Below are 57,671 nucleotides of genomic sequence, written 5' to 3' on the forward strand. Positions count from 1 at the left end.
CGTGTTCGGCGAGGAGTTGCAGGGCCACGTAGGGCAGGAAGAGCCGCTCCACCCCGTCGGCGTCGAGCCGCTCCAGCAGGGTGGTGAGGTCCTGGCGCCAGGCGGGTTCCACCAGGCGGAGCAGGCCGCCGGTGCAGAGTGTCGTGAAGATCTCCTGGAAGGAGACGTCGAAGGACAGCATGGAGAACTGCTGGGTGACGGCGGGTCCCGCGGGGCCCGCCTCACGCTGCTGCCAGGCGATGAGGTTGCACAAGGTCCTGTCGGGGACCTGGACGCCCTTGGGGACACCGGTGGAGCCGGAGGTGAACAGGGTGTACAGCGGCCGTATCGCCGGGCGGGGGGCCGTGTCGGGTCCGGCGGTCGGCAGGTCGGCGAGGACGAGCGGAAGCCGCCGCAGTCCCGCCGGGGCGACGGCGTCCAGGGCGGGTGCCGCGTCCGGAGCGTGCAGGACGCAGAGTGGCTGGGCCTGCCGCAGGACGTGCCGGAGCAGCGCGGGCGGGTAGGCCGGGTCGAGGGGGACGACCGTCAGGTTGAGGCGGGCGCAGGCGAGCAGGGAGACGACGTGCTCGGGGGACGGGTCCAGGTAGAGGGCGACGCTCGCGGGGGCGGCCGGATCGTCCGGTAGGGGATGGAGGCGACCGATCTCGGCGGCCAACGAAGAGGCGTAGGTGTCGAGTTCGGCGTAGGTCAGCGTCGTCGTGCCGTGCGCGAGGGCCGGCGCGTCCGGGGTGTGCCGGACCTGCCGGGCGAAGCCCTCCGCGACACTGGGGAACTCCTGCGGCAGGACGCTGCCCCGGGCGGTCGCGGCGGCGCCGGTGCGCCAGGGCGCGACGACGTCTGCCACCGTGCGGTGCTGCTCGTGGGTGAACGCGTCCAGAGTCGTGCGGAACAGCCGGGCCACGGCGTCCACACGTTCGGCGGGCAGGCGGGCGGAGTCGTACTCCCACAGGCATTCGAGGCCCTGTGCGTCCTCTACGACGGACAGGGTCAGCGCGCACTTGGCGGCGGGTGGCTCGGTCCACCGCGGGCGCAGCGTGCAGCCCGGCAGACGCAGTGTGCCGAACTCGGTGTTCTCCAGAACGAAGAGGTAGTCGAAGAGGGGGCCGCCCGCGCGGAAGGTGTGGTCCTCCAGGACGTCGGCGAGGGCGATCTCCTGGCCGTCGAGAACGGTGGCCGTACTGGTGGCGTGCTCGTGCAGCTGGGCCCGCAGGCCTCGCCGCGGGGCGGTGTACAGGGGCAGCAGGACCGTGTTGGCGAACATGCCGACGGTGTCGGCGAACTCGGGACGTGGACGGCCCGCGACCGGTGCGGCGACAAGGGGGCGGCTCTGCCCAGTGACGCCGTAGAGGGCGCAGGCGAAGGCGGAGAGCAGAAGTTGGAACCTGGTCACACCCTGCTGCGCCGCCCAGCGGTCGAGCCGGGCCGTACGCGCCGGGTCGACGGACGTCCGTGTCAGGCGGGCGGCGCCCGGGACGCCCGGGGCGGGATCGAGTGGGGGTGAGACTTCGGGAGTGGCACGGTAGTGCTCGGCCAGGCGTGCGCGCGTGCGCCGGTAGGCGGGGCTGGTGCGCCAGTCGTGCTGCCAGGCTGCGAAGTCGAGTGTGGTGACTGCGGGTTCGGTCACTGCGGGTTCGGTGACGGCGGGTTCGGTGACGGCGGGTTCGGTGACGGCGGGTTCGGCTCCAATGTCCGCGAGCGTGCCGTCGAGGGCCGCCGTGTACGCGGCGGTGAGGTCACGGAAGAGCAGGTTGAGCGACCAGCCGTCGACGGCGATGTGGTGCAGGTGGAGCAGGAGCGTTCCCCCCTCGGCGTCGGGGAGGAAACCGGCGCGCAGCATCCGCGGATGGCCAAGGTCGAATCCGGGTGCGAAGAACCGCTCGACGGACTCCTGTCGCCCCTCCCCCGCCCCTTCCCCGACGGGCTGCCAGGGATCGTAGGGCCCGGCGGTCTCCTGCACGAGGCCCTCGGGGCCGACGGTCAGACGGGTGCGCAGAGCGGGGTGCCGCGCCACGAGGAAGCGGAGAGCGTGCCGGAGCGCGGCGAGGTCGGGCGTGCCCTGGACGTGGAAGGTGAGCGGAACGTCGTAGGAGCGGTCCTGCGGGTCGCGTTGGCGCAGCAGCCACAGTCGCTGCTGTTCACTGGTCGCGGGGCCGCTGCGCAGGCCGGATGTCGTGCGGACCGGCGGATGGATGCCCGCGGCGGCGTCGGCGCGGTGCACCGCTTCGGCGATGGCGGCGAAGTCGGCGCGCAGGAGCAGGTCGTGGGGCAGGTCCGCGCCGTGGCGTTCCAGGAGGGCGAAGCGGAGCCGGAGGGCCGCGAGGGAGTCGCCGCCGCTGGATATCCAGCGGTCCGACGGCGTCAGACCGTCCACGCCGAGGATGCCCTCGGCCAGGTCCAGTACGGTCCGCTGCTCCGGGGTGCCGGGTGACTCCGTCGGGTGTTCCGCGCGCCAGGGTGTGCCGCGCTCGCGCAGCAGGCGTTCGACATCCACCTTTCCGTTGGCGTTCAGGGGCAACTCCCGGACGCGGTGGGTGTGATGGGGGCGCATGTACGCCGGTAGGGCAGCGTCGAGGTGGTGTTCGTAGGCCGCGTGCGAGAGTTCGCCGTCGGGGACGAGGAAGGCGTGCAGCTCATTGCGGCCGTTGTCGTCGCGCCGGGTGCACACGTACGCGTGGCGCACGGCGGGATGGGTCATGACGGCGCGCTCGACCTCGCCCGGTTCGATGCGGAAGCCGCGCACCTTGACCTGCCGGTCGGCCCGTCCGACGTACGTCACCAGGCCGTTCTCGTCGACGCGGACGAGGTCGCCGGTGCGGTACCAGCGAGTGTGGTCGCCACCGGTCGGCAGGGGGGCGAAGCTCCGGGCCGTCTCCTCGGGGAGGTTGCGGTAGCCGAGCGCCAACGCCTCCCCCGCCAGGACGAGTTCGGCGGTCTCGCCGGCCAGGGCGGGAGTGCCGTCCGCGGTCAGGGTGGCGTACCGGGTGCCGGCCAGGGGTGTGCCGATGGGGACGTCGTCGCCCTCGAGGTCGCGGGGCACGGCGAAGCACAGGGCGAAGGTGGTCGCCTCGGTGGGTCCGTACACGTTGTGCAGGACCGTGCGGGCGTCCGGGTTGGCCCGGTACCAGCCGTGGAGGATCCCGGCGTCGACGCGCTCGCCGCCGACGAGGACCTGTCGGGTGGTGGCGAAGCAGTCGGGGACCTGGTCGACGACCGCGTTGAACAGGGCGACGGTGATGAAGACCGTGTCCACGGCTCGGTCCCGGAGGGCCCCGGCGAGCCGCAGCGGGTCGTGGACCACCCCGTCGTCGAGGATCACGCAGGTGCCGCCGGTGAGCAGGGGGGTCCACACCTCGAAGCTGAGGGCGTCGAAGGCGGGGTTGGCCAGGCAGGCGTAGCGGTCGCCGGGCCCGATGCCGATGTAGCCGGGCCGTGCGAGCCGGAAGACGCCCTCGTCGGTGGCCTCGACACCCTTGGGTCGGCCGGTGGTTCCGGAGGTGTAGAAGAGGAAAGCGGTCGGCGCGCCGGTGCCCGTGCTTCGATCCTCCCCGGTGTCGGCCGCCGTTTCCTGGGGCACCGGCCCTGGCGCCACGAGAGCGTCGGCGGTGAGGCCGGCCAGGTGGTCGGGCACGGTGCGCGGGGTGCCGTCGTGGACGACGGCGACCGCGCCCGAGTCGTCGAGGATGTGGCGGCGCCGGTCCGGCGGGCTGAGCCGGTCCAGGGGGACGACCGTGCATCCGTTGCGGCGGATGCCCAGCATGACGCAGACGAGCTGCCGGGAGCGGGGCAGCGCGACCGCGACGGCTTGTCCGGCGCGGATGCCGGCGCCGCGCAGCCGGGCGGCGACTCGGTCGGCGGTGGCGTCGAGTTCGGCGTAGTCGAGCAGACGGTCGCCGTCCTCGACAGCGGGCGCGGAGGGTGTGCGGGCTGCCTGTGCGCGGACGGTGTCGGCGAGGAGGGAGAGTCCGGCGTGGGTCATCGTCGCTCCCCCGTCGCCGCGGGCCGGCGGGGGCCGGCCGGCTCGGAGGGCGGGCCCGCGTGGTGGGCGAGTTCGGCGCCCATGACGTCCGCGACGAGTCCCGCCTCGGCCTTCTCCAGCATCTCCCAGTGGTCGCAGGGCACGGGTTCGACCCGGAAGTGACCCTGGGCGCGCCTTTCCCAGAAGTCCCGGACGTCTGCGTGACGGGGTGTGTCGGTGCCGTCGCCGACGGCCTGGGCCAGGACGAGCCGGGTCGGCGAAGGGTGTGGCAGATGATCGCGGGCGGTGGCGCGGTTGTGGTTGTAGATGCGGTGGTACCGCTCGACCTGGGCGTCGTCGATTCCGGGGTACATGCCGTTGAACCGCACGAGTTTGTCGCGGAACTCGGCCATGTCGACGTTCTCGATGGCGGCGCGTTCGGCCGGGTCGTCGGTGGCCTGGGTGTCGAGGAGGACGACGCTGACGTCGGTGCGGCCGGCGCTGGCCAGCAGGCGGCCCATCTCGTGGGCGACGAGGCCTCCATAGGAGAGTCCTGTCAGGACGAGGGGTCCGTCATCGTACGGCCCGAGAAGGTCGAGGTAGGCCTCGGCCATGGCCTCCACGGTCGGCAGCAGGTCCTCGCCCGGGTTCACGCCCGGTGACTGGATGCCGTACAGGCCGGCCGTCTCGGGCAGCCGGGCGGCGAGGGTCAGGTAGCAGAAGGCCGTGCCGCCGGCGGGGTGGACGCAGACGACGCGCGGGGTGCCCGCGGCGCCGGGGGTTCCGGGCCGGAACTCGACCAGACTCCCGGGTGCCTCGGGGGCCCGTCCCTCGCGCAGAGTGCCGGCGAGTGCCTCGATGGTGGGCCGGAGCATGATGTCGGCGACCGGCACGCGGACGCCGAACTCCTCGGTGACGGCGTGGGCCATCTTGATGGCCGCCAGCGAGGTTCCGCCGCGTTCGAAGAAGTTGTCTCCGATCCCGATGTCGGGGTGCAGCAGAATGTCCCGCCATATGCGGTACAGGGCATGTTCGACGTGGTCACGCGGGCTGGCCGTGTTCACCTGGTCGCTCCGGTGGGCGCGGGCTGAGTCGAGCAGGGCGCGGCGGTCAACTTTGCCACTGTGGTTGAGCGGCAGGTCCGGCAGATCGAGGACGACTGCGGGAATCATGTAGTCCGGCAGGTGCCGGGCCAATGCGCGCCGCCAGAGCTGCGCGTCGGCCCTGGCCTCGGGCGGGCCGGCGACAGCGGCCACCAGGCGCGGACCGCCCGGCGCGTCTCGATCGGTGAGCACGACGGCTTCCCTGACCCCGTCCAGGGCGAGTAGCGCTGCCTCGATCTCGGCGGGTTCGATACGGAAGCCGCGCAGCTTCACCTGGTCGTCGGCGCGCCCCACGTAGTGCAGGTCGCCGTCGGGAAGCCGCCGGGCCAGGTCGCCGGTGCGGTAGAGGCGTTCGCCCGGGAGGTACGGGTCGGGAAGGAACCGTTCCTCGGTGAGGTCGGGCCGGTTGAGATAGCCGCGGGCCAGGCAGGCACCACCCAGGTACACCTCGCCCACGGTGCCCGGCGGGACGGGCTGCAGATGTGCGTCCAGCAGACGCAGCCGCGTGTTGGGCAAGGGTCGGCCCAGCGGGCTCTGCCGGTCCAGCGGGCGCGGGTCGTAGTGGGCGGTGCTGTACAACGTCGCCTCGGTGGGCCCGTACCCGAAGCACACCTTGAGGCCGGGCAGGTGAAGGGTGAGCCGGTGAAGTGCCGCTTCGGGAAGTGACTCGACTCCGGTGAGCAGCGTGCGCAGCCGCAGGCCGGCAAGCCGTGCGGCGGGATCCTCGTCGAGCCAGCGAATGTACGCAGGGGGCAGGAAGGCCTGGACGATCCGGTGCTCGCCCAGCCACGACACGAGAGACTCGGGATCGCCGCGGAGCTCTTCGGGAACAATGTGCACACTGCCGCCCGTGGTGAGCGGCAGCAGCAGTTCGTGCACGGAGGCGTCGAAGCCGATGCTGGACCAGGCGGATCCGACGTCTCCGGGCCCGCTGCCCATCCGGTCCTGCCAGGTGTCGAAGAGGTTGAGCACGCTGCGGTGCTCGACGGCGACGCCCTTGGGCCGGCCGGTGGAGCCGGACGTGAAGATGACGTAGGCCAGCGTGTCCTGGGCCCGCGACACGGCCGGCGGCCCATCAGACAACACGCCCTGCATCTCGATGTCGGCCAGGGCCGACCAGCCCCGGGTCAGCGCGTGTTCGGGACTGTCGGTCAGCACGAGGGGACAAAGGGCGTCCTCGACCATGCCGTCGAGACGGGTCTGCGGCTGGGCGGGGTCGAGCGGGAGGTAGGCGGCGCCCGCCTTCAGGATGCCCAGGATGCCGACGACGAGGTCGACCGTACGTCCGGCGTGCAGCCCGACCACGTCGCCGGAGCCGACGGAACGGGCCGCGAGCGCGTGGGCCAGACGGTTCGCCCTGCGGTCGAGGGTCGCGTAGTCGGTCGTTCCCCGGGTGCAGACAACAGCCGCCTCGTGCAGGCGGCTGCGGACCTGCGCCTCGAAGAGGTCGGTGAGGGAAGGGGCGGCGAGTGGGGAGCCGGGTGCCGCGGGCACGGTTTGGCCAGGGAGCGGAGATGCTGATGTCTCGCGAACGTCGGTGAGCGCGCGGGGGGACTCACCCTCGGCGAGGAGCAGGTCGCGACCCTCCGGGCTCATCAGGTCGAGCGTGCCGATGTCCTGTTCGGGGCGGCGGGCGAGGTCGATGAGCAGAAGACGGAGATGGTCCACGTAACGCCGGGCCGTGGTCTCGTCGAACAGCGCGGTGGCGAAGTCGAGATGCCCGGTGAGGGCTCCTGCGGACTCGGTGACGGATAGCGCGAGGTCGAACTTGGCAGGCGCGTGCGGGATGGACAGCGGCTCGGCGGTCACGCCGTTCAACCGCAGCAGGTCCGACCGGTCGGGCACCCAGGCCAGCATGGTCTGGAACAGCGGCGCGTGGGCCGCGCTCCGAGGCGGGTTGACGATCTCCACGACCCGCTCGAAGGGCAGCGCCTGATGATCGAGCGCGCCGCGCACGACGGCCCTCGTCCGGGTCAGGGCCTCGGCACCGGACGGTCCCCCGGACAGATCCACCCGCAGGGCCAAGGAGTTGACGAAGAAGCCGATGAGGGCCCGGGCAACGGGATCGCGGCGGTTCGCCACCGGACTGCCGACAACGATGTCGGTCTGTCCGGAGAGCCGCGCCATCAGAATCGACCAGCCGGTCAGGACGGCGACGAAGAGCGTCGCGCCATGACTCCGCGCGAGGGCGCTCAGAGCCGTCGTGTCCTCCGGTTCGAGACGGAACTCCACCCGTCCGCCCACGTGTTGCTGCCTCGCGGGGCGGGGACGGTCGGTGGGCAATTCCAGCAGGGGTGGCGCGTCCTCCAGGGTCCGGCGCCAGTAGTCCTCGTGGGCGCCGAACGTGCCGTCGGCCACGGAGGCCCGCTCGGCAGCGGCGTGGTCGGCGTACTGGACGGTGAGAGGCGGCAGCGGATCGTCACGGTCTGCGGCGAACGCCTCGTACAGGATGCCGAGCTCTTTCATCATGACGTTCATCGACCAGCCGTCGTACACGCTGTGGTGGAACGTCAAGAGCAGCACATGGCGGTCGGCCTCCAGAGTCACCAGACGGCCCCGGCCCAGGGGTCCGGCCTCCAGGTCGAAGGGAGCGCACGCCTCGACCTCACGCAGGCCGGCCAACGTGCTCGGCGCTCCGGGGGCACCGGTCAAGTCGGTACGGAGCAGAGCGAAGCCGGTGGTGGGCGGCTCGACGCACTGGCGGACCTCGCCCTCGACGGTCACGAGCCGGGTGCGCAGTGTCTCGTGGCGAGCAACCAGGACGTCGAATGCCCGGCCGAACGCGTCGACGTCCAGGGTCCCTTCGATCCGGAAGGCAAGCGCCTCGTTGTAGGCCTCGTTCGCGCCCGGCAATTGCGCCAGGAACCAGAGCCGTTGCTGCGCGAAGGACGCGTCCCGCATACGAGATCGGGGGTCCTCGGTTGTCCCGCGGGAACGAGCGGTATTCCGCAGCGCCCGAGCATGCTGGATTGTGTGGGGGGGTTTCTGCACTGCCGAGACCTGGCCTTCCCATGATGGGGGAACGGACGGTGTCGTTCGACCGGACGGACGGGATCACCGTTCGGGGAGCCGGAAAGCACGGACGACCGTGATGAGCCGGTGGGAATGGGAGATGGAAAGGGCACACTGAGCGGCGATGGCGCCGTCACACAGCTGCTGAAGGGGAGAAGTCGCACCGGCTTGGCGGAACAAGCGGGAAAGATGCGCGAACCTTGGCCGGGGAGCACACCGAAGGATCGCGGCAGTGCGGATACCCGGACCTACGGCGCGGGCGGCCCAGAGGCCTGATGGATGGTCAGGAAATACTGTCCCGCGCGATCGGCGCTGCGCACGTTGACTCCCTCGGCTTCACACTGAACAGACGAAATCACATTCCAGGAATCCCTCGGGAACCCCGGAATCGCACCGTGATCATCGATCAGCTGCTCGATCGATGTCAATGTCCATCAGGGCAGGCCGCCTTGACCGCACGGCCCCCTCCGGAGCTTCATTCGTGCGGTGACCAGGTGTTTCGGAGCGAGCTTGATCGCGCCTGACAAAATTCGGAACGCGGAATCCGAGTTGCGAGGGAAAACGCCCGCTTTCCGAGGGTTGCGAGAAGTGCGCGCGAGGGGAACTTCGCGCCATCGACGGACTCCCCTTCCGCGCCCATGAGGACGGCCGGGCGGTCGCCGCGGTTCCGCGCCCGGGAGTGCCACCCGGCCCGCCAGTCCGTGGTTCCGGCGGTCCGTGCCGCCGAAGGTGGTCGGCTTCGCGAGCCCGGAGGCGGCCGGCCAAGGGGCCGCCACCCCCACTTCGATCGTGTTGGCGCCGTGACCCAGCGGGCCGGGGCGAGGCCGACGACCGGTTCAGCCGGCCGAACAGGGGCAGACACGGCCGCGGACGGCCACCCGGCAGGTGTTCGCCCCCGATTCCCTTGACCAAGGGCATAGGGGCACCCCCCAGAAGTCGTGGCCCGACAAGTACAACCAAATTGCCTCCTCGGCTGTCATGCAGTCGTCAGTGATATCTGCCCGTTGTCCACGGAGGCTCGACCGTGCGCCGTTCTCTTACCATCGCAGTCGCTGTCGCGGCGCTCGTCACGGGTGCCGTGTGCGCCGCAGGACCGGCGGGAGCTGCCCCCGTGGCGCCTGCACCGGTCACGGACTTCAACGCCGACGGGTACGCCGACATCGCGGTCGCGGCGCCCGGTGGCACCGTTGGCGGTAAGGACGACGCCGGGTACGTCACCGTCCTGTACGGATCCATCGGCGGTGTCGACACCAAGCGCCCCCAGGTCATCAGCCGGGCCTCCGCGGGCATACCCGGTGACGCGGTGAACTACGACTCCTTCGGCCGCGTGAGCGCCGCCCGTGACTTCGACGGTGACGGGTACACCGATCTCGTCGTCGGATCGGAGAACGGGCCCACGATCATCCTGTGGGGCTCCCCCACGGGTCTGAAGGACTCCGTGGCACTCTCGCTCCCCCCGCACAACGGACCCCTGGCTGCCGGTGACATCAACGGTGACGGGCACGCGGACCTGGTGGTCGGCACCGGTCTGGTGGGCGTGGAGTTCGGCCCGATCTCCCGGACAGGAACATCGTCGGGCCGCACGATCGTCCCCTTCGAGGACACGGACGACTCGCGCTACGACTTCATCGTGGGCGACGTGACCGGTGACGGAGCCGACGACATCCTCACCACCCACGGCTTCGAGGACATGGGACACGGCACCCGCCTCTGGAAGGGCGGCAAGGACGGCTCCGTCACCCGTGTCCCGGGAGCCATCACCCCGTCCTCGGAGGGAGTGGTCGCCGACTTCGACCGCGACGGCTTCGGTGACTTCGCCACCTTCAAGTTCGGCACGAGCCAGGAGGACATCACCATCCGTCCCGGCACGGTCGAGATCCGCTTCGGCTCGCCCTCCGGCCTCTCCACACGGACGACGACCATCACGCAGAACACTCCGGGAGTGCCCGGCGTCAACGAGACCGGGGACGAGTTCGGCCTCGCACTGGCCGCGGGCGACGTCACCGGCGACGGCTACCCGGATCTCGCCGTCGGTGTGCCCGGGGAGGACATCGGCAGCACCGACTCGGCGGGAAGCGTCGTGCTCCTCAAGGGTGGACCCAAGGGTCCCACCGGCAGCGGAGCCCTCGCGTTCTCCCAGTCCACGACCGGCGTCCCCGGTGCCTCGGAGCAGGGCGACCGTTTCGGTGAGGAGGTGCAGCTCGCCGACGTCAACGACAACAACCGCGCGGACCTGATCGTCTCCGCCCCGTGGGAGGACGCCCCGAAGGTCGACTCCGGCGCCGCCTGGGTCCTGCGCGGCTCGAAGAACGGCCCGGTCACCGGCAACATCGCGACCTTCAACCCCGCCGGCCTCGGCACGCCGCAAGAAGACGCCCACTTCGGCTCCTCCTTCAGCCACTGAGACCCCTATGACTCCCGCAGCGGAGTGAAGTCGTGTCCGAGTGCGGTTGTGTGGCTGGCCCTGTCCCCTGCCCGGAGGATGTCGGTGGTGTCAACGACCTGTGCAGGCGAGACATGTCCGACGCCCGCAGCACTCTCACGGCGCCGGCGCGTCGGGCCGGGGCAAGGACAGTCGCTCCGGCCCGACGCACCTGAGGTCAGCCGCCGGTCCGCGGCAGCAAGGAGACGATCCTGCTGTCGACCCGAGCGATCAACGCGTCCTCGTAGAGCAGGATCTGCGGTGTGCTGCTGAAGCCGGGTCCCTGCTTGCCGGTGTCGACGTGGGTGCGCCAGACCTGCTTGCCCGTGCGCAGATCGAGGCCCGACAGGTCGCCGGACGGGCCGAGGAAGTACACGACGCCCTGACTCGCCGACACCACGGGTGAGGCGATCCCCGTCATCGTGTCCTTGCTGGGCATCTTGACTCCCACCGGGCTGCTCCACAGGGTCCTGCCCGTGGTCAGCGAGTAGGCCGAGGCCTTGCCGCTCCAGGACACGGAGATCAGCCGATCGCCCACGACGTCCGAGTTGGCCAACGATCCCTTGATCGGATGAGGGTGCGTGCTCTGCTTCCCCGAGCCGGTGACCGTGGTGAGCTGAACGTTCTTGCCGGCCGGGTCCTGCGCGCCGAGGAGGACCAGCCGGTTGCCCGAGGTCCCCATGAGCTGCTGCCTCCCGGGAACCGTCGTGACCTTCCGGGCGACTCCCGTGGCGGAGTCGAGACGGAAGACGTCGGTGTCATGCGGCTTCTCGGTGTCCGGGGTGCACAGGAGGTAGGGCGATCCGTCCAGTACGCCTCTCTGGCAGACGATTCCCTTGCCCCACGTGTGCCGCCACTTCTCCTTGCCGGTCAACGGATCGAGGGCCGACATCGTGCGCAGCGACGGGGTGTTGGCGAGGACCGCGCCGTCGATCAGCATGGCGGCCTGGTCCGTACGGTCGTCCTGCGGCATCCGGACCTTCCACAGCACCTTTCCGTCGGCGGTGTTGACCGCCATCAGATCGGTACCGCCCATGTAGTCCCCGCTCGGCAGGTTGTCCGCGGTGTGGTTGCGGTAGGCGTAGACCACGCCGTCGCGCATGGCGAAGGGGTGGTCGATCCCACCGCCCTCACGGTTGACCTTGACGGTCCAGAGCCGCGCTCCGGTGTTGGCGTCGAACTTGGCGGCGTCGTACTTGGACCCACTGCAGTACAGAGACGCCCCGTCGACCATGCAGCCTCGCTCGCCGGCGCCCGTCGCGGCGGTGTGCCAAGGCTTCCAGCCGTGCGGCGACACGGCGGGCCTCACCGGCCGGTCCGAGTCGCCCGTGCCACCGCCTCCGATACCGAACACCGCCCCCACGGCGATCGCGGTCACCGCCACCGCCGCGCCCGCACCCTGGGAGAAGCGGCGTCGGCTTCGCCGCCGCAGCCCCTTCTCGACCAGATCGCCGGGCGCCCGCACTTGGTCCACGGCGACCGCGTGCAACGTCTCGCGGACCTTCTGCTCCACCTGCTCCGTCGTCATCCCTGGATCCCCTTCGCAACGTAGCTGAGCGCGCCGGCCTGTTCCGCGTGTCCTTCGGGCGCGAGCTCGGGGACAAGGGCCCTGAGCTTGGCGAGTGAGCGGTGCGCCGTGCTGCGCACGGTGCCGACCGGGCAGCGCAGGAGTGCCGCGACCTCGGCTTCCGGCAGGTCTTCGAAATAGCGCAGGACGAGCACGGCCCGCTGTCGCTTCGACAGGCGGCCGAGCGCCTCCCACAGCACGATGCGCAGCGCGGAGTCCGACTCCGCGTCCATCTCCGCGCCGGAGTCGGGCGGTACCGGCACCGTCGTCTCGGCACGGTGCCGGCGAAGCCGCCAGCGGCTCACCTGCTGGCGGTACAGGACCTGTCTGACTTACGCCTCGGGCTGTTCGATGTGCGTCCAGCGCCCGTATGCCTTCATCAGCGCGATCTGCAGCAGATCCTCGGCGGCATGCCGGTCCCCGCCCGTGAGCAGCACCGCGAGCCGCAGCAGCGCGGTGGAGCGCATCGCTACGAACTCCCGGAACTCGTCGTGATTCGACGCCTTCATCGGCCCTCCCCTTCTTGGCATCCCTCACGACGCGATGAGCGGCCCTCGGCTATCCCTGATCAAGAAATCACATGCTTCCGCCGGGGCGACGGGGTGGGCCGGAGTGCTGTGACGGGCAGTGAGACCTTGCCGAGCCCCGGGGACCGCCGCCGCTGGTTCGCGGCGGCGGGCTGGGCGAGCTCGGGATCGATGCACGGGGGTGAGTACTGGTCTGATGCCGAAGGGGCGCCTGTGCACCGATTGGCGTTGTGAAGTGCGACTTCGCCGAACAAGGCCGAAAGACGCCCTTCTTCCCTGGTGTACCGGGCACTCACACTCGGAAAATGGCGGTTCTCAACAGTGTCGGTCTGCCTGAGTTCCTGTTGTGCTCCTCGCACGGGCCCGACGTTCATGAGAGGGGACGGATCATTCGCCTGTCCGCCGAACTCTGCGACAGGTGCTGGAACAAGGTCGCCAACGAGCTTGCCCTGAACGAGGGCGCCACGGCAGCACCGGAATCCAAGTTCGACCCGGATGACGTGGAATGGATCGAGCCTCGTAGGTGCCGGCACTGCGGGGCGCCGGTGCGTTGCCACCAGACCAACTACGACCGCTGGGTCGAGCTGGCCACGTTCGAGCTACCCGCCAAGAAGGTCCCTCCCGCGCACCGTTGGCGTTTGATGCGCCCAAGGGCGGCGAACACCCCGATCGCGGTGGCGACAGTGGCCGTCAGGATCGGAGCCATCGATCCCACGCCCGGCGAACCCGTCGTTCCCGCCCACGAGTTCGTTTGCCTGGGGAACGAAGCGTGACCGTCGGTTCGGCACGGGCGGAACTCAGCTCGCTCGGCGTACGACGGCTCCGTCCCGCGTCTCCAGCACGTCCTTGCGGGTCACCGCGAGGTACACGACCATGCCGAGGATGACGGACAGGAACAGCACGCTGGTCACCACGGTGCCGAGGCCGAGGCCTCCATCGCCGGTCGGCTGCGACAGGTAGTCCCCCATCGAGGCGCCGAGCGGCCGGGTGAGGACGTACGCGATCCAGAAGCTCCAGACAGCGTTCAGCCCCAGGGTGAAGTGGGCCAGTGCCACGGCGCCGATGGCCAGGGCGAACAGGAGCGCGGAGATCCAGTATCCGAGGTTCATGCGCTCGGCGACGAGGTCGCCCGCCGCCGTTCCCAGGGCGAAGGTGAACAGGACCGCGAGCCAGTAGTAGGCCTCACGGCCGGTGGTGTCGATGCTGTGGATCGACAGCGTTCCCTCGCGCCGGTACCAGACGACGAAGACGACCGCGAGGGCCAGCGCGAAGACCGTGGTGCTGGTCTCCAGCGGGACGCCCAGGTTGTCGGTGAGGTTGTCGCTGATCAGCGTTCCGACGACGCTGATGAGGGCCACGGCCAGCCAGTACACCCCGGCGCTGTAGGCCTTCGTACGGAACTGGACCACCAGAACGGCCGCCAGCAACGCGCTCATCAGGAGGGATACTCCTGTGAGGCCCAGGCCCGCCTTCTCGTTGAGGAGGTCGGCCGCGGTCTCGCCGACCGTCGTGCACAGCACCTTGATGATCCAGAAGTACGCGGTGACTTCGGGCACCTTGTTCCAGCGCAGCCGGGGTGCTCGCCGGGTGTCGCCGGCGCTCCGCTCGGCCTCTGGTGTCTCTGAGATTTCGTAGGTCATGAAGGCCACCGTGCCAGCGGTCACCTGAACGCATCCTGACTGCCGCGCGGGGGGGGCATCCTCGTCGCGCACCTGCCGGGCCCGGACCCCGTGAGGCGGCGGTCTCAGCGACGGAGCAGGCGCAGAGCCCGGCCCGCGCGGCCTCGCCACACAGCCTGTCCGCGCTGCCAGGCGCGGGCCCGGCGGGTGACGGCGAGACCGGTGAAGAGCTCGTCGTAGGTGAGCGACAGCGCGGCGGGATCGAAGCGGCGGGCCGAGGTCAGGGCCGCCGCACCCATGCGGGTTCGGGCCGCCGGGTCGGCTATCAGGTCCAGCAGTGCGGCGGCGAGGGCGCGTTCGTCGTTCATCGGGACGAGCAGGCCGTCGACGCCGTCCTGGATGATCTCAGCCGGGCCGAGGGGACAGTCGGTGGCGACCACCGGCACCCCGCAGCGCATCGCCTCGACCAGGGTCATGCCGAAGGACTCGGCGTCCGAGGCGCTGGCGACGATGGACGCCTGGGTGAACGCCGTCTCGATCGGTGACACGACACCCATCAGCGTCGCCCGGCCGCCCAGGTCCCGGTCGTCGATCAGCCGTTGCAGTCGTTCGCGGTCGGCGCCTGTGCCGTAGAGGCGCAGACTCCAGTCCGGATGCTTGACGGCGACCGTCGAGAACGCCTCGATGAGCAGGTCGAACCTCTTGGCACGCACCAGCCGGCCGGCCGCGGCGATGACCTTGGGCGTGCCGTCCGTGCGCGGGACGTCGGGTTCGGGAACTCCGTTGGGTATGGCGAGGATCCGCACCCCGGGCAGACGCATCTTCGACCGGTAGACGGCGGCGTCCGCCTCGGTCGTGGTGACCACGGCGTCCAGGGCGCGGTAGTGGCGCGCCAGCTGGGCTCGCAGCTTCTTGTTGTGGGTGTCGTGGGTGAGGTGTTCCTGGGCGATCCGCAGGGCGCGAGGTGAGCCGAAGCGGGACAGGTAGACGTTGATGCCGGGGCGGGTGCCGATGACGACGTCCGCGTCGCAGCCGCGCAGGTACTCCTCGGCCCGACGGTCGGTGAGGCGGCTGTACTGCTTGTACCGTCCCTCGGCGGCCGGGAAGACATCGGCGGGCTGCTGGTACAGCGGGTCCCTCGTGTCGGCCGCGTCCGGGCGGATGTCGACCAGGGGCACGACGGTGATCCGGGGGTCGATCGCGAACCGGGGGCGCGTGCGGTGCCGCAGCATGGAGACGACGGTCACCTCGTGCCGGTCCGCCAGAGCGCCGGCGAGGTTGAGGGTGGTGCGGATGGTTCCGCCGATCCCGTAGACGTTGTGGATCAGGAACGTGATCTTCATAGGGATTCTCTCTGCGTTTCACGGGATCTACGGTGACGGTGGCCGAGGCGCGTCCGCATCCGTGGGAGTCCGGCCCCGGCCGCCGACGCGGTCACTCGGGGCGGCGGCCCTGCTTCTGCCTGAAGACGGCCGCCGTCCTCCGACCCTGCCCGCGCGTGCCTGAACGCTTCCTGAACGCGTGGCCGCTCTCCGGAAACGCGCGTCGGGGTTCCGCGGCACACACCGGTCAGCGCGGAGGGGAGCCGACAGCGCGGCCGCGGCCTGCCGCCGCCCTCACCTGGCCGGTGGCTGGTCCCGGCCGCCGGATTCCCTAGTACCGCGGTACCGCTCGGCGCTGGCGGTTCGGGCCCGCGGTACCACCGAACTGCGCGAATCGGACCTTAGCGTGGTCGGTGAGGCGTCGGATGCGACGAACGCCAGGAGTCCGAGAGGAAGGGCGCGAATGATCGACGCACACCAGCTGACCAAGAGGTACGGCGAGAAGACAGCCGTCGACCATCTGGACTTCGTCGTCAAGCCCGGGACCGTGACCGGCTTCCTCGGTCCCAACGGCGCCGGCAAGTCGACGACCATGCGGATGATCGTCGGACTGGACGCCCCCACGGGCGGCTCGGTCAAGGTGAACGGCAGCCACTACGCCCAGCACCGGGCTCCGCTCCAGGAGGTCGGTGCCCTCCTGGAGGCGAAGTCGATCCATCCGGGCCGTTCGGCCCACAACCATCTGAGGGCGCTCGCGCTGACCCACGGAATCCCTCGCCGCCGCGTCGACGAGGTCATCGAACTCGCCGGCCTGGGCACGGTGGCGAAGAAGCGCGCCGGAGCGTTCTCATTGGGCATGGGCCAGCGGCTCGGTATCGCCGCCGCCCTGCTCGGCGACCCGCAGACGATCATGCTGGACGAGCCGGTCAACGGCCTCGACCCCGAGGGCGTGCTGTGGATCCGCAACCTGCTCACCACGCTCGCGGGCGAGGGCAGAACCGTGTTCGTGTCGTCCCACCTCATGAGTGAGATGGCCCTGGTCGCGGACCACCTCATCATCGTCGGACGCGGCCGGCTGCTGGCCGACACCTCGGTGAGCGAACTCATTCGCGACGCCGGAGGCGACACCGTCAAGGTCGTCACGCAGGACCCGTCGCGGCTGCGGGACGTGCTGGCGGGTCCGGGTGTGGACATCACCGGTCGCATCGGCTCCGAGGAGCTTCAGGTCACCGGCCTCAGCGCCCGCGACATCGGGCTGACGGCTGCCGAGCACGGCATTCCGCTGTTCGAGCTGAGCCCTCGGGCGGTTTCACTGGAGGAGGCGTTCATGGAACTGACCAAAGAGTCCGTGGAATACCACGGGTCCACGGGAGCCGACATGCTCGCGTCCCTCGGGGGGCCGGCATGAGCACCTTCACCGAGACGACGGAGACGCCCAGAAGCGCTCCTCCCGTCGCCCGTCCGGCGTACCGGGTCACGGGGCGGCGCGTCCTGTCCTCCGAGTGGGCCAAGCTGTGGTCACTGCGCTCTACGTGGATCACGCTCGGCCTCGGCCTGCTGTTCCTCGTCGCGTTCGGGCTGATCGCGTCGAGCCGCTACAAGTCCGGAATCGGGTCCGCTCACATGGATCCGGACTTCGCCGATTCGACGGCGGTGAGCCTCTCCCTGTTCGGCACCAACTTCGCCCAGTTGGCGCTCGGCGTCCTGGGTGTGCTGGTCACGGCGGGCGAGTACTCCACCGGCATGATCCGTTCGACACTGGCGGCCGTGCCGCGCAGGCTTCCCGTGCTGTGGTCGAAGGCCGCCGTGTTCGGGCTCGTCGCCCTGCTGGTCGCCACGGTCGGCGGGTTCGTCGCCTTCCTGATCGGCAGCGGGATCGTCTCGGGCACGCCCGCGGCCATGGGGCTCTCCCACCCGGGAGTTCTGCGGAGCCTGCTGGGCGCGGGGCTCTACCTCGGCCTGGTCGGCGTGATCGGTACGGCGTTGGGCGCGCTGCTGCGCTCGGTGGCGGGCGGCATCTCCGTGCTCGTCGCGGCCCTGATGCTGATTCCGGGACTGATCTCCCTGCTCCCCAGCTCCTGGCGGGACGACATCGGCCCCTACCTGCCGAGCAACGCGGGCGAGTCGATGTTCGCCCTGACCCACGACAGCACCGCCCTGTCACCGACGGCCGGTCTGGTGGTCTTCCTCGGCTGGACCGCGCTCGCGCTCGCCGGCGCGGCGTACCGCCTGGTGCGCAGCGACGTCTGACGCCCGGCACCATAGGCAGGTGAGCAGCGTGGCAGACATCGACGAACTCGGCGGGATGGGACCGCTGACCGCCCGGCTCTCCCGGGGCGGTCAGCGGTTGCGTGAGGCCGACCGCGCGCACCCGTGGGTGCTGGACACCGCGGTCGTGCTGCTGGTCTTCCTCCTGTTCTGTCTGCCCGACCTGCTGCACGCCGACGGGGACGGTGACGGCGACGGACCGCGGCGGTTCCGTCTGGCGTTCATGTCCCTCCCGACAGCGGGTGCGCTGGCCCTCCAGGCGGGGCTGGTGCTGCCCTTGCTGTGGCGCCGCCGCAGGCCGCTGGAGGCCTTCGGGGTCATCGTCACGGTGTTCGTCGTCCAGTGGGCGCTGGGTGCGGCGCTGCGCGCGGACGTCGCTCTCTTCATCGCCGTGTACAGCCTGGCGCTGCACGGTCGGCTGCGCCAACTGCCGTGGGCCTGCGGGGTCATGGCGGTGGCGATGGTGCTGGTGGCCGTGCGCGTCAGGTCGGTGGTGTCCGTCTGGGACGCGCTGTTCTTCCTGCTGAGCACGGCCACCGCGGCCGTGACCCTCGGGCTGATGGTGCGGATCCGCAGGGCCCAGCTCGCGGGCCTCCGGGAGCGGGCGGCGCGACTGGAGATCGAACGTGATCAGCGCAGCAGACTGGCAGCCGCGGGAGAACGGGCCCGGGTGGCGCGCGAGATGCACGACATCGTCGGACACAACCTGTCCGTCATGATCACTCTCGCGGACGCGGGCGCGTACGCCTCGGACGCGGCTCCCGAGCGGGGCAAGGAGGCGCTGCTGCTCATCGGCGACACGGGGCGGACCGCGCTCGGAGAGCTCCGGAGGGTGCTCGGTGTGCTGCGTGACGCGGGCGAGGGCACGTCCGAGGCTCTTCAACTGCGCCCGCAGCCCGGCGTCGCCGAGATCGACGAGCTGTGCGAGTCGGTGCGCGCGGCCGGTCTCGAGGTCGTCTACCGGACGGTTGGCGACACGGACGCCATGGACAAAGGGGTGCAGCTGACCGCCTACCGTATCGTCCAGGAAGCCCTGACGAACGTGCTGAAGCACGCCGGAACGGGCACCCGTGTCGACCTGTCCCTGATGGTCCGGGACACCTGGCTGGTCGTCCGGGTCGAGGACAACGGCTCGGCGGAGCACATCGCGACGCCGGACGACGAGGGACACGGGCTGGCGGGCATGCGCGAACGCGTGGCGCTCTACGGAGGCACGGTCGACGCCGGGCCGGCGAGCGACGGAGGATGGACAGTGGAAGCGACCCTCGACCTGACACCCCAGGGCGGTGCCCGGTGACCACCGTGCTCATCGTGGACGACCAGCCGCTTCAGCGCTTCGGCTTCCGTATGCTGCTCGACTCGGTCGCCGAGACCGAGGTGATCGGCGAGGCCGCCAACGGCACGGAAGCCGTGCGCAGGGCAGCCGAGTTGCGGCCCGACGTGGTGCTGATGGACGTCCGTATGCCCGGCATGGACGGCATCGAGGCAACCCGCCGCGTCGTGGCGTCCGGTGGACGCTCCCGTGTCCTCGTGCTGACCACGTTCGACCTGGACGAGTACGTTCACGCCGCCCTGCGGGCCGGAGCCAGCGGATTCCTCCTGAAGGACGCGCGCCCCGAGGAACTCCTGGCCGGCATCCGCGCTGTCGCCGCCGGTGACGCCGTGATCGCCCCGGCTCTGACGCGCCGTCTCCTGGACGAGTTCACCCAGCACCTGCCCTCGGGCAACAGCAGCTCCGACCAGGCACGGAAGCTCGCTTCTCTGACCGAACGGGAACGGGAGATCCTCGTGGCCATCGGCAAGGGGTGGAGCAACGGCGAGATCGCGACGAACTTCGTCCTGTCGGAGTCCACGGTCAAGACGCACGTCGGCCGCGTCCTCGCCAAGATCGAGGTCCGCGACCGGATCCAGGCGGTGATCTTCGCGTACGACCTGGGCCTCGCGCGGCCGAATCCGGGCTGAGACGGGACGGTCTCCCGGCGGTTCCGGACGTCGCCTCGAAGACCGTCCGGAGGGGCCGCCCGACGTGGGGACTCGGCCTGGGGCGCTCGTGAACCGGGGCCAAATCCTGTGGCGGCTTCGCTCGTGACGACGTCAGCGTGTTCCTGAACGCAGCCTGACCGCCGGTGGCGTCTTCGGCCCCGGCGCGCGCTGACCGGACAGCATGAGCCCATGCACACCTCGCGGCCACGCATGGCGGACCTCCGTCCCGCCCCGATCTCTTGACGGAGGAAGACTCCTTTGCCCCCTCCGATCGCCGTACGCCGCACCACCGACCGTCCCCTCACGGAACGAGCCGCGACCTGGCTGCGCGCCCGGCTCGGCCGCGCTGTCGTTCTCGCCTACGTCGCCGCGCTGCTCGTACCTCGGCCCGGGGTGTGGCTCGGTGAACCGCATCCCCTGCCCACGGCACACCTGACGCTGAACATGGGGCCGTTGCTCCTCTGTCTCGTGCTGTTCTCCGCCGGGCTCCAGGTACCTCCGCGCGCCCTCGGCCACCTGGTGCGGCGGCCGAGGGTTCTGGTCGCGGGGCTCGCTCTGCACCTCACGATTCCGCTGGCGGTCGTCCCCTTCGTCGCCCACCTGCTGCGGTACACGCCCGACTCCGACGGCGGCAGCGGCCTGCTCACCGCGATGATCCTCACGGTGGCGATGCCCGTCGCCGCCGGAGCGACCGTGTGGACCGACAAAGGCGACGGCGATCAGTCGGCCATGGTGGGCCTTGTCCTGCTCTCCACGCTTGCCAGTCCGCTCACCACGCCATTCCTCCTCAGGACGTTGACGCCTCTGCTCAGCGGTGGATACCCCCATGCGCTCGCCGCCTCCGACCGTGTGGCACAGGGCGGTTTCGCGCTCACCTCGGTCGTGCTGCCCTGCGTCGTCGGCCTGGTCGGCTCACTCGTCCTGCCTGCGCGGTGGCACCGCCGCGTCCTCGGGACGGTCGTGCCCGCCGCGCTGGCCGGTTCACTGGCGCTGACCTACGTCAACGCCAGTGGCGCGCTCAGTTCTGTCCTCGCCCGACCCCGTCCGCTGCTGATCGCCGCCTCCCTCGGCGTGGCCGCCCTGATCTGCGGGCTCTCGTTCGCACTGGGGCGGATCGCGGCGCGGGGCCTACGGCTCGAGGCGGGCATGGCCTCGTCGCTGACGCTCGCCTGCGGCATGAACAACAGCAGCGCGAGCGCGGTCCTGATCACGACGTCGCTGCCGGGGAAGCCGCACCTCCTGCTGCCGGTCCTCGCCTACGGGCTGCTGCAGAAGACGGCGGCGAGCCGGATCGTCGCCCGGTCTCAACCCGTCCGGGCCCTCCGGCCGTGAGCGCACCGCCGTGCTGAAGCAGCGACTCCCCGGCGCGGGGAACTTCTCGTTCCTCGACATCGTCTACAGTTTAGTAGACCGTCTACGGAACTGTAGTCACCTGTCGGCGTCGCCTCGTCACGCCCGGCGGCCGAAGGAATCGAAGGGCTCCCGAACATGATCACGGACTTGGCCTCCCAGCTGGCTGTCAACGTGCTCGACGCGAAATCGTTGCTCGCCGCGTTCGGCGTGATCGGCGTGGGCGTGGTCCTGTTCGCCGAGACCGGGCTGCTGATCGGGTTCTTCCTGCCGGGCGACTCGCTGCTGTTCACCGCGGGCCTGCTGTGCACCGGCAGCGCGGACCGGGGCCTTCAGTTGTCCCTCGCTCCGCTGCTCGTAGCCGCCGTGGTCGGCGCCCTGGCCGGCTCCCAGTGCGGATATGTCCTGGGCAGAAGAGCGGGCGGCGCCCTGCTCGAGCGCAGCCGCTCGACGCGGCTCCACGAGGGCGCGAGCCGGGCGCAGGAACTGCTCGAACGGTATGGCTACGCGAAGGCGATCATGCTGGCCCGCTTCGTCCCGGTGGTGCGTACGGTGCTGAACCCGATGGCCGGCGCCCTGGGAGTGCCGGTGCGGACCTTCACCCTGTGGCAGGTGGTCGGCGGACTCGTGTGGAGCGTGGGGCTCGTCCTGGCGGGCTATGCGCTGGGCTCCTCCGTACCGAACGTGGACCGCTACCTGCTGCCCATCGTCGCGGTGATCGTGGTCGTGTCGTTGATCCCGCTCGCGTCCGAGGTGGTCCGCTCGCGCCGCGCAGCGAAGACCCGGGAGTCCAACGGATGATCCTGGCGTTCGGCGGCTCCTCGATCGACGGCTCCGCCTACACCGACGTGGTGGATCTCGCCCGGGACTCTCCCTCGTGGCTGGACGCCGCCGTGTCCGCCTGGTCGACGTACGGACTCGTTCTGTTCGCCGTCCTGATGGGCATCGGCTGGCGGGGGGCTCGGCGCGTGAGCCCAGCCGCCGCGGTGCGGGCGCTCGCCGTGCCGCTCGTCGTCGTCCTCGCCTTCGGGATCGACCTGGCGCTGAAGTCACTGGTGCGCGAGGACCGACCCTGCCGAGGACTGAAGGTGAGCACGCTGGAGGCGTGTCCGGCGCCCGGCGACTGGTCCTTCCCCAGCAACCACGCCGCCATCGCCGCCGCGGCGGCCGTGGCCCTGCTCTTCGTCGGCCGCCGTCTCGGCGCCATCGCCGTGGCCGCCGCCTTCGCGATGGCCGCGGCTCGGGTCTGGGTCGGTGTGCACTACCCGCACGACGCGGTGGCCGGTCTTCTGGTGGGTTCGCTCGTGGCACTCCTCGCCATGTACGCGCTGCGGCGGTTGCCCGAGTCCCTCGCGCACCGCGTCATGGCCACACCCCTGCGACCTCTGGTGGTGGCGTCATGAAGCGCGGCGCCGTGGCCGAGGCAGCCGGAAGCTGCGGCCTGGGTGCCTGGGTCGCCTTCGGTGTGCTGACCATGGTCGTCGTGGGGCATGACGGCGCGCCCCTGCTCTGGGACAGCGGCCTGCTCTCCTGGTCCGTCCACCACCGGCCGGACGTGTCGGTGGCCCTCGCCCGCTTGATCACCGACACGGGAACCGGACTCGTTCCCTACGCGCTGACCGTGCTGGCAGGTGTGGTCGCAGGACGCACGAGTCGGCAGCGAATGGTGGGCGTCTCCATCAGCGTCGCCTGTCTGGGGGTCGGGCAGGCCCTGCGATACGGGTTGATGGCGATCGTCGCGCGGCCCCGGCCTCCGAGTGACGTCTGGGAAACACATGCCTCGGGGTGGGCTTTCCCTTCCGGTCACACCACCACGGCCGCCCTCGCCGCCGGTCTGCTCGTCATCGCCGTATACATCCGCAGACCTCCCGGCAGAACCCTCATGGCCGTCGCCATCGGAATCTGGGGTGCCCTGGTCGGGCTCACGCGGATCTATCTCGGAGTCCACTGGTTCACCGATGTCGTCGGCGGCTGGCTGTTCGCCCTGGGGTGGCTGGGCCTGTGCCTGGGTGCGGCCGCCCGGTGGCTCCCCGATCGGCTGACCCCCGGTTCGACCGTCACAGAACCATCGCGGAGGGAGGGCCATGCCTCACACCATCCTGATCGTGGAGGACGATCACGCCCTGCGTGACGTTCTGATGCGCGGACTGCGCGAGGAGGACTTCCACACGGTCCCCGCGCCGGACGGTGCCACTGCCCTGCGGCTGGCCACGGACGACGTCGCCGCCGCGGTTCTCGACGTCGGTCTGCCCGACGCCGACGGCAGAGATGTGTGCCAGGCGATGCGGGCCAACGGGTTCATCTCCCCCGTCATCTTCCTGACCGCCCGTCACCGGCTGCCCGACCGGCTGGCCGGATTCTCCGCCGGAGGCGACGACTATCTGCCGAAGCCGTTCCACCTCGCCGAACTGGCGGCCCGTCTGCGAGCGGCCATCAAGCGCGCCGCTCCGGCGGCGCCGGCGACCGCGGGCGACCTGATCCTGGACGCGGTCCGCCACGAGGCGACCGTCCACGGCGCCCGGGTCGAACTGACACCGACCGAGTTCCGCATCCTGGCCGCCCTCATAGCCGCTGCAGGCGGCATCGTCCGGCGACGCGAACTCGTCCGGGCGGCCTGGCCCGAGGGCGCCCAGGTCCACGACAACACACTCGACCAGTACCTGACGAGGCTCCGCCGCAAACTGCGCGCGGCGGGCAGCGACCGGACGATCGGCACGGCCCGCGGCGTCGGGCATCACCTGTCATGAGAGGGCCGAGCCACGCACCGAGGGGTGCGGCGCGCGAGCTGCTGCGCCTTCTGACACCCCGAACGCTGCGGGGCAGGTTGTCGCTGGTCGCTCTCACCACGGCCGCACTGCTGATGGCAGTCCTCACGCTGGTCTTCAACGCCGTGGCTCAGCAGCGCCTTCAGCACCAGGCGGACGACGAACTGCGGACGCGAGCGGCGGCAGTCGCCACGACGGTCGACACGAGTGGCACAACCGTGCGCGTCGTGGAGTCGTCCCACGACAACCTGCTGGACACCAACGTGTGGATCTACGCGGGCCCCCACCTGCTGGAGGCACCGCCGGGCACGGCAAGCCCGCTGACCCACGTCGCGGACCGACTGGCGTCACACGGGGACCGGCTCTGTGTCACCACCACCTCCCACAGGCCGTTCCGGCTGTGCGCGCTCCCGGTAGCCGGGGGACGCGCCGAGGCGACAGTGATCACCGCCCTGGACCTCTCCCCGTACCGAAGTTCGGCCGACACCCTGCTCCTCGGCTCGCTCGCTCTGGACGCCGTCATGCTCGCCTCCACCTACGCGCTCACGCGGCTGGCCGTCGGACGCGCACTCCGCCCCGTCCGCGCGATGACCGACCAGGCCGCCCAGTGGGGCGCCGTGGCCTCGGCGGAACGCTTCGGCAGTGAGGGGCACCCCGCCGAACTCACGCGCCTCGGCACGTCACTGGACTCCCTGCTCGACCGCATTCGCACGCTCCTGCGTCACGAACAGCAGCTCACCGGGGAGCTGTCGCACGAACTCCGCACCCCGCTGAGCCGCATCATCGCCGAGCTCGACTGGTGGCAGAGCCGCCCCCGCACCGCCGATCAAACCCGCGCCACCCACCAGGTCATCACCGATGCCGCCAGGTCCATGCGAACGATCTGCGACACCCTCCTGGACGACGTCCGCGACGGCGCGACCGCCACTCCGGGCACGGCCGACCCCCTCATCGCACTGCGCCGACTCGCCGAAACCTCGTACCCGCCCGCTCACTTGACGATCGCCGTAGAGGGGTCGTGCCCGACGATCGGTGTCTCACCCGCTCTCCTCGAACGCATCGTCAGCCCGCTCCTCGCCAACGCGTGCCGCTACGCCCGCACCCGCGTCACCGTCCACCTGCACGAGGCATCCGACGGCGTACGGATCGACGTGACCGACGACGGACCCGGCGTGCCGCCCCCGTTCGTCCCCCACCTCTTCGAACCCGGCCGCCGCGCCGACACCGCCGACGGACACACCGGCGCGGGCCTGGGACTGCCGCTGGCCCGACGCCTCGCCCGCTCCGCCGACGGAGACCTGCGATTCGATCACCGCAACGCCGCAGGGGCCAGATTCGTCGTGAGCCTGCCTGCGGGATGACCGCGTCGTGCCGTCACACCCTCGCCGCCCCCGCCCTCAGGCGGCTTCCTCGACGTCGGCCTCCTCGACGGTGTGGGAGTCGGTGAGGCTCAGGGCGCCGGTGGCCGCGATCAGTCCGACGACGACCGCGAGAACGGCGTAGGTGATCCGTTCGCCGTGGAAGAACGACGCGACGAGGTCGCTGCTCCAGGTTCCGGCGGGGAGCTGGGTGGTGACCAAGGCCGCGATCAGGGTGCCGACGACTGCGGTACCGACGCTGGAACCGACCTCCTGTGCGGTGTCGTTGAGCGCGGCACCGATGGAGGTGCGGTTGCTCGGCATCGCGTCGACGAGGGCGACCGCGCAGATCGTCATGACGGTGCGCAGCCCCACGGTCATGAGCACCATGCAGACGGCGATGGCGGCGTATCCGTGGTCGACCCCCCAGGAGAGACCTGCCAGCGAGCCGGCCAGGCAGGCCGCACCCACCAGGCAGGCGATGCGGTGGCCGAACCGGCGTCCGAGCCACTCGGACAGGGGAGTCGCGGCGAGCATGGTCACGATGATCGGCAGGTTGGCGAGCCCGGCCCGCACCGGGCTCCAGCCGTAGGCGTACTGGAAGTGCAGGATCAGTCCGAACATCACACTGGCCATCGCGATGGACGTGCCGATCTGCGCGATGGCGGCGCCGCGGACGGTGCCGTTCGTGAAGAGACCCAGATCAAGCATGGGTGCCGCGCTGCGCCGCTCGTGCCGTATGAACGCCAGCGCCGCCACGACGGCGCCCGCGATCGACGCGATGGTGATCGCGGAGAGCCAGCCGTGCTCGACACCGCTGGTCAGCGAGTAGCAGGCGAGCCCGATGGCACTGACGCTCAGGACGGCGCCCGGCACGTCGAGCGCGTCTTTGGTCAGGTCCTCCGGCCGGTCGGCCGGCACGCCGAGGCGGACTCCGATACACGCGATCAGCGCGATCGGGGCGTTGACCACCAGCAGCCACTCCCACCGCACGTGGGCGAGCGCGGTACCGCCGAGCAACGGCCCGAGAACGAAGCCGGACATGCCGACGACGATCATCACCGTCATGGCACGCATCCGCAGGGCCTTGTCGTCGAACAGGCGGAAGACCAGCGAGTTCGTGATCGGGGCCATGGCCGCGGCGGCTATGCCGAGTGCGGCGCGCAGGGCGATGAGTTCGCCGGCTGTGGTGACCAGGACGACGCACAGGCTCAGCGAGCCGAACACCGCGAGTCCGATCAGCAGCACCCGGCGGCGGCCGAGCCGGTCGGCCATCGACCCGGCGGTGAGCAACAGGCCGCCGAAGGTCAGCGAGTACGCGCCGGTGACCCACTGCAGCGCGGTTGTGCCGCTGCCGAGGTCGCGACCGATCGTGGGCAGCGCGATCGACAGCAACGTGTTGTCGACCATCTCGACGAAGAAGGCCAGGCAGAGGGCAGCCAGGGGAATCCACGCCGCGCCTAGGGACGGGTAGGTGCTGCGTGACGGAGGTTGAAGCGTGGCGGTGGTCAACACGGTCCTCTCGATCGAACGTCGTTCGGCTATCGAACAACGTACGATGCGCTACGATAGAACAACGTTCGATACGACGCAAGACGCGACGGGATGGAAGCCATGGCACGCCTGCAAGACCGCTCAAGCGCGGGACGTCGACGGGCCTCGCACTCGATGGAGTCCGTGCTCACCGAGACGGTGGCCCTGCTCGACGAGGCCGGCGCGTCGGCGCTGACCTTCCGGGCGCTCGCACAGCGCCTCGGCGGCGGCGTCGCCAGCATCTACTGGTACGTCGCGAGCAAGGACGAACTGCTCGACCGCGCCACCGACCACGTGATGGGCACGGTGCTGGCCGACGTGGAGAAACTCCCGAGCAGCGACGACCCGATCGACGACCTTCGCGGCATGGCCGTGACCCTGTTCGACGCGATCGTGGACCGGCCCTGGCTGGGCGCCTACTTCATGCGCAACGCGAACGACCAGAGCAACTCCCTGTATCTGTACGAGAGGCTCGGCCGGCAGACTCTTCGCCTGAATCTCACCGCGCACCAGCGGTTTCACGCCGTGTCCGCGATCGTGGGGGTCGTCGTCGGCTCCGCCGTCGACATGGGACAGGAGCCGCCCCAGGAGGTCCTCGACGGCGCCGTGAACCGCGACGAGTTCCTCGGCCGCTACGCCGAGGCGTGGCGGAGGCTCGACCCCGAGGAATTCCCCTTCGTGCACGAGATCGTCGACGAGTTCGACGGCCACGACGACGTCGACCAGTTCCGCTCCGCACTGGAGCTGACGTTGACGGGCCTCCGCCTTCAAGCGGGAGCCTGACCACACCGGGTTCCCTCGTCGGCAAGAGGGAACCCGGTGCGCCGTGCCGCCGAAGTTGCCCTACTCGGCTTCCTGTTCGGCCGGTTGCGCGAGGTCCGCCGTCCACTTCTCCTCGATCCGCCCGAACTTCCACACCAGCAGGGCGACGGTCCAGGTGGCGAAGAACAGGCCGACGATGACGTAGCCGATGATGTTCAGGTCGAGGCCGGAGATCCAGTCCCAGAAGACACCGTGCAGGCCGGCCTTCTCGGCGAAGAGGCCGAGGAGTTCGACGGTTCCGATGATCAGGGCGACCGCGACGGACAGGCCGGTGATCGTGAGGTTGTAGTAGACCTTGCGGACCGGCTTGGAGAAGGCCCAGCCGTACGCGAAGTTCATGAATGATCCGTCGATCGTGTCCAGGAGCGACATCCCGGCCGCGAACAGGACCGGCAGGCAGAGAATCGCGTACCAGGGCAGCCCGGAGGCCGCGCCCGAGCCGGCCAGGACCAGCAGCGCGATCTCGGTGGCGGTGTCGAAGCCGAGGCCGAAGAGCAGGCCCAGTGGGTACATCTGCCAGGGCTTGGTGATCGACTTCATGAGACGGCCGAGGATGCGGTTCATGAAGCCCCGCTTGTCGAGCTGTTCCTCCAGCGCGGCCTCGTCGTAGTGGCCGGAGCGCATCTCGCGGAAGACTTTCCAGATCCCCGCCATGATGAGCAGATTGATGATCGCGATGACGTAGAGGAAGACCCCGGAGACGGTGGTGCCGATCCAGCCGGTGACGCCGTGCAGCTCGGAGTCGCCGTTCTGCACCGGACCTGCCAGGGCCTTGACGCCGAACGAGAGCAGGAAGGCGAGTGCGAAGACAATGCTGGAATGACCGAGGGAGAACCAGAAGCCGACGGACAGCGGACGCTGCCCGTCGTTCATCAGCTTCCGGGTGGTGTTGTCGATCGCCGCGATGTGGTCCGCGTCGAAGGCGTGCCGCATACCCAGCGTGTACGCGGTGATACCGATACCGATGCCGAAGGTCTTGGTGCCCAGGCTGTAGTTCTCCGGAGCGACGATCACGACCAGCGTGAACCAGCCGATGACGTGCAGCGTCAGGATGAACGCCGCCATCCCTCCGACACCGACCCACTCCTTGCGGGTCATCGACGTACGTATGCGGTGCCATCCCGATCGGTTGTTCTCAGCCACAGCATCCAGCTTGCTGCACATTGCTTGCAGGTACTACTTGAACGCAAAGTGCCGCGTTTCAGGTCACAGCATGACAGCGGCCCGGACCAGGCCCGCGACCTCCGGCGAGCGGCTGTGCGGGGGCCAGGCGATGACGGTGGTGACGTGCGGGGCGTCGGGGACCGGTACGGCGGTGAGGTCCTCGCCGAGGCCGGCGCATGCCGACTCAGGGACGATCGCGCACGCCCGGCCGAGCGCGACGAGTTGGGTGAGCTGGGTGTGGTCGCGTATCTGCGGGCCCGGGCCGTCCGCAAAGGTTCCGTCGGGTCGCGGCCAGCGAGGCAGGGGCAGGTCGGACAGGTCGGTGATCTCGTCGAGGCGGAGGTGGGGGCGGGTGCTGAGAGGATGGCCCGCCGGAAGGATCACGATCTGGCGCTCCGTGCGCAGGTCCTCGGTGTCGAAGCCGGCCGTGTCGTCGAACGGCCGGTGCAGGATCGCCACGTCGGCCCGGCCGTCGTGCAGTACACGGGCCTGCTCCCCCGGCCCGCACAGGATGACGTCCACGCGGACGGCACCGGGTTCGGCGGCGTAGGCGGCCAGGATCTTCGCCAGGAGCTCGCCGGAGGCACCCGCTTTCGCGGCGAGGACGACGGCGGGGCGACCGGTCGTGGCGAGGGCGGCCCGACGGGTTCGACGCTCGGCGGCCTCGACCGCGTCCAGTGCCGCTCCCGCCTCCTGGAGGAGCACCGTCCCGGCCGCGGTGAGCGCGACACCGCGGCTGTCACGGTTCAGGAGCGTGGCACCCAGCCGTCGTTCGAGCTGGGCGATCGCCCTGCTCAACGGGGGTTGGGCGATGCCGAGTCGTTGCGCGGCCCTGCCGAAGTGCAGTTCCTCGGCGACCGCGACGAAGTACCGCAGTTCACGCGTCTCCATTGCGCCAGCCTAGCCGGGGCTGCCAGGAGCGATACCCGGGCGGTATCGCCGGCCACCCGATCGGTCTTGGACGGGTGCCCGGGCCGGGAGAAGCATGGATGTCATGAGTGAAACGAACATCGCCCGTCATCCGCAGGTCGCGCTGGTGACCGGAGCCAACAAGGGAATCGGGTATGAAATCGCCGCGGGGCTCGGCGCTCTGGGCTGGACCGTCGGGGTCGGCGCCCGGGACGAGGAGCGGCGCGAGGCCGCCGTGGAGAAGCTCCGCGCGGCCGGAGTCGACGCGTTCGGCGTTCCGCTGGACGTGACCGACGACGCGAGTGTGACCGCGGCGGCCCGGTTCGTGGAGGAGCGGGCCGGGCGTCTCGACGCGCTCGTCAACAACGCGGGGATCACAGGTGGCGGACCGCAGGAGCCCTCCACGGTCGACGTGGACAGGGTGCGGGCCGCCGTCGAGACCAACGTGATCGGGGTCATCCGCGTGACGAACGCGCTGCTTCCGCTGCTCCGTCGTTCGCCGTCGCCGCGGATCGTCAACGTCTCCAGCAGCGTCGGCTCCCTCACGCTCCAGACGACTCCGGGCGCCGAGGTCGGCCCCATCTCCGTCGCCTACTCACCGTCCAAGACGTTCCTCAACGCCGTCACCGTGCAGTACGCCAAGGAACTGGCCGACACGAACATCCTCATCAACGCCGTCTGCCCCGGTTATACGGCAACCGACCTCAACGGCTTCCGGGGAGTGCGTACGCCGCAGCAGGGCGCGGCCTCCGCGATCCGCCTGGCGACCGTACCGGCCGACGGACCGACGGGCCGCTTCTTCGACGACGAGGGCGAAGTGCCCTGGTAGTTGGGGGTGGGTCGGCGAACAACTGGGCCGATACGGTGGTGCGTTGACCGAACCGGTCGGCGCACCCGCCCTGTCAGGTTCCGGCCGATTCGTCGGCGTCAGGTTCCGGCTGATTCGCCGGCGGCCTCGGGGCAGTGCGCCTGGGCCGTCGGCTCGGCGGCGCCCAGCAGACGCCCGCCGTGCGGGGCGGCGTGCGCGTGGTGGAGGACGCGCAGCGCGTCGGTCAGCACCCGTGCCGCATCGGCGTCCAGCGGAGCGAGGTAGGCCGCTTCGGCCTCGGCGCGGGCCTGTTCCGCGCCCCGCAGGCAGGTGACACCGGCGTCCGTGAGAGTCACCACGTTGCGGCGCCGGTCCCGCGCGCTGCGATGGCGTTCCACCAGTCCGCGGCCTTCGAGTACGTCGATGACGGCCACCATCGTCGTGCGGTCCATGCCGATCGCCGAGGCCAACTCGTTCTGTGAGCGTTCGGCGCCGTCCGCCCCGATCACCGAGAGCACGCCCAGCTCGCGAGGGAGCACGCCGTACGGCTCCAGCGCACTGGCCATGAGTGCGGCGATGTCGAGATAGGCGTGCTTGACCAGGTACCCCAGCCGGAGCGTGAGGAGGTCGGACAGTTCGGCGTCGTCCGTCATACGAGGTAGCGTATCCTGCTTCTGATAATCAGCACTGCTGACTATCTGCGGTGCTGCACACCGGCACCCGCACGCATGCGCTTCACAGACTCCGCGGACGGGGCGATGGAAGGGAACCGCCTGTTCCCTTCCATCGCACCTTCCGCCACCGTCCCACCGCGTACCGGGCCCAGTTGCGCCGGAACACCATCCTCCGTCCCGCGCCGCCCCTCGCGGCGCATGCCTCACCAAGGAAGCGACGTCCTCGACATGAGTGACTCCATACCCGCCGGCGCCACCCGGACGGCACCGGGCTCGCACGCCTCCGTCTCGGCCGAGCCGGCCGATCCCCGCCGCTGGTGGGGCCTGGTCGTCATCGCCCTGGCCCAGCTCATGGTGGTTCTCGACGCGACCATCGTGAACATCGCGCTGCCGTCCGCCCAGCAGGACCTCGGCATGTCGGACGGCAACCGCCAGTGGGTCATCACGGCCTACACCCTCGCCTTCGGCGGCCTGCTGCTGCTCGGCGGCCGTGTCGCCGACCTCGTCGGCCGCAAGCGGACCTTCATCGTCGGCCTGATCGGCTTCGCCGCCGCGTCCGCGGTCGGCGGTGCCGCGACCGGCTCCGCGATGCTCTTCGGCGCCCGGGCCGCGCAGGGCGTCTTCGGCGCACTCCTCGCGCCGTCGGCGCTGTCCCTGATGACGACGACCTTCACCGACCCGCGCGAACGCGGCAAGGCGTTCGGCATCTACGGCGCGCTGGCCGGCGCGGGCGGTGCGGTCGGCCTCCTGCTCGGCGGCATCCTCACCTCGTACCTGAACTGGCGCTGGTGCCTGTACGTCAACATCCCGATCGCGATCGTCGCCGTCATCGGCGCGGTCATCCTGCTGCACGACCGCCCCGGTCACAAGGACGTTCGGCTCGACGTGCCCGGCGTGATCCTCGGCTGCGGCGGCCTCATCGCCATCGTGTACGGCTTCTCCGAGGCCGAGCCGCGCGGCTGGGGCGACTCGATGGTCATCTCGCTGCTCGTCGGCGGTGTGCTGCTCCTCGCCCTGTTCGTCCTGTGGCAGTCCCGCGCCAAGTCCCCGCTGCTGCCGCTGCGCATCCTGCGCGACCGGAACCGGGCCGGCTGCTTCCTCACCATGGGCTTCGCCACGATCGGCATGTTCGGCCTGTTCCTGTTCATGACCTACTACCTGCAGGGCATCCTCGGGTACTCCCCCGTCAGGACCGGACTGGCGTTCCTGCCGATGTCCGCCGCGATCATCGTCGGCTCGACGCAGATCTCCGCCCGGCTGCTGTCCCGTGTCCCGGCCCGCGCCCTCATGGTGCCCGGCATGACCCTGGCCGCCTGCGGCCTGCTCATCCTGACCCAGCTCGGCGTCGACTCCTCGTACGCGACGCACGTGCTGCCCGCCGAACTCATCCTGGGCCTCGGCATGGGTCTCACCTTCATGCCCGTGTTCTCCACCGCGACGCAGGGCGTGCGACCGCAGGACGCCGGTGTCACCTCTGCCATGGTCAACACCTCGCAGCAGGTGGGTGGTTCGCTCGGCACGGCACTGCTCAACACCATCGCCACCTCCGCCACGTCCACGTACATCGGCAGCCACCTCACCGACCCGTCCCGCAAGGCGCAGGTCGTGGCGGCCGGCGTGGTGCACGGCTACACCCACGCCATCTGGTACGCGGTCGGCGCGATGGTCCTCGCCGGACTCTCCGCCGCCTTCCTGGTCAACGCGAAGCCCGTCGCCCACGGTGAGCCCGCGGCACCGAACGCCGCGCACTGACACCTGGCCCGGGTGTTCAGGGACCCGCACGAGGCGCCGGCAGGGGAAGTCCCCGGCCGGCGCCTCGTGCGTAGCTTCCGCGGGGGCGTCAGCAGTTGCCAGGCCACCATGACACCGGCCGTGACGGACTTCGGGCCGCCCCCTACGTGCATACTCAGGCTGCGCGCACCGGCGTTTGCGAGAAGCAGGAGGTAGGCGATGGTGTCGAAATCGGGGACGGAGCCCCGGAGGGTCACGATCAATGACGTCGCCAGGTCCGCCGGAGTGTCCCGGCAGACCGTGTCGCGGGCCCTCAACGACAAGGACGAGATCGACGGCGACACCAAACAGCGTGTGCTGGACGCCGCTCACGCGCTGGGGTACCGGCCGAGCCGGTTCGCCCGTGGCCTGGTCCGTCAGGACACGATGACGATCGGGCTGGTCATCCCGGATCTGCTCAACCCGTTCTTCACCGAGGTCGCGGCCTCCGCACTGGAAGCCGCCCGGTCGCGCGGCTGGCATGTCGTCGTGTACGACACCGCCGACCGTGCGGAGGAGGAGCGTGGCACGCTTCAGGTGATCAGTTCGCAGGTCGATGCCGTCATCGGCTACTTCAGCTGTCCGGACAGCGAACTGGAGTCGTTCACCCGCGGCATGCCGGTGGTGCTCATCGGGCGTGAGAGCGGGTCCTCGCGGTTCACGTCGATCCGGATCGAAGGCCAGGACGGGGTCCACGCCGCGATCGCGCACCTGGCCGCGAAGGGCCACGCACGGATCGGCATGCTCGACCACCACACCCGGGCCGAACCGAGCATCCGGCACGCGTGGTTCACCTCGGCCGCACAGGCGCACGGCATCGACGCGGGGATGGTCGTGGGCGCGGATCAGACGGCCGACGGCGGCGGCAAGGCGCTCAGGGAACTGCTCGGAGCCCATCCCGATGTCACCGCCGTCTTCACGTTCAACGACATCATCGCGATCGGCGCGCTTCGTGAGGCCCGGCGCCTCGGCAAGAGCGTTCCGCAGGATCTGGCGGTGATCGGATTCGACGGACTTCAGCTCGGGGCCCTCCTGGAACCCCCGTTGACGAGTGTCGCTCTCGACACCCGGCAGCTCGGCGCACTCGCCATCGAGCAGGTCGCACGACTGTTGTCGGAACCGCGCACGCAGGTGGCCGACGACCTGATCGTCCGTGCCGAGCTGCGGTTGAGCGGTTCGGCCTGACCCGCCGCGAACGCGTCCGCATCGTATGTCTTGACGTGGAAGCGCGCCGGAGCGCAGACTTCCGACCACTCCGCATTGCATGGCGCGGGGTATTTCCGGGCCTTCCCGTGAACGCTCCCGTGAGCGTTCACGGGAGCGCTCACAAGTATCCATGAACAGCTGTTTCGACCACGTCGCCCCGACAACTCGGCGCTTGCGCCGACATTGCCGCAGCGAATGCCTTCCGCCCACAGGGTGTTCAGCCCGCGGGTTCCGCATCGAGCCGTCTAGCACCGTCGCTAGCCGTTGTCTGGAACGGAAAATATGAGCAGCACACGCACGCGCATCCGCCTTGCCGTCGTCGCCGCGGCCGCCGGCTCCGTCGTACTCGCCGGATGCTCATCGTCCGACCCGTCCACCGAGTCGTCCGCGAAGTCCTGCGAGCCCACGAAGGGCAAGGTGACGCTCCAGTACTGGAACACGGTTCCGGGTATGGACAAGGTCGTCGCCCTGTGGAACAAGCAGAACCCGGACATCCACGTCGAGACGAAGAACATCTCCAACGACCAGTACGGCACCCTCGGCAACGCCCTCAAGGCGGGCAAGGCGCCGGACCTCGCCCAGGTCGGCTACGACCAGTTGCCCAACCTGCGGACACAGAACGCCTTCGTGGACGCCTCGGCCTGCTCGGCCGCCGGCGCCGCCAAGTCGAAGTTCGTGCCGTGGACCTGGTCGCAGTCCAGCTTCGGGGGCACCGGCGTGTTCGCCCTCCCGCAGGACACCGGCCCGATGGCGCTGTACGTACGCAGCGACCTGTTCAAGAAGCACGGCATCGACATACCGAAGACCTGGGACGAGTACGCGGCGGCCGCCGAGAAGCTGCACAAGGCCGACCCCGACCTCGACATCACGTTCTTCGACCCCAACAACGCCGAGTGGTTCAACGGGCTCATCTGGCAGAACAAGGCCAGGATGTACGGCTACTCCGGCGACAAATGGCACGTCACCGTCGCGTCGCAGCAGAGCAGGCAGGTCGCCGACTACTGGCAGAAGCTGATCGCCGCCAAGCTCGTTCGCACCGACCTCGCCAACGGCTCGACGCAGATGTACGCCGCGTACCAGAAGGACCGGATCGCCAGCTACGTGGGCGCCGCCTGGGGCTACAGCATGTTCCGCGACAACCTTCCCGAGCAGGCCGGCAAGTGGAGCATCGTGCCGATGCCGACCTGGGGTGCCGACGGCACGTCCGGTGACTGGGGCGGCTCGACCGTCGCGTTCATGAAGGGCGGCAAGCACCTCTACGAGTCGGCCAAGTTCAACACCTGGCTCACCACCGACCCCGAGGCCCTCGCGCTGGAGAACAAGCTGGGCGGCCTGTACCCGGCCGCCGACGCCGGGCTGCAACTGCCCGCCCTGTCCGAGGGCGTTCCGTACTACAACAACGAGAAGATCTTCGATGTCTTCGCGGACTCGTCCAAGAAGATCGACACCAGCTTCGCCTGGGGCCCCACCCAGAAGACGGTGAACCTCGCCCTGCAGGACGCGATGGCCAAGGCCGCCGCCGGTGACGGCACCCTCGCCGACGCGCTCTCCGCCGCCCAGTCGTCCGCGCTGAAGTCGATGAAGGACCAGGCGATCCCGGTCACGGCAGGCGAGTGAGCACGGCATGACCGACCTCGCGACCCGCACGCGTACGACCCGTGAGGTGCCGTCCACCGGGGGCCGCCGCCGTCGTCTTCCCCACGGCGGCGGCCCCCGGGCGGGCACCATCACCGCGTTCCTGATCCCCTTCTTCCTCCCGTTCGTGCTGTTCTACCTGGTGCCGGTCGGCTACGCGCTCTGGCAGAGCTTCCGCGCCGTGCACCGCACCGGAGGCCAGTACGGCACCTCCTACACGACCTTCGGCGGGTTCGAGCAGTACCAGAAGGTGTTCGAGAACACCGAGTTCTGGTCGAGCATCGGACGCATCGGACTGTTCGGCATCGTGCAGGTGCCGGTCATGCTGCTCGTCGCCCTCGTCATGGCGCTGCTCCTCGACACTCCCCTGCTGAAGCTCAAATCCGTCTTCCGTATCGCCGCGTTCATGCCGTACGCCGTACCCGGGGTGATCGCCGCGATCATGTGGTCGTACCTCTACTCGCCCCAGCTCAGCCCCGTCGTCGACCTGCTGAACGGCATCGGTCTGCACCCCGACTTCCTCGGCCCGGGCGCGGTGCTCTGGTCGGCGGCGAACGTCTCCACCTGGCTGTGGACCGGCTACAACATGCTCATCATGTACTCGTCCCTCCAGTCGATCCCGACGGAGCTGTACGAGGCCGCCAAGCTCGACGGCGCCGGCAACTGGGCCATCGCGTGGCGGATCAAGGTTCCGATCATCGCCCCCTCGATCGTCCTGACCACGGTGTTCTCGATCATCGGAACGCTCCAGCTCTACGCGGAGCCGGCCGTGCTGCGCCAGATCTCCTCGAACATCTCGAGCACGTTCACGCCGAACATGCTCGCCTATGCCGTGGCCTCGGGGAACAACTACCAGCAGGCCGCCGCGATCTCCGTGGTCATCGCCGTCATCACCTTCGTCCTGAGCTTCGGATTCATGCGACTGACCTCGAAGAGGGCCGGCCTGTGAGCAACGCGTCCACACACCGTGAAAGCCGCGTCAGCCGTTCAGCGGCCATGGCCCTGATGCTCCTGCTCGCGATCTACTTCCTGCTGCCGATCTACTTCCTCATCGTCGCGGCCACCAAGCCGCAGGGCGACCTCGCCTCCACCAACGGGCTGGCGTTCTCGCACTTCAACCTGTTCGACAACCTGCGTGTCCTGTTCACCCGCAGCGACGGGATCTTCGGCCGTTGGGCGGTCAACACCGTCATCTACGCCGTGCTGGGCGCCGCCGTGGGCACGCTCATCTCCGCGCTCTGCGGCTACGCCCTGGCCAAGTTCCGTTTCCGCGGGCGGGAGTTCCTCTTCTCCGTCGTCCTCGGCGGTGTTCTCGTACCCACCACCGCGCTGGCGCTGCCTCTGTTCCTGCTGTTCTCGGCGACCGGGATCGTCAACACCTACCTCGCGGTGTTCCTGCCCAGCATCGTCAGCCCGTTCGGCGTCTACCTGGCCCGCATCTTCGCCACCGCCGCCGTTCCCCAGGAGCTGATCGAGTCGGCACGCCTGGACGGTGCGGGTGAGTTCCGCACGTTCTTCTCCGTGTCGTTCAAGCTGATGACGCCCGCGCTGGTGACCATCTTCCTGTTCCAGTTCGTGGCCATCTGGAACAACTTCTTCCTGCCGATGGTCATGCTGCAGAAGGAGTCGCTCTTCCCGATCACGCTCGGCCTGTACCAGTGGAACGGTCAGACCGCCCGGGCGCCGCTCCTGCAGCAGTCCGTCATCACCGGTTCGCTCGTGTCGATCGTGCCCGTGATCATCGTGTTCATCCTCCTCCAGCGGTTCTGGCGCACCGGCCTGGCAGCCGGTTCGCTCAAGTGACCGCAGCCGCGTCCTCCCGCCTCCGCACGCCCGGCCCGTAGAGAAGGTCTCGCCGCCATGAGCAACTCCGCTGTCTTCGTGCCCCACTTCCACTGGGACCGGGAATGGTACGAGCCGTTCCAGGTGTTCCGGCACCGGCTGGTCACCGCCCTCGACACCGTCCTGGAGACGGCCGAGGCGAACCCCGATTTCCGGTTCACCGTCGACGGGCAGATGGCCGCGGTCGAGGACTACCTGGAGATGCGGCCGGAGAACCGCGACCGTGTGGCGGCCCTGGTCGGCGCGGGACGGCTGGCCGTCGGGCCCTGGCTCATCCTGCTCGATGAGTTCCTCTGCTCGGGCGAGACCATCGTCCGCAACCTGCAGATGGGATGGTCCGCGGCGGCGGAACTCGGGGGTGCGATGGCCGTCGGCTATCTGCCCGACATGTTCGGCCACGTCGCGCAGATGCCGCAGATCCTCGCGCGCGCCGGCATCGGGCACGCGGCTCTGTGGCGTGGCGTGCCCGGCTCCGTCGACGGCCACGCCTTCCGCTGGCGCGCGCCCGACGGCTCCGAGGTGCGCACCGAGTTCCTCTTCGACGGCTACGACAACGGGCTCGACGTGCTGCTGGTGCCCGACCGGATCGGGCGCGCGCTGAACGACTACGCGGAGATGACGGCCGGCCGCTGGGGCACCGACCCGGTGCTGGCGATGGCCGGCACCGACCACAACGCGCCCGACCCGCACCTCGCCGCGTGGCTGCGGCAGGCGTCCGGCGAGGGGCGTCCCATCACCGTGGCGACACTGGACGAGTACCTCCGCGAGCATGTGCGTGACGAGGTGCCGGCCGTCGTCACCGGCGAGTTGCGCAGCCATGTGCGCGGCAACATCCTCCCGGGCGTGCTCTCCGTCCGCCTCGGCCTGAAGCAGCGGATGGCGGTGGCCGAGCGCACGGTCGACCACGCCGAGCGCATGAACGCCCTGTGGTCCCGGCGCGACGACTCGCCGTTCCTCACTCTCGCCTGGCACAAGATCATCGAGTCGAGCGCGCACGACTCGGTCGTCGGTTCCGGCACCGACGAGACGTGCGACCAGGTCGCCGCGCGCCTGGCGGAGGCCGCGCAGACGGCGCGCGCCGTCCGGGACGCGGCGCTCGCCGAGCCCGCCGGCCTGGTGCCGAGCGACGCCCATCTGGTCGCCAACCCGCTGCCGTTCGAGCGCACTTCGCTGGTCGAGGTGAACGTCGTCGCGCCGCCTGAGGGGACGAGCCCGGTCGCGGCCTTCGCCGACGGGTCGGAGCACCCCGTGCAGCTCATCTCGGAGGCACCGACGGTCCTCAGCGACGAGCGCATGGACGCCTCACAGCTCGAGCGCGTGCTGCGCCGTATCCACCGCCGCGAACTGTTCGGCCGGCTCATCGACCACTACGACCTCAATCCCGGCTCGCTGGTCTTCCACCTCGCGGAGGTCCCCTCCGGCGGACCGTTCGACCTGCTGATCCTGCGCAAGGAGGTCGCCGCCGCCGCTGCCGCCCATCCGGGCGAGTGGCGCGTGCTGACATTGGAGGAGGCCCGCGCCACCGCACTCGTTCCCGTCAGGGTGCCCGCCTCCGGGCTGACCTCCTTCCGGGTCGAGTCCCGCGAGGGCGGCTCCACCGCGCCGGGCTCCTCCGCGACCTCTCCCGGTCCGGACACGCCCGCACCGTCCGCGTACACACCCGCGACCGCGACGGGCCGCACGCTCTCCAACGGCCTGGTCGCGGTGACCGTCGCCGCCGACGGCACGCTGGACATCACCGGACCCGACGGCAGCCGGCTGAGCGGGGTCGGCCGCCTCGTCGACGGCGGTGACCGGGGCGACAGCTACAACTACGCTCCCCCGGCGCACGACGTCCTCGTGCGGGAACCGGCAGAACTCACCGTCGACCTCATCGAGGACGGTCCGCTGCGTTCACGGCTGCGGGTCACCCGCGTCTACGCGTGGCCCGCCGCCCTCTCCGACGATCGTGACGTGCGCGACGAGCGGACCCTGCCGACACCGGTGGAGATGCTCGTCGAGGTACGCACCGGCGAACCGTTCGTGCGTATCTCCACCGCGTTCCTGAACCGGTCCGCGGATCACCGGCTGCGCTTCCACGTACCGCTGCCCGAGCCGGTGACCGCGTCCTCGTCCGCCGGCCAGTTCGCCGTCACCGAGCGGGGGCTCACCGCCGAGGGCGGCTGGGGCGAGCACCCGCTGCCGACCTTCCCCGCCGGTACCTTCGTGTCCGCGGGCCCCGCCACTGTTCTCCTCGACCACTCCAGCGAGTACGAACTCGTCGACGACGGCTCCGAACTCGCCCTCACCCTGCTGCGCGCGATCGGGTCGATCAGCGTCAACATCCATCCCCTGCGCGACGAGCCCGCCGCGAGCGAGATCCCGGCGCCGGGTGCCCAGGACCTCGGTCTGCGGATCGAGAACCGCTTCGCCGTCGTCCCGTCGGCCACGGGCTGGCGAGGGGCCCACGCGGTCTCGCTCGCCGAGGAGTTCCGCAACGACGTGCTCGTCACTCGTGGGACCGCCGTCGCCGCCGGCCAACTGCCGCCCGACACACTCGGGTTGCGCGTCGACGGCCAGGACGTCCTGGTGTCCGGTGTCCGCCGTGTCACCGACGACGTCTCCGGGGCCGGCATCGAGGTGCGCATGGCCGCGATGCGCGACACCGCGTCGACCGTCCGTGTGACGGGGACGTTCTCCGAGGTCACCACCGTGGATCTGCTCGGCCGCCCGATCTCGCGGGCGCAGGCCGCGGCCGAACTCGAACTCGCCCTCGGCCCCTGGGAGATCCGCACGGTCGTCCTCCGCTGAAGGACCGTCGCGCCCCTCGTAGCCCCGTCGCACGTGACATCAAGAAAGAGTTGTGACCACTTGTCCAACGAGCTCTCCCCCCATGTCTCCGACGTCACCCCTGGACGTGGCGCGCTGCGTCCGGCGCGCTCGTGGCTGCACTCCGACGCGCCGTCGCTCTCCCTGAACGGTCCGTGGCGCTTCCGCCTCTCGCCCACGGCGTCCGGACCGGAGGACTTCGCGGCGGACGGCTTCGACGACCACGGCTGGGACAGCATCCCGGTGCCCTCCCACTGGGTGCTGGAGGGTGACGGGGCATACGGCCGGCCGATCTACACGAACATTCAGTTCCCCTTCCCGATCGACCCGCCGTACGTCCCGGACGACAACCCGACAGGCGACTACCGCCGGCACTTCGACCTGCCCGCCGACTGGTCGGACGCCGAGCGTGTGCTGCTGCGCTTCGACGGTGTCGAGTCGATGTTCCGGGTGTGGGTGAACGGCGTCGAGGTCGGCGGCGCGAGCGGGAGCCGACTGGCCCACGAGTTCGACGTGACCACCGCGGTCCGCGAGGGCGACAACACCGTCGCGGTGCGCGTGCACCAGTGGTCGGCGGCCAGCTATGTCGAGGACCAGGACCAGTGGTGGCTGCCGGGCATCTTCCGCGACGTCACGCTCCTCGCCCGGCCCGTCGGCGGCATCGAGGACGTGTGGCTGCGCACCGGATTCGACGGCGGTCACGGACGGATCGAGGCGGAGATCACCGCCGACGCGTCCGCCTTCCCGGTCACCCTGCGCATACCCGAACTCGACATCGAGCACGTCTGGACCGCACCGGGCGCGATCGCCCCCCTCGGCGTCCCCGACGCGCGGCCCTGGTCGGCCGAGGAGCCCCGCCTGTACGGGGCCACCGTGTCCACGGCCGCGGAGACCATCACGCTGCGGGTGGGATTCCGTACCGTCGAGATCCGCGGCGACCTGTTCCTGGTCAACGGCCGACGCGTCGTCTTCCACGGAGTGAACCGCCATGAGGCGCACCCCGAGCGTGGCCGCGTCTTCGACGAGACACACGCGCGGGAGGACCTGGCCCGCATGAAGCGGTTCAACGTCAACGCCATCCGCACCAGCCACTACCCGCCGCATCCCCGACTGCTCGACCTGGCGGACGAACTCGGCTTCTGGGTGGTCCTCGAATGCGACCTGGAGACGCACGGCTTCGACCAAGTCGGCTGGGCGGGCAACCCGAGTGACGACCCGGCATGGCGCGAGGTCTACCTGGACCGCATCCGGCGCACGGTCGAGCGGGACAAGAACCATCCCGGCATCGTGATCTGGTCACTCGGCAACGAGGCGGGTACCGGCGGGAACCTGGCCGCCATGTCGGCATGGGTCCATGCCCGCGACGCCGGCCGCCCGGTGCACTACGAGGGCGACTACACCGGCGAGTACACCGACATCTACTCACGCATGTACGCCTCGGTGCCGGAGACCGAGCAGATCGGAGCCGACGGCGCGCGCTCCCCCCTGCTGAACTGCACCCCCGCGCAGAGCGCCCGGCAACGCGCCAAGCCGTTCCTCCTGTGCGAATACGCGCACGCCATGGGCAACGGACCGGGCGCGTTCGACCAGTACGAGGCACTCGTACGGCAGTACCCGCGCCTGCACGGCGGGTTCGTGTGGGAGTGGCGCGACCACGGCCTCCTCGCCACCGCTTCGGACGGAACGCCGTACTACGCCTACGGGGGCGACTTCGGTGAAGTCGTGCACGACGGCAACTTCGTCATGGACGGCATGCTGCTGAGCAACGACGTCCCCAGTCCCAGTCTGTTCGAGTTCGCGGCCGTCACGCGGCCCGTCGACCTCGTCTTCGACGGCGAGAAGATGGCGGTCACCAACCTGCGGCACACGGCCGACACGACGGACCTCAGCTTCCGCTGGCGCGTGGAGCACGACGGAGTTCACGTGGCGTCCGGCGACCTGGACGTCCCCGTGCTCGCCGCGGGAGAGTCAGGGTGGGCGCCACTGCCTCCGGTCACCCCCGCACCCGACGGCGAGACCTGGCTGACGGTCGACGTGGCACTGGCGGCGTCAACACCCTGGGCTCCGGCGGGACATGTGCTCGCGACCGCACAACTGGACCGCACAGGACGTCGTCCCGTGCCCGCCGTACGCCAACAGGGCGACTGGCAGCCGTGCGACGGGAACCGGTCCCTCGGAATCGCCGAGTTCACCGGCGGATCCCTTGTCCGCCTGGGCGACCGCCCCGTGACGGGGCCACACCTGGAACTGTTCCGCGCGCCGACCGACAACGACGAAAGCCCGTCCGACGGAGTCGAGGGGAGCGACGACAGCATCGCGGGTACCTCGCATGCCGACCTGTGGCGTCGTGACGGCCTGGACCGTTTGACCGCACGGCGCATCCGCGTGGAGCGCACCGGGGATGCCTTGCGCACTCTCGACAAGGTGTCCGCGGCCAACTCCGCGGCGTGGGTGATGGTGGAGTCCACTTGGTCGATCGAGGGCGACGAGCTGGAACTGCGCGTCGAGATCGAACCGTCGCACGGCTGGCGGACGGTGTGGCCCCGGATCGGGATCCGTTTCGGTCTGCCCGACGTCGCGGCTCCCGTCGACGGAGCGCAGTGGTTCGGCCTGGGCCCGCTGGAGTGCTACCCCGACAGTCTCCGAGCTGCCCGCACAGGCCACTTCACGTCCACCATCCGCGACCTCTCCGTCGACTACGCCCGCCCTCAGGAGACCGGCCACCGCTCGGAGCTGCGCCGGCTGACACTGACCAGTGGTGCCGCCGAGGTTCTTCGCATCAGGACCCTCGCCGACACCCGTGGCCGCCGCCCCGGCTTCACCCTCAGCCGCCACACCCCCCAGCAGATCGCCCGGGCCGAGCACCCCTTCGAGCTCACCGGCTCCACGACGAGTCACCTGATTGTCGACGCGGCCCAACACGGCCTCGGCTCGCGGGCATGCGGCCCGGACGTGTGGCCCGAGTTCTCGCTCCGCCCCGAGTCCCGCACGATCAGGCTGCGTATCGCGGCGGGCTAGGGATCCGGTCCGGTCCAGCGCGCCCGCGGGCCGCGCGGGACATATGGGGGTTTGAAATCGCTGACACGGAACACACGGAGTCTCTGACACAGCCTTTATACGACCAGGTAGGAGACACACATCATGGGCATCATCGCCTGGATACTCATCGGTCTGCTCGCGGGCATCATCGCCAAGGCGCTCATGCCCGGCAAGGACCCGGGCGGCATCATCATCACGATGCTCATCGGTATCGCGGGAGGTCTCCTCGGCGGCTGGCTCGGCAAGGTCATCTTCGGCGTGGACTCCATCGACGGCTTCTTCGACCTGTCCACCTGGATCGCCGCCATCGTCGGCTCGCTCATCCTGCTGGCCCTCTACCGGGTCATCACCGGAAACCGCCGCCACGCCTGACCACACCTCCGCTCCCCCGGCGAAACGGCCCCGCCCTCCCCTCAACGGGAGGACGGGGCCGCCGCGTTTTGTCCGCAGCTCGGGGCGGACACGATGGTCGGGCGCTGGGTACGGCGGCGCGCTCGCTGGACCGCCGCCGACGGCTGAAGCAGCCGATGTCCACCACCTGCCCCCCGACCACGCCCCATCACGCCGGTTCGACCGGTAGCCACAGTTCACAGGTCGCCGCGTCGAAGTCGGCCGCGCGGTCGAGCAACGCGACGATCGAGGGGCCTGGCCGGAGTCGCCACGGGTTGGAGGGGAACCACTCGGTCGCGGTCGCGGCCCAGGTTGTCTGCAGAGCCTGCGGAAACGGTCCAGCCGTGCTGAACACCGCCCACTTGCCGGCCGGCACCTCGATGGCGTCGAGGTCGTCGGGCACCGCCGTGTCCCGGGACATGGCGACCCCATGGAGGTATGTCAGTTCGGTTCCCTCCGTCGCGTCGGGGTCGACGTCGTCACTGACCTGGAGGAGGCCCGCCGGTTCGGCGTCGCCGAGGGCCTTGAGCCGGGCATGCGCCTCCTGCGGCAGTGCGGCGATGTGCTGCTGGATGTGCGGGTTGACGCCCTGGTGGATGAGCGGTACCCGGGCGGCGTGTCCGACCAGCCGGAAAGCGGGGCGGTCGACGAGGCGGGTGTCCATGGGGATGCTCCCTTCGACGGTCAGGTGGAACCTGAGCTTCGGTTGTGTCCGCAAGGGGCCTCCGTCGCGGCGCACGTCACTGAGCCCGGCGCCGTGGACAGCACGGAACGCGCGACCGAACGCCTCGGTCGAGCCGTATCCGTGCCGGACGGCGATACTCAGCAGATCGTCCTCGCCTCGGACCACATCGGCGGCGGCGACGGTCATACGGCGTCGGCGCACGTACTCCGACAGCGGCATGCCGGCCAACGACGAGAACATGCGGCGCAGGTGGTACTCCGTCGTGCCGAGCCCCCGGGCCAGTCCTCGCACGTCGAGGTCCTCGGCGAGGTGCTCCTCCACGAGACCGACGAGCCGGTTGAGTGCCGAGATCATGAGGCCTCCTTTCGACTTCCACCCTGCCGGGTACAACCCAGGCCGCACCCGATCGCCGCGATCCGATCCGATCATGCGCCGGGACGGACACCTGGCCGACCACCCTCATCCCCTCGGCCAAGTACAAGTTCGCGAAGAGGCAGTCACAGGACAGCTCGCTGAGCTTCTCGCCCTACTCGCCCTGGTCATCCACGGGTCAGGGCCATGAACACGTGCTCAACCTGCCCATGAAGCGCGGCTATGCGGACATCGCCCTCGGAGGAGGTGCATTCCATCACCAGGAACCGATGATTCAGGCGGCCCTCCCCCTGAGCCGGAGGACGCATACGCTCCGGCCGCGCGTCAGAGGGCAGCATGAACGGCAGGTCCTGCCGCGCACCGGGCTCCCAGGTCCAGCTCCCGGACTCGATGACGAAGTGCCCCCGTGTCCATCGAGAGGTGTGGGGCCCCTTCACCATGCACACGACCTTGATCCGCCGACCGTCGATGAGGTGGGCCGTGGTGTCGCGTTGCTGCTTGTTGAGATGAAGAGCCGCCATCACCGCTCCACCGACGAACACGGTCAGGGTCGTCACGAATCCAGGCATGGGCCCATCCAATCAGCAGCTCCGCCCGTCGTGGGACTCAGTTCGGGCACGGTCGATCGGGCCGACCGGGTGCGCCGGTGATCCGGCCGACTGCTGCCGTCACGCCGTCCTCACAGCCAGGCACGCCGTGCGGCTTGCCAGGCGAGCTGCATGCGCGTTTCCGCGCCCGCGAGCTCCATCATGCGTTGGATGTGCCGCTGCACGGTACGCCGGCTCAGTCCGAGCTGCGACGCGATCGCCTTGTCGGTCACCCCCGCCACCAGCAGGGACAGCAGCTTCCGGTCGACAGGGGTCAGCGGGGACGGTGTCCCACCGTCGTCGGTACCCACCGCGAGCCCGCTGTCATCCACGCGCAGAGGGACCGCGTCCTGCCAGTAGCGCTCGAACAACGCGATCAGCGCGCTCAGCAGGTTGCTGTCCCTGACCAGTGCGGTGGTCGGCTCACCCGTGCTCCCGGAAGGACCTCCCGGCACGAGGGGGAAGATGGCGACGGATCGGTCCGCGATGGCCAGGCGCAGGGGCAGTTGGGGAGCCGACCGGGCGATCTCGCCGGCGCGAACCCCCGCGACCACGTTGTCGACTGCTCCCTCGTCGTCGAAGAACGCCTTCTCGTAGAGCACGCGGTACCGGACGCCGCGCGCGAGTGCCTCGAACTCCTCGGCGTTGCTGCCGGAGGGCATGGCCACGTACTCGGCCTTGCAGAACCAGAGCATCTCGTCCTGCGCGCTGCTCTGGATCTGCCGCAGTTGCTGGCGCAGCGCCTCGGCTCCGGTGATGACTTCCAGGAGTTGACTCGCGTCGTGCCGACGCAGCGTCTCCTGGTACGTCTCGATGAGTTGCGCCGCCTCGCTGCGAGCGAGATCCAGTGCTTCGGCGCTCCGCTTCAGGCGGGGCAGCAGAGCCACGTCGGGCGGAGCGGCTCTGAAGTGGCGGGGTGTTCCATCCGTGTGGCTGGCCAGCCCCGCGGCGGTGAGCGCGTCAAGGATCTCGGCGGCTTCAGGCCGGCCGAGGCCCGACCGCGCGGCGACGTCTGCGGCGCTGACGCGCCCTGAGAGGACGAGCATGCGGTAGACGGCTTCTTCTGCCGGTGACATCCCGGCGGGTTCCAGCGACACGGCCGCCCTCCCCGACACCAGCGGCTGCGACTGTTGAACACTGTACTACGGGCGGGAGTTCACTCAAGTGGGGCGGATGACGCCGATTGCCGTCATCCGCCCCACTTCGCCTCCGTCAGCCGCGCACGGAGTAGGCGCGCTGGACCGTCTGCCGCACGCTGGTTCCGTCGTCGGCCGTGGCAGTGACCCGCAGGGTCACGTACGTCGTCCCGCGAACAGACGACGGGCGTCCGACCTGGGCGTCAAAGGCGTTGCCACCACGGCCCCGTACCTTCGCCCGCGTCCAGGTGCGGCCGTCGTCGTACGAGGTCTCGACGCGGACGTCCACGCCGCGCGGGACTCGCAGCCCGTCCTGGGCGCGGACCTTCACGCCGATCGTCGTCGTCGGCGCGGAGCGGACGCTGTTGTGCGCGTCCACGGGTACGTCGTAGTCGAGTTGAAGCAACGGGAGGGGTGTGGCCTTCGCCGTCCCAACCGAACGGAACGTCCAGGAGGTCGCGGTGGCCGTTCCGTACTTCCACTCCTTCGAAGAGCGTGCCGTCGACAGGTCCAGTCGGTACGTCGCGGGGGCCGCCGGTACCTCGACATCGGTCCAGGCGCCGCCTATCTCCCCGAACTTCACGCCGTCCCGGTAGAGCTGCCCGGCGGCGCTGTCTCCGGCCGGTGCGGCGGCGGAGGTTCCGATGCCTCCGTCCCCGGACTCCAGCAGGCGTGACCAGTGCCCCTCTCCCGAGTCGGTGAACTCCGGGATGCGCAGGCGAAGTTGATTGCCATCGCGCACGGTGGGTGTCGCGAAGTGGGCCGGGATCGACGGCCTGACGACCGCTCCCTGCCAGGCCTCCTGCGCGTGGGTGCCTGCCTTGTAGGTACGGGGTGCGTCCCGCAGGCCGACGGCGAGCGGCATGTCGACATCGAACGTCGTGGTGTGGTGGACGAGATGCTGCCAGCTGGTGTCGTCCGCGCTGATGTACTCGGTCCGTGCGAAGCCCGTCGGCACGAAGCGGGTGTACTGCAGCCAGGCCGTGTCCTGGTACGGACGCCTGCCGAACCGCTGTTCACTGGCCCAGCCGCCGCCTCCGTTGTCGGCGTAGGCGGTCCGGACGACAGCGCTGTTGCGCTCGGAGACGGTGTACTCGACGTGCTGGGGAATGCGCTGCTTCGAGACCTGCATGACGTCGTACAGGTAGGGGCTCGCGGCCGTGCCGGAGAACTTCACCGTCGTCGGGTGCGCGCGAGCCCGTGCCGCCAGCTGCGCCCCGGCGCTCGCTCCGACGCGCACGGTCGGAACGGCCCACCGATCGCCCACAGGTGACCAGCGCGTCCAGCCGATGTCGCTGAAGTGCACCAGCATCAGTGCCCGGACACCGGCGTGCGCGGCCTTCTGAGCCAACTCCCGCTCGTCCACGCCGTCGTTGTTGGTCACCAGCGCCAGGCGGCCCCGGGCGTGGGTGAACGAAGGGTGGGCCGCGTCGCCCGCGTCGACCGCGGTCAGGGTCGCTCCGCCGTCACCGAACAGCGGCGACGCGGGCATGTAGTAGGCGTCCGGGGCCGGCTTCGTTCCGGGGACCTTCATGGTGAGGAGCGGCGCCACGAGCTGCCAGCGGGAGGAGAACTCGAACGTTCCCTTCGTGACGGCGTCGGTGGGACTCACGTAGAGCCGTTTCGCGACGTCGAAGTACATGGTGCCCGCGGTCAGGCTGTGGCCGTCGAGCTCGCGGTACGTCTGGTAGCTGAAGATGCCGCGCTGTTCGGCCGGCTTGGGCGTGCGGATGGTGACCGGTGTGGTGTTCCGCGCGTCCAGGGTGACGGTCCTGTCCTTGGTCACCTCGACCTGGGGCAGGACGACCTGGCGCAGCTCGTCGCCGTCGCTCGCCTTGTCGATGGCGGCGTAGTCCAGTTGGTAGACGCCTTCCTCGACTTCGGCGACAGCGTTGTCACGATCCGTGTATCCGACGAAGCCGTCAGCGCCCCAGATGGTGGGCAGCGCCTGGACGCGCCGGCCGTCCTTGTCGTACGTCCTGACGGTGATCCGGTGTATCGGACCGTGCACGACCAGACTGAGCGTGGTGTGCGCGGCGGCCTTCCCGTCCGAGGACGCGGCCGTCACGTACCCGTAGTACTTGCCCTGCCGGGCCTTCCCCGGGTCGACGGTGAGGGGAACCTCCACCGTGCTGTGGGCCGGAACCCGCACCGAGTCGGCGCCGAGCCGCACCGCTCCGTCCCCCGGGGCCGTGCCACCCTGGGTCGTCAGTCGCACGGCCAGTGCGAGAGTGACCTCAGCGTCGGAGCTGTTGGTGTAACGGAGGGGGACCGTACGGGCATCGCCCGATCCGGTCTCGAAGGAACCCAGCGTGACTCCACCGGTGGCCGTCACGGGGCCCAGTACGGCAGCCGGCAGATCGATACGACCGCCGCCCTGCTCGCTGACCTCCTGTCCCGACACGGTGTGTGCCGTACTCGTCAGGGCGTCCTTGAGCCGGGCCCCCGTCCAGTCGGGATGACGCTGGGCGAGCAGCGCGGCGGCGCCGGCCACATGGGGAGTGGCCATCGAAGTACCGGAGGCCGCTGTGTAGTTCGCGTCCACGGGGTCACCCATGGTGGTCCCCGCCGCCCGCGCCGCGACGATACCGACGCCGGGCGCCGTCACATCCGGCTTGACGGCGCCGTCCCCCACGCGGGGGCCGCGGCTGGAGAACGGTGCGAGGGAGTCGTCCCGGTCCACGGCTCCGACTGTCAGGGCGGCGTCCGCCGCGCCGGGCGAGCCGACGCTCCCTTGGCCCTGCTCGCCGCTGTTGCCCGCGGCCACCACGAACAGGGCGCCGGTGCGCTCGCTGAGCTCGTTCACCGCCAGGCTCATCGGGTCGGTGCCGTCGGTGGCCTCGTCCGAACCGAGGCTCATGCTGACCACCTTGGCGCCGTGCGCCGTGGCCCACTCCATGCCCGCGATGACCTGCGACTCGCTGCCGAACCCGTCGTCCCCGAGGACCTTGCCGACCAGCAACTGCGCAGCCGGCGCAACTCCCTTACGCGTTCCCCCTGACGCGGCACCGGTCCCGCCGACGATCGACGCCACATGGGTGCCGTGGCCGAAGACGTCGTTCGTGCCCGCGCTGCCGGAGAAGTCCTGTGCCTCCGCGATCCTGCCGGCGAGATCCGGGTGGGTCTGGTCCACCCCGGTGTCCAGCACGGCGACCTTGACACCTTCGCCGTGATATCCGGCGTCCCAGACGGCCGGCGCCCCGATCTGGGCCGTGCTGCGGTCGAGCACGGCGGTCACCCGGCCGTCGAGCCACACCCGCGGGGTGGTCTTGAGTTCCGAGGAGCTCATCCGGCCGTCGGCGCCCCCGTCGGTGACGTCCTTCCAGAAGGTGCCGAGGTCGCCGTCCGGTACCCGCACCGCGTGGGCGCCGATGCTGTCGAGTCGCCGGACCGGCGACTCGTCCGCGGCGAACGCCGTGAGCCGGCGCACGGCCGAGGCCTCGACGCCGGCGGGCCGGCTGACGATGAGCGGAAGGGCCCGGGTGTGAGCCGCGTCGTAGTGCTGGGCGACAAGGGCCGTCACGTCGAAGAGATTACGGTCGAGCCGGCCCGACGCGACCAGGTCCCCGGCGTCCGAGGGAAGGACCGTCAGATGCCCGTCGTGTTCGAAGGTCCGGAAGAGGATGCGGCGCCGTCCCGGGCCCGGCTCGACGGAAGCGACCTGCTTCCCGTCCGCCGACGACCCGACCGTCACACTGTCACCGGTGATCAGCCGTACCGTCGCACCCGCGGTGGTTCGGGGCGACACCTTGGCCGGCCGGGCGGCGTCCGTGCCGGCGGACACCGGTGCCACCGCCCCGGCCGTCAGGGCCAGCCCCGCCGATATTGCCGCCATCAGGCGGAAACGTCTCATCAGTCTCGTGCCTTTCATCGAACACAGGCTTCTGTTCACCCGGTTGACAGAATCCGGTGATCGCGAGCCGGGTGTCACGAGAATCCACTGGCACAGGTGGGACATGTCGCAACGGCGACACACACGCGCCGCGGAACGCTGCTTACGTCGTTACGTCAGCGGCTTGGTAAACATGTGAGACGGGCCGCCCAGGCGCACCGCAGTTGCAGCGGGAGAACGGTGACCGTCAGCCGACTCGGCCGACCCGCAGGGTAGTTGACCTCACCTGGATGACCAGGCCACCAACAGGGTTCCGCTGTCGGTCACGTCGAGGGCGGCGATGGTCGACACCTCGGCGTCTCGACACCATGACGCTTCATCGCGCGAGGGCCGACGCGCCACGGCGATCGAACAGGCTGGGTCAGCGGGCTCGGCGCCGCGCCGAGAGCGTCGTCCGCAGCGGGCCCCGTACGTCCGGTTCACGGCGCGACCGAGCAGTCCTTCCAGGCGCCGGCCAGGGCGTCGGGAATGGCCGGGATGTCGCCGCAGCCGTGCGCTCCGGCGGGGAAGCCGTCGCTCGCGACGTAGGCCCAGCCGTCGCCGGAGTTCCGGAAGTACTTGGTCGCGCTTCCCTCGTCCTGCATGCCCACGAGTTCCTCGTACGTCGCACCGTCGACGGCCAGGAAGCGGGTGGCCGCGTATCGGACGGTGCCGCACTCGCCGTAGAAGAAGCCGTGCGGCACCGGCTCGATGTGTGCGAAGTGGACTCTCTGCCGGTAGGCCCGGGTCACGGCGGCCTTCACCTCGGCGCTCGCGGTCAGGTTGCGGCAGCCGGGGACCGCCGAGGGAGCGTGGCCGGCCCCGGAGGGAGCGGTTTCCCCGGCCCGGTCAGCGCCGGCGGCAACATGTGACGGCGTGGGTGTGCCTGCGGGACCCGACGAGAGTGACGTGGCCGGGGCCGAGCCGTCTGCCCTCACGGCCGCTGAAACGGAGGCGTCCTTGGAGGAGTTCGCGGGGCTTGCCGAAGCGCTGTCCGTCGGACCCTGGCACCCCGTCAGCACCATGATCCCGCCGGCGAGCGCCATCACCGACGTACGTCTGAGACCGGGCATGACCCATCCTTATCTCGACCGAGGAAGCCACCGGCCCGCCCCGCGTGACCATGACTCACGGCCACCGTGCGAGCGGCCGCGAACTCTGCCCACAGGACAGCATGGGACGGCCCGGAAGTTGCGGCGAGCGGGGTCTCGATTCGGCATAGATGCCCTGGTCGGCGGTTGTCGCGTCGCTAGAGCTCGTAGTCCTGGGCCGGTTCCTCCCAGCGGACGGCATGCAGCACGGGATCGGCGTCCTCACCTGACGGGACTCCGGCAAGCTGGGGCTGTCACGACGATTCCAGCCCAGTAGCGATCGGCAAGCTTGTCGAACTTGCCGCGATTCTACTGAACTGCTAAATATGGGCGAAGTGTCGTTCGACCACGTTGCGAGCGCGGTAGACGCCCATGTTGAGGGTGGGTGTGCGACCGCCATGGGTTCCACGTCGCCGGCGGTTCGTCATCTGGTCGCGGCGTTCGGGGATCGTGGCAACGATGCCCCGGCGCCGCGGCAGATGGCGTATCACCAGCCAGAATTCGCTTTGCCGCCCAGTACCCCGCGTCGGTGTCGTGCGAGGTCGGCCCATAACAGAGCGCGGGATGCGGATGCTGTCGAGGAAGCAGCACCCCATTCACCACCAGCCGGTGATCACGCCATGGACGACCACGCCCATCAAGCGGCAGCAACAGGGGCTCTTTTCGCTCCCCACGCCGCTTCCGTCAACTCACCTCGACCTGCTGCCGCAAAAACAACTATCAGAGTGCTCGTGCTCGGACTCCCGAGCGGGGTCCGTCACGAATCGGCTCAGCCGGTAGGTGGTCGGCAGGGCCAGGCGCCCGCACAGCGTGTCGATCCGGATCATTGAACCGTCGACTCCCGACTCCCCAAGACGGCGCAACCTCATACGCATCTCCGCCTGGTCCTGAGTCTCAACGACCACTTCCCACTGTCCCGCGTCCGGCGCGGTGCGAGCAGCAAGCCGCTGTCGCGCGTCCTCCTGCCGCCGCCTTCTTTTCCCATGTCCTGGCACCTGATCAGAATCACCGTCCGGCGTCAGGACAGCAAGGCGATGGGACCGGCACGCACATCCCCGCTCGGCGATCAATCGTCAGACAGGCCCTTGAACTGTCCGACCGATCTGAGGCGAATTGGTGTGGCCGCTTTGGCTGCTCGGCTGAGAGGGTGGCTTCATGAGCAATCCGGACGCGACGCCACCCTCGCCTGGCCGCTTGGAAGTGGCTGCTCAGTGGCGTGCACTGGCCGAGGGAAAGGTGACCCGTGAAGAGATGCATGCGTGGGCGGCTCCCTGGGTGGAGGGCGAAGGGGCACTCGCTGCCTTCGAGGACCCCTTGGTCACAACCGCCCTTCAGCACCTGCACGGCTACGACCTTTGCCGGGATCCAGGCCGGCCTGGTGTCATCCGGCACGGCACATCGGGTGAAGGCGAGTGGTATCACTCGCTCGATGACGTCACCGGCGGACTCACCCGCTGGCAGCAAAGATGCGCGGAGCCCCCGTCCGAGCACCGCCGGCGACAGTCACCCCCACCTGACTACCCGGAGGTGTCAGGCGACGGGGAAGGCGACGATGGCGGGTAGGTCGGGTGCAGTGAGGGAGGCAGTGGGGCCAGCGACTCGCACAGCGTGGTCGGGAAGGCAGGCTCCTTGCGCCGCACATCCTCGCAGCCTCCGGCCGAGGTACGGATGATCGGCTCCCAGCCGGATTTCTTCGCACGGAAGAACCAGCGGTCACCCAGCCGCGACGAACAGGCCGGGTCCGTCGAGTCTCCGCAAGCCGGGCCCGTGCGCCAGGAGAAGTCCAGTACGAGCCACTTACCGTCACACTTCTCCGAGTTCCGGTAGGTGTGCTCGGGGGCCCCAACCTCCATCAACGCCTGGTCGTACGAGGCTGCTGTGCAGCCGGTGGCCGCCGGTGTGCACCCCAGCTTCCCGCACAGACGCAGTGCGGGCGGCTTGGCTCCGTCTGCGGTGAAGTGCGTGTAGTTGTCGACGATCACGTCTCGGTCGCCCAGCGGCTCGGGCAACCTCACCTGGGCCGTGGCCGTGCTCTCTTTGGTACATCCGGAAGCCCGGTCCCCCGAGGGCGAGGTGAAGGTGACCTGAACCCGCACGAGGTCCGTCGCCGGGTCGGTGAGCACCGCCTTGAGCTTGCGAACGCACGCACGGGCGCCGCTGGGCACCTGCGTCTTGAGAAAGAGCGTTCGGTGGTCCGCGCCGAGACGGACTCCGGTGACCGCGGAGGGCTGCATCGTGGTCCAGGGGATCGGTTCAGCCGTTGAGTGCGAATCCGGCCTCTCACCCCCCTGTCCGTACACCTGGGTTCCGCACGCGGTGAGAAGGACCAGGATCCCGGCACAGAGTGCCGTCGCCACGGCCACTCGACGTCTTTTGCTTGATCGTGATCGTGGTCGTGGTCGTGGTCGCGACAAGAGCTTGCCCCCCTCTGGAACACACCGGCTGCCCCCGGGGCAAATATAGATCCGTCCATCCCTCGAACGGCCCGACACATGCTGCCACTTCGCAAGCTGACGCCGTCACTGCGCTCGCGGCGCGACAGCAACCTGGGCCTGACACCCGCCTCACCCGGGCGGCACACGCCACCTATACCGGAGCGACCGTGCGACGAACGCAGTCGCGCAGCAACTCGCGCCGCTGGTCGTGCACTTCCGGGGGTTCCGTCGCCGTAGCGGCGTAGACGTTGCTCACCGGCGACCAGGCCATGGACATGGCGATGACCATGGCCATCACGTCGAAGGGGTCGCCCTGCCTGATGCGCCCGGCGGCCTGGGCCTCGGCGATGGCGTGCAGCTTCTGATCGTCGTACTGCTCGTGCTCCGTCACCAGATGCCCGGCAGGGCGCCGCTCCAGACGGGCCCAGGTGGCGAGTCGGATCAGATCAGGGCGGGCGAGATACTCGTCGTAGAGGCGCACGGCCCAGTCGGCGAGGTCCTCGACGTCGATGGGGACGACGTTGGTGATGCGTTCAAGCGACGCGAAGAAGATCGCGTCGAAGAGCTGTTCCTTGTTGCCGAAGTAGCCGTAGAGCTGAGCCTTGTTCGTCCGGGCCGCGGCGATGATGCGCTCGATGCGGGCCCCGGCGATGCCGTACTGGGCGAATTCTTGTGTGGCGGCGTCGATGATCCGCTGGTGTGTCGCGGCCCCACGGGCGCTGGATGGCTGGTCAGGCATGATCCCACCGTAACAGACAGACTGGTTTGTTTGCATTATCGGGGCCACTGTGCCTAGCCTCGAATAGACCGAACGGTTTGTCTAAGGAGAGATATGCGCACCACAACTGGCTGGCAGGCGGATCCCGCGACCCACACCCTGTGCCGCACAACCCTTGAGCGACGGGACCTGCGCCCGGACGACGTCGCGGTACGCGTGGACTACTGCGGTGTCTGCCACAGCGACCTGCACGCCCTGCGCGCCCACAAGAACAGCGGGGACGGGATCCTCGTGCCGGGCCACGAGTTCACGGGCACGGTGACGGAGGTCGGCAGCGCGGTCACCGACTTCACCCCGGGGGACCCCGTGGCCGTGGGCAACATCGTCGACTCGTGCGGGACGTGCCCCATGTGCCTGGCCGGTCAGGAGAACTTCTGCCGCGACTTCCCGACGCTGACGTACGGCGCAAGCGATCGCCAGGACGGAGCGACGACGCTGGGCGGCTACTCCCGTGAGTACGTCGTCCGCGAGAAGTTCGCCTACCACCTGCCCGCGGGCCTCGACCCTGCGGGAGCGGCTCCCTTGCTCTGCGCCGGGATCACCGTCTGGGAGCCCCTGCAGGCCCTGGGCGTGGGCCCGGGCAGTACCGTCGCCGTGACCGGGCTGGGAGGGCTGGGGCACCTCGCCGTCAAACTGGCCGCCGCGCTCGGTGCGACGACGTCCGTCATCAGCCGCACGCCGGACAAGGCCGCCGAGGCACACAGCCTCGGCGCGGACGGATTCGTCGTCTCGACCGACGCCGCGCAGATGGAAGCGGTCCGAGACCGGTTCGACGTCGTCATCGACACCATCTCCGCCCCGCACGACCTGGCCCCCTACCTGCGCACGGTCGCCATGGACGGCACACTCAGCCACTTGGGCCACCTCGGACCGGTCACGGTCGACGCCACCGACCTGCTCATCGGTCGCAAGAAGCTCAGCTCCGCCGGCAGCGGAGGCCGCCCGTCCACCGCCGCCATGCTGCGCTTCTGTGCCCGGCACAACATCACCGCCGACATCGAACTGCTGCCGTCGTCCGAGGTGAACAGAGCCCTTGAACGCCTGGAACGCAACGACGTCCGGTACCGCTTCGTCCTCGACCTGTCCGACCTGGACTGACGAGCCCGAGCCTGCGCCGGGCCGGTGCCGCGGCGGTCCCGCGGCACGACCGACTTGCTGGACGACGTCGGGCCGTCGGCCCACATGGGACACGACTACGGAGGGCCAGGAAGTCGCCCGGGGTGCTGGAGTGACGTCTTCGCCCTGCTTGCGGACACGGCGCTAGTGCTGCTCGCGCTGCTCGCGTTCGGTCTGCGTCAACTCGCCCAGCAGGGACTCACGTTGCTGCCGCAGCGGGTTGCTCTCGGGGCAACCGTCGGACGTGCCCGGGTTCTTGAGGTCGCGGGCCTTCGCCTCGTCGTGCTCCAGATCCGAGGCGAGTACGGCCGTGTCCAGATCGTTTCCCTGCCAGTGCCAGCCGTGCTCGGCCATCGCCTCTTTCGTCCACTCCAGCAGACACCGCCCGCCCTCGTCGCCACGCTCCATGTCGTGCCCACCGCCGGAGGCGAACCAGAACAGGAGGGCGCCGGCGGCCGGTTTCTCTCCGTCGCACGGGCTGCACAGCTGAAGGTGGATCGGCCGGCCGACAGCGTCGTTCTTCGGCGCGATGCAGCTGACGAGGAGTTCTCCGCCACACCGGGAGCACGGCGGGAGCCGGTCGGATGTTTCGAGGCTGTGCACTTCGCTCCGTCACGGAAGAGGCAAGGGCTGTCGGCGGACCAAGGCAGGGGCCCGGCGTCATGCCGGACCCCTGCTTACGCTACGCGGGAGGAGAACGCCGGGGCTCGTGGAGCCCTGGGTCGTCCCGTGTGTTGTCGTGCTCGTCAGCCGCGGACGATGTTCTCCGCCTGGGGGCCCTTCTGGCCCTGGGTGACGTCGAAGGTGACGTGCTCACCCTCGTTCAACTCCCGGTATCCGTTCCCCGAGATGTTGGAGTAGTGGGCGAAGACGTCCGGTCCGCCGCCGTCCTGCTCGATGAAGCCGAAGCCCTTTTCGGCGTTGAACCACTTCACGGTGCCGCTGGCCATACTGCTGTCCTTCGCATAGCGCCGGGAACCCCGGCTGATCTGTAAGAGGTGCCCGTCCGTGACCGGAGGACACCCGGCAATTGTTCTACCCCATCGGTCGCGCGGATCACCCACCCGGCCGACAACGCCGTACCACCGAGACCACCCCGGCGTACGGCCGCCGCACCTCAGCCCGCGTACGTCCCCGCCGCGCCGGGGTAGGCGTCCACGCCCTTCGGGTTGGGGCCGTACTCGTTCGGACCCGGGTTGCCCTCCAGGACGGTGAAGATGAACAGCACGAGCCCGCCGACGAACGGCACGAAGCTGATGAAGAACCAGCCTCCCGAGCGGCCCGTGTCGTGCAGCCGGCGGACGAGGACGCCCAGCGACGGCAGGATCACCGCGAGGATGTACGCGATGTAGAGGACGTAGAAGACCGTCGACTTCGTCGCTGCCGCGAGACCGAGCAGAACCAGCGCGATGACGACGTTGAAGAGAGCGAACATCCAGTACTCGCTCCGTCTGGCCCGCCCCTGGAACGACGCGTACTTCTTGAGGACGTCTGTGTAGTAGTGCATGGATCCCCCCTGCGGGATGGCCTACCCCACCCCGATGGCATGGTCATGTTCCTATGACCAGCGCGAACGTAAACGGCACGGGCCGCCCTGGTCAAGACCATTCCGGCGCCTGGGCCTCGGCGCACCTTGACACTGTCGCCGGCCGAAGCCGACCATCCTCGAGTCGCACACCGGCCTTCGTTCGGACGGGAGCGTCGGCACCGTGGCGGCCCGCACGATCCGGATGCCGTCGACGGGACCGT

At 69.8% G+C, this 57,671-nt stretch carries 42 protein-coding genes and 1 pseudogene (1 of these 43 running past the window's edge); 23 read left to right on the forward strand and 20 right to left on the reverse strand.

Annotated elements, in window-relative coordinates; all coding sequences use genetic code 11:
- Nucleotides 1-3,976, reverse strand: the start of a protein-coding gene (locus ABZT74_RS20830) for an amino acid adenylation domain-containing protein (RefSeq protein ID WP_356436899.1). Its footprint begins 5,567 nt before the window's first position; the window shows 3,976 of its 9,543 coding nt (coding positions 1-3,976); its start codon is at nucleotides 3,974-3,976; its stop codon lies beyond the left edge, outside the window.
- Nucleotides 3,973-7,959 (reverse strand): amino acid adenylation domain-containing protein, encoded by a 3,987-nt coding sequence (locus tag ABZT74_RS20835; RefSeq protein ID WP_356436902.1) that lies wholly within the window; start codon nucleotides 7,957-7,959, stop codon nucleotides 3,973-3,975. The genes ABZT74_RS20830 and ABZT74_RS20835 overlap by 4 nt, the downstream gene beginning before the upstream one ends.
- 1,222 nt (nucleotides 7,960-9,181) lie before the next feature.
- Here ABZT74_RS20835 and ABZT74_RS20840 point away from each other — a divergent pair.
- Nucleotides 9,182-10,474: an FG-GAP-like repeat-containing protein gene (locus ABZT74_RS20840; protein ID WP_356436905.1), complete on the forward strand. Its 1,293-nt coding sequence runs from the start codon at nucleotides 9,182-9,184 to the stop codon at nucleotides 10,472-10,474.
- Nucleotides 10,475-10,670: 196 nt separating this feature from the next.
- On the opposite strand, the gene ABZT74_RS20845 is transcribed toward ABZT74_RS20840, so the two are convergent.
- Together ABZT74_RS20845 and ABZT74_RS20850 are read right to left on the reverse strand one after the other, a co-directional pair.
- Complete coding sequence (locus ABZT74_RS20845; protein ID WP_356436908.1) at nucleotides 10,671-12,020, reverse strand: PQQ-binding-like beta-propeller repeat protein; 1,350 nt, start codon at nucleotides 12,018-12,020, stop codon at nucleotides 10,671-10,673.
- A pseudogene (locus ABZT74_RS20850) lies at nucleotides 12,017-12,568 on the reverse strand (SigE family RNA polymerase sigma factor). The gene ABZT74_RS20845 and the pseudogene ABZT74_RS20850 overlap by 4 nt, the downstream one beginning before the upstream one ends.
- A 323-nt stretch (nucleotides 12,569-12,891) precedes the next feature.
- Here ABZT74_RS20850 and ABZT74_RS20855 point away from each other — a divergent pair.
- Entirely contained in the window at nucleotides 12,892-13,359 is a 468-nt protein-coding gene (locus tag ABZT74_RS20855) for a DUF6083 domain-containing protein (protein WP_356436911.1), read from the forward strand.
- Between the two features lie 24 nt (nucleotides 13,360-13,383).
- Here the strand turns inward: ABZT74_RS20855 and ABZT74_RS20860 are convergent, their stop codons facing one another.
- Together ABZT74_RS20860 and ABZT74_RS20865 are read right to left on the reverse strand one after the other, a co-directional pair.
- Entirely contained in the window at nucleotides 13,384-14,226 is an 843-nt protein-coding gene (locus ABZT74_RS20860; protein WP_356436914.1) for a hypothetical protein, read from the reverse strand.
- Nucleotides 14,227-14,330: 104 nt separating this feature from the next.
- Nucleotides 14,331-15,548: a glycosyltransferase family 4 protein gene (locus ABZT74_RS20865; protein ID WP_356436917.1), complete on the reverse strand. Its 1,218-nt coding sequence runs from the start codon at nucleotides 15,546-15,548 to the stop codon at nucleotides 14,331-14,333.
- A 442-nt stretch (nucleotides 15,549-15,990) separates the two neighbouring features.
- On the opposite strand from ABZT74_RS20865, the gene ABZT74_RS20870 reads away from it, so the two are divergent.
- The 10 genes from ABZT74_RS20870 (at nucleotide 15,991) to ABZT74_RS20915 (ending at nucleotide 25,254) form a co-directional block, all read left to right on the forward strand.
- Nucleotides 15,991-16,935, forward strand: coding sequence for an ATP-binding cassette domain-containing protein (locus tag ABZT74_RS20870; RefSeq protein ID WP_356436920.1), 945 nt, complete (start codon nucleotides 15,991-15,993; stop codon nucleotides 16,933-16,935).
- On the forward strand, nucleotides 16,932-17,777 hold the full coding sequence (locus tag ABZT74_RS20875; protein ID WP_356436923.1) for an ABC transporter permease: 846 nt from the start codon (nucleotides 16,932-16,934) through the stop codon (nucleotides 17,775-17,777). The genes ABZT74_RS20870 and ABZT74_RS20875 overlap by 4 nt, the downstream gene beginning before the upstream one ends.
- A 55-nt stretch (nucleotides 17,778-17,832) precedes the next feature.
- The gene (locus tag ABZT74_RS20880; RefSeq protein WP_356437095.1) at nucleotides 17,833-19,092 is read left to right on the forward strand and encodes a histidine kinase; all 1,260 of its coding nucleotides are present in this window, start codon (nucleotides 17,833-17,835) and stop codon (nucleotides 19,090-19,092) included.
- A complete protein-coding gene (locus ABZT74_RS20885; protein ID WP_356436926.1) occupies nucleotides 19,089-19,757 on the forward strand; it encodes a response regulator transcription factor in 669 nt (222 codons plus the stop codon). The genes ABZT74_RS20880 and ABZT74_RS20885 overlap by 4 nt, the downstream gene beginning before the upstream one ends.
- A 279-nt stretch (nucleotides 19,758-20,036) precedes the next feature.
- Entirely contained in the window at nucleotides 20,037-21,110 is a 1,074-nt protein-coding gene (locus tag ABZT74_RS20890) for a sodium-dependent transporter (RefSeq protein ID WP_356436929.1), read from the forward strand.
- Nucleotides 21,111-21,266: 156 nt separating this feature from the next.
- Nucleotides 21,267-21,929 (forward strand): DedA family protein, encoded by a 663-nt coding sequence (locus ABZT74_RS20895; protein WP_356436932.1) that lies wholly within the window; start codon nucleotides 21,267-21,269, stop codon nucleotides 21,927-21,929.
- Nucleotides 21,926-22,531 (forward strand): phosphatase PAP2 family protein, encoded by a 606-nt coding sequence (locus ABZT74_RS20900; RefSeq protein WP_356436935.1) that lies wholly within the window; start codon nucleotides 21,926-21,928, stop codon nucleotides 22,529-22,531. Before ABZT74_RS20895 ends, ABZT74_RS20900 begins: the two co-directional genes overlap by 4 nt.
- Nucleotides 22,528-23,259 carry a phosphatase PAP2 family protein gene (locus ABZT74_RS20905; protein WP_356436938.1) on the forward strand — a complete coding sequence of 244 codons (732 nt, stop codon included), beginning with the start codon at nucleotides 22,528-22,530 and terminating at the stop codon, nucleotides 23,257-23,259. The genes ABZT74_RS20900 and ABZT74_RS20905 overlap by 4 nt, the downstream gene beginning before the upstream one ends.
- Nucleotides 23,213-23,875, forward strand: coding sequence for a response regulator transcription factor (locus tag ABZT74_RS20910; protein WP_356436941.1), 663 nt, complete (start codon nucleotides 23,213-23,215; stop codon nucleotides 23,873-23,875). Before ABZT74_RS20905 ends, ABZT74_RS20910 begins: the two co-directional genes overlap by 47 nt.
- On the forward strand, nucleotides 23,872-25,254 hold the full coding sequence (locus ABZT74_RS20915) for a HAMP domain-containing sensor histidine kinase (RefSeq protein ID WP_356436944.1): 1,383 nt from the start codon (nucleotides 23,872-23,874) through the stop codon (nucleotides 25,252-25,254). The genes ABZT74_RS20910 and ABZT74_RS20915 overlap by 4 nt, the downstream gene beginning before the upstream one ends.
- 36 nt (nucleotides 25,255-25,290) lie before the next feature.
- Here the strand turns inward: ABZT74_RS20915 and ABZT74_RS20920 are convergent, their stop codons facing one another.
- Entirely contained in the window at nucleotides 25,291-26,763 is a 1,473-nt protein-coding gene (locus ABZT74_RS20920) for an MFS transporter (RefSeq protein ID WP_356436947.1), read from the reverse strand.
- A gap of 156 nt (nucleotides 26,764-26,919) precedes the next feature.
- On the opposite strand from ABZT74_RS20920, the gene ABZT74_RS20925 reads away from it, so the two are divergent.
- Nucleotides 26,920-27,567 carry a helix-turn-helix domain-containing protein gene (locus ABZT74_RS20925; protein WP_355878017.1) on the forward strand — a complete coding sequence of 216 codons (648 nt, stop codon included), beginning with the start codon at nucleotides 26,920-26,922 and terminating at the stop codon, nucleotides 27,565-27,567.
- Between the two features lie 60 nt (nucleotides 27,568-27,627).
- Here ABZT74_RS20925 and ABZT74_RS20930 read toward each other — a convergent pair whose 3' ends face one another.
- Nucleotides 27,628-28,704 carry a HoxN/HupN/NixA family nickel/cobalt transporter gene (locus ABZT74_RS20930; RefSeq protein WP_356437098.1) on the reverse strand — a complete coding sequence of 359 codons (1,077 nt, stop codon included), beginning with the start codon at nucleotides 28,702-28,704 and terminating at the stop codon, nucleotides 27,628-27,630.
- Nucleotides 28,705-28,812: 108 nt separating this feature from the next.
- Complete coding sequence (locus ABZT74_RS20935) at nucleotides 28,813-29,661, reverse strand: LysR family transcriptional regulator (protein WP_356436950.1); 849 nt, start codon at nucleotides 29,659-29,661, stop codon at nucleotides 28,813-28,815.
- A 103-nt stretch (nucleotides 29,662-29,764) separates the two neighbouring features.
- Between ABZT74_RS20935 and ABZT74_RS20940 the strand changes: the two genes are divergently transcribed.
- The gene (locus tag ABZT74_RS20940; protein ID WP_356436953.1) at nucleotides 29,765-30,508 is read left to right on the forward strand and encodes an SDR family oxidoreductase; all 744 of its coding nucleotides are present in this window, start codon (nucleotides 29,765-29,767) and stop codon (nucleotides 30,506-30,508) included.
- A 98-nt stretch (nucleotides 30,509-30,606) separates the two neighbouring features.
- Here the strand turns inward: ABZT74_RS20940 and ABZT74_RS20945 are convergent, their stop codons facing one another.
- Complete coding sequence (locus tag ABZT74_RS20945; RefSeq protein WP_356436956.1) at nucleotides 30,607-31,140, reverse strand: MarR family winged helix-turn-helix transcriptional regulator; 534 nt, start codon at nucleotides 31,138-31,140, stop codon at nucleotides 30,607-30,609.
- 249 nt (nucleotides 31,141-31,389) lie between these two features.
- On the opposite strand from ABZT74_RS20945, the gene ABZT74_RS20950 reads away from it, so the two are divergent.
- The 8 genes from ABZT74_RS20950 to ABZT74_RS20985 all read left to right on the forward strand — a co-directional run bounded on the left by ABZT74_RS20950 (nucleotide 31,390) and on the right by ABZT74_RS20985 (nucleotide 43,833).
- Complete coding sequence (locus ABZT74_RS20950) at nucleotides 31,390-32,913, forward strand: MFS transporter (RefSeq protein WP_355877986.1); 1,524 nt, start codon at nucleotides 31,390-31,392, stop codon at nucleotides 32,911-32,913.
- A 198-nt stretch (nucleotides 32,914-33,111) separates the two neighbouring features.
- Nucleotides 33,112-34,116 (forward strand): LacI family DNA-binding transcriptional regulator, encoded by a 1,005-nt coding sequence (locus tag ABZT74_RS20955; protein WP_356436959.1) that lies wholly within the window; start codon nucleotides 33,112-33,114, stop codon nucleotides 34,114-34,116.
- Between the two features lie 303 nt (nucleotides 34,117-34,419).
- Nucleotides 34,420-35,754 carry an extracellular solute-binding protein gene (locus ABZT74_RS20960; protein WP_356436962.1) on the forward strand — a complete coding sequence of 445 codons (1,335 nt, stop codon included), beginning with the start codon at nucleotides 34,420-34,422 and terminating at the stop codon, nucleotides 35,752-35,754.
- Nucleotides 35,755-35,761: 7 nt separating this feature from the next.
- Complete coding sequence (locus tag ABZT74_RS20965; protein ID WP_355877995.1) at nucleotides 35,762-36,721, forward strand: sugar ABC transporter permease; 960 nt, start codon at nucleotides 35,762-35,764, stop codon at nucleotides 36,719-36,721.
- A gap of 47 nt (nucleotides 36,722-36,768) precedes the next feature.
- The gene (locus ABZT74_RS20970) at nucleotides 36,769-37,575 is read left to right on the forward strand and encodes a carbohydrate ABC transporter permease (RefSeq protein ID WP_355877998.1); all 807 of its coding nucleotides are present in this window, start codon (nucleotides 36,769-36,771) and stop codon (nucleotides 37,573-37,575) included.
- 57 nt (nucleotides 37,576-37,632) lie between these two features.
- Nucleotides 37,633-40,404: an alpha-mannosidase gene (locus ABZT74_RS20975; protein WP_356436965.1), complete on the forward strand. Its 2,772-nt coding sequence runs from the start codon at nucleotides 37,633-37,635 to the stop codon at nucleotides 40,402-40,404.
- 60 nt (nucleotides 40,405-40,464) lie between these two features.
- Nucleotides 40,465-43,440, forward strand: a complete 2,976-nt coding sequence (locus tag ABZT74_RS20980) for a glycoside hydrolase family 2 TIM barrel-domain containing protein (RefSeq protein ID WP_356436968.1) — start codon at nucleotides 40,465-40,467, stop codon at nucleotides 43,438-43,440.
- Nucleotides 43,441-43,563: 123 nt separating this feature from the next.
- Nucleotides 43,564-43,833 carry a GlsB/YeaQ/YmgE family stress response membrane protein gene (locus tag ABZT74_RS20985; RefSeq protein ID WP_328446023.1) on the forward strand — a complete coding sequence of 90 codons (270 nt, stop codon included), beginning with the start codon at nucleotides 43,564-43,566 and terminating at the stop codon, nucleotides 43,831-43,833.
- A 187-nt stretch (nucleotides 43,834-44,020) separates the two neighbouring features.
- Here ABZT74_RS20985 and ABZT74_RS20990 read toward each other — a convergent pair whose 3' ends face one another.
- From ABZT74_RS20990 to ABZT74_RS21020, 7 genes are all read right to left on the reverse strand, one after another.
- A complete protein-coding gene (locus ABZT74_RS20990; RefSeq protein WP_356436971.1) occupies nucleotides 44,021-44,890 on the reverse strand; it encodes an AraC family transcriptional regulator in 870 nt (289 codons plus the stop codon).
- Between the two features lie 185 nt (nucleotides 44,891-45,075).
- Nucleotides 45,076-45,465: a hypothetical protein gene (locus ABZT74_RS20995; protein WP_356172604.1), complete on the reverse strand. Its 390-nt coding sequence runs from the start codon at nucleotides 45,463-45,465 to the stop codon at nucleotides 45,076-45,078.
- Nucleotides 45,466-45,587: 122 nt separating this feature from the next.
- Nucleotides 45,588-46,592 (reverse strand): helix-turn-helix domain-containing protein, encoded by a 1,005-nt coding sequence (locus ABZT74_RS21000; RefSeq protein ID WP_356436974.1) that lies wholly within the window; start codon nucleotides 46,590-46,592, stop codon nucleotides 45,588-45,590.
- 115 nt (nucleotides 46,593-46,707) lie between these two features.
- The gene (locus tag ABZT74_RS21005; RefSeq protein WP_356436977.1) at nucleotides 46,708-50,484 is read right to left on the reverse strand and encodes a S8 family serine peptidase; all 3,777 of its coding nucleotides are present in this window, start codon (nucleotides 50,482-50,484) and stop codon (nucleotides 46,708-46,710) included.
- Nucleotides 50,485-50,942: 458 nt separating this feature from the next.
- Nucleotides 50,943-51,575 carry a hypothetical protein gene (locus tag ABZT74_RS21010; RefSeq protein WP_356436980.1) on the reverse strand — a complete coding sequence of 211 codons (633 nt, stop codon included), beginning with the start codon at nucleotides 51,573-51,575 and terminating at the stop codon, nucleotides 50,943-50,945.
- Nucleotides 51,576-53,110: 1,535 nt separating this feature from the next.
- Nucleotides 53,111-53,950, reverse strand: a complete 840-nt coding sequence (locus tag ABZT74_RS21015) for a hypothetical protein (protein ID WP_356436983.1) — start codon at nucleotides 53,948-53,950, stop codon at nucleotides 53,111-53,113.
- Nucleotides 53,951-54,179: 229 nt separating this feature from the next.
- Entirely contained in the window at nucleotides 54,180-54,767 is a 588-nt protein-coding gene (locus tag ABZT74_RS21020; RefSeq protein ID WP_356436986.1) for a TetR family transcriptional regulator, read from the reverse strand.
- Nucleotides 54,768-54,860: 93 nt separating this feature from the next.
- On the opposite strand from ABZT74_RS21020, the gene ABZT74_RS21025 reads away from it, so the two are divergent.
- Entirely contained in the window at nucleotides 54,861-55,904 is a 1,044-nt protein-coding gene (locus ABZT74_RS21025; RefSeq protein WP_356436989.1) for an NAD(P)-dependent alcohol dehydrogenase, read from the forward strand.
- Nucleotides 55,905-56,066: 162 nt separating this feature from the next.
- On the opposite strand, the gene ABZT74_RS21030 is transcribed toward ABZT74_RS21025, so the two are convergent.
- From ABZT74_RS21030 to ABZT74_RS21040, 3 genes are all read right to left on the reverse strand, one after another.
- The gene (locus ABZT74_RS21030) at nucleotides 56,067-56,525 is read right to left on the reverse strand and encodes a DUF6300 family protein (protein WP_356436992.1); all 459 of its coding nucleotides are present in this window, start codon (nucleotides 56,523-56,525) and stop codon (nucleotides 56,067-56,069) included.
- 143 nt (nucleotides 56,526-56,668) lie between these two features.
- Entirely contained in the window at nucleotides 56,669-56,872 is a 204-nt protein-coding gene (locus tag ABZT74_RS21035) for a cold-shock protein (protein ID WP_355311703.1), read from the reverse strand.
- 167 nt (nucleotides 56,873-57,039) lie between these two features.
- A complete protein-coding gene (locus tag ABZT74_RS21040; RefSeq protein ID WP_356436995.1) occupies nucleotides 57,040-57,429 on the reverse strand; it encodes a DUF805 domain-containing protein in 390 nt (129 codons plus the stop codon).
- Nucleotides 57,430-57,671: the final 242 nt, after the last annotated feature.

Origin of the sequence: Streptomyces sp. NPDC005302, from assembly GCF_040607345.1 — a bacterium.
In the GTDB taxonomy this organism is placed as follows: Bacteria; Actinomycetota; Actinomycetes; order Streptomycetales; family Streptomycetaceae; genus Streptomyces.

Bases quoted from the DNA above. Each gene is read 5' to 3' on its own strand.
- ABZT74_RS20835 (WP_356436902.1), bottom strand. From the start codon at position 7,959: ATGCGGGACGCGTCCTTCGCGCAGCAACGGCTCTGGTTCCTGGCGCAA.
- ABZT74_RS20845 (WP_356436908.1), bottom strand. From the start codon at position 12,020: ATGACGACGGAGCAGGTGGAGCAGAAGGTCCGCGAGACGTTGCACGCG.
- ABZT74_RS20855 (WP_356436911.1), top strand. From the start codon at position 12,892: ATGGCGGTTCTCAACAGTGTCGGTCTGCCTGAGTTCCTGTTGTGCTCC.
- ABZT74_RS20860 (WP_356436914.1), bottom strand. From the start codon at position 14,226: ATGACCTACGAAATCTCAGAGACACCAGAGGCCGAGCGGAGCGCCGGC.
- ABZT74_RS20865 (WP_356436917.1), bottom strand. From the start codon at position 15,548: ATGAAGATCACGTTCCTGATCCACAACGTCTACGGGATCGGCGGAACC.
- ABZT74_RS20870 (WP_356436920.1), top strand. From the start codon at position 15,991: ATGATCGACGCACACCAGCTGACCAAGAGGTACGGCGAGAAGACAGCC.
- ABZT74_RS20875 (WP_356436923.1), top strand. From the start codon at position 16,932: ATGAGCACCTTCACCGAGACGACGGAGACGCCCAGAAGCGCTCCTCCC.
- ABZT74_RS20880 (WP_356437095.1), top strand. From the start codon at position 17,833: ATGGGACCGCTGACCGCCCGGCTCTCCCGGGGCGGTCAGCGGTTGCGT.
- ABZT74_RS20895 (WP_356436932.1), top strand. From the start codon at position 21,267: ATGATCACGGACTTGGCCTCCCAGCTGGCTGTCAACGTGCTCGACGCG.
- ABZT74_RS20900 (WP_356436935.1), top strand. From the start codon at position 21,926: ATGATCCTGGCGTTCGGCGGCTCCTCGATCGACGGCTCCGCCTACACC.
- ABZT74_RS20905 (WP_356436938.1), top strand. From the start codon at position 22,528: ATGAAGCGCGGCGCCGTGGCCGAGGCAGCCGGAAGCTGCGGCCTGGGT.
- ABZT74_RS20910 (WP_356436941.1), top strand. From the start codon at position 23,213: ATGCCTCACACCATCCTGATCGTGGAGGACGATCACGCCCTGCGTGAC.
- ABZT74_RS20915 (WP_356436944.1), top strand. From the start codon at position 23,872: ATGAGAGGGCCGAGCCACGCACCGAGGGGTGCGGCGCGCGAGCTGCTG.
- ABZT74_RS20925 (WP_355878017.1), top strand. From the start codon at position 26,920: ATGGAGTCCGTGCTCACCGAGACGGTGGCCCTGCTCGACGAGGCCGGC.
- ABZT74_RS20930 (WP_356437098.1), bottom strand. From the start codon at position 28,704: ATGACCCGCAAGGAGTGGGTCGGTGTCGGAGGGATGGCGGCGTTCATC.
- ABZT74_RS20935 (WP_356436950.1), bottom strand. From the start codon at position 29,661: ATGGAGACGCGTGAACTGCGGTACTTCGTCGCGGTCGCCGAGGAACTG.
- ABZT74_RS20940 (WP_356436953.1), top strand. From the start codon at position 29,765: ATGAGTGAAACGAACATCGCCCGTCATCCGCAGGTCGCGCTGGTGACC.
- ABZT74_RS20945 (WP_356436956.1), bottom strand. From the start codon at position 31,140: ATGACGGACGACGCCGAACTGTCCGACCTCCTCACGCTCCGGCTGGGG.
- ABZT74_RS20950 (WP_355877986.1), top strand. From the start codon at position 31,390: ATGAGTGACTCCATACCCGCCGGCGCCACCCGGACGGCACCGGGCTCG.
- ABZT74_RS20955 (WP_356436959.1), top strand. From the start codon at position 33,112: ATGGTGTCGAAATCGGGGACGGAGCCCCGGAGGGTCACGATCAATGAC.
- ABZT74_RS20960 (WP_356436962.1), top strand. From the start codon at position 34,420: ATGAGCAGCACACGCACGCGCATCCGCCTTGCCGTCGTCGCCGCGGCC.
- ABZT74_RS20965 (WP_355877995.1), top strand. From the start codon at position 35,762: ATGACCGACCTCGCGACCCGCACGCGTACGACCCGTGAGGTGCCGTCC.
- ABZT74_RS20970 (WP_355877998.1), top strand. From the start codon at position 36,769: ATGGCCCTGATGCTCCTGCTCGCGATCTACTTCCTGCTGCCGATCTAC.
- ABZT74_RS20975 (WP_356436965.1), top strand. From the start codon at position 37,633: ATGAGCAACTCCGCTGTCTTCGTGCCCCACTTCCACTGGGACCGGGAA.
- ABZT74_RS20985 (WP_328446023.1), top strand. From the start codon at position 43,564: ATGGGCATCATCGCCTGGATACTCATCGGTCTGCTCGCGGGCATCATC.
- ABZT74_RS20990 (WP_356436971.1), bottom strand. From the start codon at position 44,890: ATGATCTCGGCACTCAACCGGCTCGTCGGTCTCGTGGAGGAGCACCTC.
- ABZT74_RS21005 (WP_356436977.1), bottom strand. From the start codon at position 50,484: ATGAGACGTTTCCGCCTGATGGCGGCAATATCGGCGGGGCTGGCCCTG.
- ABZT74_RS21010 (WP_356436980.1), bottom strand. From the start codon at position 51,575: ATGCCCGGTCTCAGACGTACGTCGGTGATGGCGCTCGCCGGCGGGATC.
- ABZT74_RS21020 (WP_356436986.1), bottom strand. From the start codon at position 54,767: ATGCCTGACCAGCCATCCAGCGCCCGTGGGGCCGCGACACACCAGCGG.
- ABZT74_RS21025 (WP_356436989.1), top strand. From the start codon at position 54,861: ATGCGCACCACAACTGGCTGGCAGGCGGATCCCGCGACCCACACCCTG.
- ABZT74_RS21035 (WP_355311703.1), bottom strand. From the start codon at position 56,872: ATGGCCAGCGGCACCGTGAAGTGGTTCAACGCCGAAAAGGGCTTCGGC.
- ABZT74_RS21040 (WP_356436995.1), bottom strand. From the start codon at position 57,429: ATGCACTACTACACAGACGTCCTCAAGAAGTACGCGTCGTTCCAGGGG.